Here is a 53,419-nt window from a genome sequence, read left to right as displayed (position 1 = left end):
TGGACTGGTGTTCTACGACTCCTCGCGGGGCGGGACCCGGCGGTGGTGCTCGATGCAGCGCTGTGGGAACCGGGCGAAGGTGCGGGCACACCGGGCCCGGCGCGCGTCCGTCTGAGCACAGGGTCGCGTGGCGTCAAACACGTTCGCGCGGCGTCCGAAACCAAGGATTCGGTGCACCGAATTCTCCTGGCATGCTGGGCTGCATGACCGACACCGCAGCGCCGCCGCGCACGCCGGAGCGCTCCCGCGCCGACGCGGAGCCGGCCTCACCCTGCTCGGCCCGGCGTTCGTCGCCGCGATCGCCTACGTCGACCAGGGCAACGTCGCCGCGAACCTGACGGCCGGGGCGAAGTACGGCTACCTGCTCCTGTGGGTGCTCGTCGCCGCGAACGCCAGCGCAGTCGTCGTGCAGTACCTCTCCCGCGAAGCTCGGCGTCGTCACCGGCAAGTCCCTGCCGGAACACCTCGGGCTGCGGATGAAGCGCACGCCACGGCTGCTGTTCTGGGCGCAGGCGGAGATCGTGGCGGCGGCGACCGACATCGCGGAGGTGATCGGCGGCGCGCTCGCCCTGCACCTGCTGTTCGGGCTGCCGCTGGTGGCGGGCGGGCTCATCACCGGCGTGGTGTCGATGGCGATCCTCACGCTCCAGAGCCACCGCGGCACCCGGACCTTCGAGACCGTGGTCACGGCGATGCTCGCGATCCTCACCGTCGGGTTCTGCGCGGGCCTGCTCTTCGCCCGGGTGTCACCGGGCGACCTCGTCTCCGGACTCGTCCCGCGCTTCGAGGGGTCCGAGTCCGTGATGCTCGCCGCGTCGATGCTCGGCGCGACCGTGATGCCGCACGCGGTGTACCTGCACTCGGCGCTCGCGCGTGACCGCCACGGGGACGTCCCCGCCGGGCCGGGGCGTCGGCGGGTGCTCGTCGCCGCACGGTGGGACGTCGCGCTGGCGCTCATCGTCGCCGGCGGTGTCAACATCTGCATGCTCGTGCTCGCCGCGGCCACACTGCCGGGGGCCGCCGGGACCGACTCGATCCCCGGGCACAGCGCGCGATCGCGGAGCACGTCGGCCCGGTCGTCGGGGTGCTCTTCGCGGTGGGGCTGCCGGCGTCGAGGCTCGCGTCCACCTCGGTGGGCTGCATGGCCGGTGCGGAGATCATGCAGGGGCTGCTGCACGTGCGGATCCCGCTCCTCGCCCGACGGGTGGTGACGCTGGTGCCGGCGATCGTCCTGCTCGCGGTGAACGCCGACGCGACGATGCTGCTCGTCGTGAGCCAGGTGGTGCTGAGCTTCGGGATCGCCTTCGCGATCGTGCCGTTGGTCGTCTACACCTCACGACGGAGCGTGATGGGCGACGACGTCAACGCGATGACCACCCGCGTCGTGGCGGGGGTCATCGCGTTGGTGATCGTCGCGCTCAACGTCGCGCTCATCGTGCTGACGGTGGCCGGCTGACGCACGTGGGCGGACCCCGGCGTCCTGACGCTGGCGGGACCGCGTCGGTCGACGACGCGGACACCCTTCCAGAACGCCACGTAGCCGCTGTAGTCCTTGCCGACGCGGTCGAACGACGACGGGATGGGCGTCGGGTACGACCACGCGTTGTCCTCAGCGCCTGCCCGTCCACGTTCACGGTGAAGTACTGCGTGTCGCCCTTCCACGGGCAGTGGTACTGGGTGGGGCTCTCCGTGAACAGCTCGGACTTCACGCTCGACGGCGGGAAGTACCAGTTGCCCTCGATCTGGATGAGGTCCTCCTGCGGGGCCTCGGCGATCACGGTGTCTCCGACGACTGCCTTCATGGCTGCTCCTTCGCTTGCTCTTCGGGTGTCGTCCGGAACGCTACGCGCGCGAGGTCGATTCCCGCAGGGTGACGAGGCCGTCCTGCGCGGCGAGCGCTGCCTGCACGTCGGAGGGCTCGAGGGCGGTCCGCCCGACTCCGATGCGCTGACGGGGTGCTTCACCGCACGACGGAGTCCGTGTACGCCGCACAGGCCGCTGCCGCCTCGGGCGAGGTGTGGTCGATCCCGACCTCGGTGAGCGCGTCGACGACGGCCCCGGCGGCCAGCAGGTCCTCGACGGCGAAGTCCGGTGCGTCCGGCACGTCGGCGGCTTCGCCCGCCGCCTCGGCCGCGTCGTCGCCGGGTGCGTGGTGGCGTCCGGCGGCGACGATCGCGACGACGCACCGGTCGCCGCGTTCGGCCTGGAGGCGCGTCACACGCCCGGCGATCGCCGTCGCGTTGCCGGAGGTGGCCGAGCACCACCTCCGGACCGTCCGGCAGCTGCGCGGCGAGGGAGCGCAACGCTCGCTGGCGCTCGCGCTCGGTCACGCCCGCGGAGCCCGGCAGCGCGTCGACCCACACGAGCAGGTGGGTGTCCGGGGCGATGCGTTCGGCGCCGCCGGTGCCCCATGCGAAGCGGACCTGGTACTTCTGCTGCGTGCGTGCTGCCACCCGATCCACGATAGCCGCCGGGAGGACCCTGACCTTTTCCACAGGTGACCCTCCCGCGGGGTTCCCGTCGGGGTGGCGACCATAGGATCGGGTGCCATGGAGATCGCCCCGCACCCACCCTGACCGGCGACCGCGTGACACTCGAGCCCCTCGGGGCGGAGCACGCGGACGACCTCCGGGCGGCGGTCGCGGACGGTGATCTGTGGCGCACCTGGTACACCTCGATCCCCGCTCCGGCGCAGGTCGACGACGAGATCGAGCGCCGTCTTGCGGAGCACGCCGCAGGCCGGATGGTGCCGTTCGCGGTGCGTGACCGACCGACCGGCCGCGTGGTCGGTGCCACGACCTTCATGAACGTCGACACCGCGAACCGCCGCGTCGAGATCGGCAGCACGTTCCTCGCCCGGTCGGCGCAGCGCTCCGGGATCAACACGGAGTCGAAGCTGCTCATGCTGTCGCACGCGTTCGACGTCTGGCAGTGCATCGCGGTCGAGTTCCGGACGCACTGGCACAACCTGCAGTCCGGACGGCGATCGCTGCGCTCGGCGCCAAGCAGGACGGCGTCCTCCGGAACCACGCCGTCGGCCGCGACGGCACGCTGCGCGACACCGTCGTGTTCTCGGTGATCGCGTCGGAGTGGCCGGCGGTCCGGCTGTCGCTGGCCGAACGGCTCCGCCGGCACGACCGGGCAGGAGGGCGCACGACGCCGCTCCGCCCGGCACGCCTGACCCTGCGAGCCTGACCCTGCGCGCCTGACCCCGCGCGCCTAGCCCTGTGCGCCCCCGCTGCGGACGGTGCGGCCGTTCAGTGGCTGCGTCGGCCGGCCGTTCCCCTCGTGCGCCTCGGTGAGGGCGTCGACCTGGTCCTGCCCGAGTTCGACCGGGGTGGCGAGGACGGCCCACCGCACGCCCTCGGTGCACGGGGGCGTGGTGAGCGAGCCCTCGTAGCTCCAGTACGAGCGCTCGGCCGGCAGCATCTTCCGGGAGGTCGACCGTCGCCGGCTGGGCCGCGTCCCCGTGCGCCCCGCGGACGTACTCGTCGAAGGCCGGGTTGTCCGCGCCGACCCTGCCGAACACCCCGACGACGAGCAGGTGGCCGTCGGCGTCGGCGTGGACGAAGTGCAGCTCGATCGGCGAGCGCTTCCCCTCGACCGTGTGCTCGGAGCCCGCGTGGAAGTGCATCTGCTGCAGGTGGTAGTCGACGCCGTCGACGACCGTCGTCTCGCCGTCGCCCACGGTCAGCTGCACGGTGTGGCCGTTGTCGGCCGTCGTGCCCTCGACCACGGCGTCAGGGACGCTGAGGTCGATCGGCGCACCGGATCCGAGCCGTGGCAGGTCGATCAGGGGACTGGCGCTGCCCGGCCCCGCACGCGGCGTTCTCGTCCGAGAGCCCCGCCCAGTGCGAGGGCCCGTCGCTGCCCTCGTAGCCCCAGTGGGCCGCGGTCGGGGTCGGAGTCGGGACGGCCGTCGTCGCGCTCTGCGTGGCACAGCCGGCGAGCGCCAGCGTCGAGAGGGCGAGGACGGGAAGGACGCGAGAGAAGCGGTGCATCCTGTACATATTACATTTCACAGGGCGAACGAGGGATCGCCAGCGCGCCGGAGTAGCGTCCACGCCATGCACGTCGGCCTCCGGATCGTCCTCGACGCGCCGGTCGACGCCGTGCGCGATGCCCTGCTGTCCCCGGCCGTGATGGTCGCCGTGACGAAACCGTTCCTGGTGTACCGGTCCCGCGACCCGCAGGGTTTCCCCCTCGGTGGGTGCCCGGCGAGCCGCACCCCATCACGGCGAGCGCCTTCGGGGTCGTCCCGAGCGGCGACACCCACGTGGACCTCGACCTCTACGAGGTGCAGGGCGTCCCCGTGCAGCGGGACAACGGGGGCGGGGTCTCCGGCCTCTTCGGACGCATGACCATGCAGCACCGGATGGCCGTCCGGCCCACCCCCGACGGCCGGACCCTGCTCGTCGACCGACTGAGCTACCGGATGCGCCCGGCCGTGCTCGGTGCCCTGCTGTGGCCGGGGATGTGGGTGATCTGGCAGTGGCGGGCACTGCGGATGCGGTCGATGGCACCCCAGTGGCGGCGACACCGCCGGGCCGCCGCCTGACCGCACCGGCGTCTCCCTAGGATGTCGGGATGCACACCGCCGCGTCCCACCGGCCCGCCGCCGAGGTCGAACAGGCACTGTTCGCGTTGAACGACGGGACCCACCCGTTCGAGGTGGTCCGGAACGGCCAGCGGATCGAAGCCGTCTGGCGACACGGCGCCCGAGGTCCGGGGGGTCGTGTTCGGCTCCGTCGAGTGGCGGTACCGCGTGACCCTGCTGGGCGAGTCCGGCCAGTACAAGGACAGCGTCTTCGCGAAGAACTTCGACGACGACAACACCTACTTCGACTTCCGGTCGACGGACGTCAGCCGTCCGGTCAAGGCCGTCCTCGCCGAGCACGGGTGGGTGCACCGGCCGAACGCCTTCAGCCGGTTCTTCCGGGGCCTGCTCGGCCGCTGATCGGTCGCCGGGTGCCCGTCGCGCGTCTCGAGCCTCCCTCAGGTACACTCGTCCGCGTCGGTCCACGCTCGCACTGTCGGCCGACATCGTCACGGAGGGGGACATCCGATGAGCAGGTACGCGATCGATCCAGGCGGCGTCTCGAGCGTCCTGACCGGGGTGGACGGCGACCTCGAGAAACTCACGACCGCCGACGCCGCGGTGCTGGCAGCAGCCGAGGCGGCGTTGTCCGCGGTCGGCAGCTCGCGCGCGCGGCCCGGGCTCGAGCGACTGCTGGACGACTTCCGCAACGTCGTGCCGAACCTGCACGAGCGGATCACGGCCGCGCACGTCGCCGCGACGTCGGCCACGCAGGCCTACGTCGACGCGGACGAGGAGATGGCCGCGAAGACCCCCTCCGCGGACGACGCGGGCTCCGGACGGTGAGCGCCGCCCTCGTCGACGCCGGGGCCTTCCCGACGATCGACGCCGACGCCGAGGGGCTGCGCGCCGCCGCCGAAGGACATGCGGTCGAGCGCGAAGACCGTCCACACCGTCACCGACGCCATCGACCGCACCTGGAACGGCCTCGGGCTGTACTACCTCGCGCAGGAGACGGAGCAGCTCCTCGGCGCGACCTTGGCCCCGAAGTGGCAGGCCGCTGCGCTCGCCGAGGCGTTCGACCGGGCCGCGACGGCGCTCGAGACGTTCGCCGACGCCGTCGAGACGGCGAAGAAGGCGCTCGCGGGTGCCGAGACCGCAGCCGCGGCGCTCCGATCGGACGTCCGCACGTCGGCGTCCTCGGACGCTTCGTACGACTGGCACGACGACCCCGCCGTGTCGGTGAAGAACGCGATGATCGAGACCTCCGTGCTGCTCGCGGCGATGCAGTACGACACCGCCGCGAAGGCGTGCTCGACGACGCTCGACGGCATCGCCCGGGACACCGCCCCGGACCACGCGACCGGTTCGTCCTCCGCGCACGGGTGGCAGACGGACACGGGTGCCTCCGCGTCGGCCGACGGGCACGACGCCGAGGCAGAGGGCGCACGCTCGGGCAGGTGTCGGCGCCGAGGCCGAGGGGTCGGCCTCGAAGGACGGCGTCGGATCGGCGAGCGGGAAGTCGTCCGCCTGGGCCGGCGTCGGTGCCGACAGCAGCGCCGGAGCGCACCAGGACGGCGACGGCGTCTCCGCCGACGCGACGGCTGAGGCCAAGGCCGGGGCCGAGGCCCACGCGGAAGGCCACGCCGAGGGAACGGCATCAGCCTGGACGGGATCGCCGACGCGTTCGCGGGCATCATGCTCTCCGGAACGGCCGCGCTGAGCGCCAACAAGTACACCGGCGTGCACGGCAAGGTCGGTGTCGAGGGGTTCGCCGGGGCGAAGGCGGACGGCAGCGTCTCGCAGGAGAACGGCTTCAACGGCACGGCGATCGACGGCAACGCCCGCGCCGGAGCGGGCGTCGGCGCGGACGCCCAGTTCGACGCGGGACCGCAGGGCGTCGGCGCGAAGGCCGGCGTCGAGGGGTTCGCCGGGGCCGACGCCGGCGCCACGCTGCACCGCTCCTTCATGGGCATCGACGTCGGCATCGGCGCCAAGGCCAAGGTCGGCGCCGGCGGTGACGCGAACGTCGGACTCGTCGTCACGCCGGAGGACATCGCGTTCGACGGCAAGCTCGGCGCCGCCCTCGGTCTCGGCGCAGGGGCCAACGTCAGCATCGACATCGACCCGGAGGAGTTCGTGAAGGACCTCCAGTCCGTCCTCCCCTTCTGACCGTGCAGGAGCACCTCGTGACCACAGTCCGATCCGACACCCCGCCCTTCGTCCCGACCCCCGTCGTGGGTCTCGACGTCCCAGCGGGGGGGGAGCCGCTCGTGCTCCCCGACGCGCTCGTCGCCGTGGCCGAGACCGAGACCGAGCAGCAGGGCCCGTTCCGCGCCAACGTCGTCGTCACCGTCCGTCGGGTCGCGACGACCGCGGACGGCGGTGCGGCGCTGTCGCTCGCCGTCGAGCAGAACACCGCCGCGCTCGAGGCAGCAGAGCGCTGGGCCGAGCTCGGATCGGAGTACCGCACGGTGCTCGGTCTCGACGGCTACCGGGTCGAGGGCGCGTTCGTGATGCCCGGCGTGGGCACGGTCTTCCAGGCCCTGCAGCTCGCCACGATCGACCACGGAGCCGTGGCCGACGTCATCGCGCTCACGGCGACGTGCGGCGCGGACGAGGGCGAGCGACTCGTACCGGTCCTGCGAGCGGTGCTGGAGTCAGCCCGACTGCACTGAGCGGAGCGCTCAGTTCTTCGGCTCGTCGGCGACCTCGACGTGCACGGAGTACTTCGAGCCGGAGACGTCGCGCACCTCGACGGTCGCGTCGTACTTCGTGGCGTCCCCCGCTGCACCGATGTCGCAGTGCACGGTGTTGCCGTCCTCGAGGTCGATCGCGTCGTCGCCGCAGTCCACCTGTGGTCGCTGCCCCACGCTCTTCTCGAGCGCGTCGGCGACGACGGTCTCGAACTTCGAGGGCGAGACCGTGCTGTGCACCGACGCGGAGAACGAGCACCCGCTGGCCGCCAGGGCCACGGCCGCTCCGATCATCCCCGTCGCGAGCATCCGCCGGGAGCTCCGAGTCATGGCCATCGTCCCCTCGTTCGTGGTCATCGCGCCAGTCTGCCATGCCCAGGACGCCCCGCGGGCGTAGCCTCGTCGTGTGAGCCAGACGCAGGAGCCGGGAACCGACGACCGCGTGCACAGCACGCTCGCCACCGTGGACTGGCGGCGGATGACGTTCGACCTGTACCGCCGCGTGCGGGCGACCGGGGACCCGGAGACCGCCCACGCGATGTGGCGCGAGACGCGCGACGCGATGTTCGGGAGCACCCGGCGAGCCCGCTCCTCGACGAGGACGCGCGCGACTTCGAGTCCCTGCCCGTGCCGGACTACGACCCCTCCTGGCGCTTCCGGGCGCGCATCGAGCCGGCCGAGTCGGTCGCGATGGACGTCGAGACCGGCACCGACGGCATCGTGCACTTCGACCGGCTCGGGGTGGTCACGCTCCCCGGTGTCGGATCGCTCGACGTGTGGGCGCACGGCGGCTACGCCGGCGGGGTGTTCATCCCGGTGAAGGACGCGAGCGCCGGCAAGGCACGCGGCACCTACGGCGGGGGCCGCTACCTGGTCGACACGATCAAGGGCGCGGACCTCGGCGGCGACGACGGGGAGATCGTCCTCGACTTCAACTTCGCGTACAACCCCTCGTGCGCGTACGACCCGGCGTGGGCCTGCCCGCTCGCGCCGCCCGGCAACACCGTCGCCGTGCCGATCCCGGTCGGCGAGCAGTACGACTTCGACGAGCAGTCCGAGCACCACGACATCCAGGGTGGAACGCATGTCATCGACGAGTCTCGTGGCGCTGGACGCCGGCGGACGCATCCCGCCGTTCGAGCAGGTGCAGTCGCAGATCGCGGCGCAGATCACGGCCGGGTACCTGGTCGACGGGGAGCGGCTCCCGAGCGTCCGCACGCTCGCGGACGAACTCGGGCTCGCAGCCGGCACGGTCGCGAAGGCCTACCAGCTGCTCGAGGAGTCCGGCCTGGTGCAGACGGCACGCGGGGCCGGCACCCGGGTGATCCGCCCGGCCGCGGTCCCCGAACCGGTGGCCGATGCGGCACGTGCACTCGCTGCGGCGGCGCGGGCGGCCGGGTTGTCCGCCGACCAGGCCGCAGCAGCGCTCCGGGACGCCTGGCCCGCCTGACCCCGGCGCACCGCGCTCAGCAGTGCTCGAACACGTGGTCGTCGTCCGACGGCGTGACCAGGTCGCGGTCGCGCAGGATCGTCATCGCGGGGCGGTCGTCGTCCGCGCAGACCGAGGCCCACGAGCGGTCGGTCTCGTCCGAGTACTCGACGTCGATGACGTGCTTCCCGTAGGCCTTCGTGTACGCCGAGCACTCCTGGTAGTGCACGCACTCCTCGGCGACGACGAAGTCGAACCCCGTGGTCTTCCGGCCGGAGGCCCCGAGCTGCGGGGTGTTCTTCTGCCCACGGCGAGCCCGTGCTCGTGCCCGACCCGGACGAGCGCCGCGGCGGCGCGGGTTCCCGGACCGCGTCAGCACGCCGTCGAACGGGTCCACGAGTCGAGGTTGTCGAACTCCACCGCGTCGAAGCCCCGATCAGCGCACCGCGCGATCGACGTCGTCAGCACCTTCACGATCTCCGCGCGCTTCGCCGGGGTGCGGGTGTCGAGGAGCATCTCGTCGGGCCACCCCGGGTCGGACACGGGGTCGCCGTCCTCGTCGCGGAGCACCGCGGACGCGTGGTCGTCGAGCCAGGTGTCGGCGTCCTCCGGCTGCGTCTGGAAGCCGTTGACGTAGCAGATGCCGTACTTGCCGGGGGCCGGACGGTCGGTACTGTCCCGCTCGACGATCGTGACGCCGGCCGGCGGGGTGTAGCCACCGCCGAGCTGGTAGTCGGGGATCCCCGACGTCGGCGGGTTCGCGTACCCGGCACCCGATGACGAAGAAGAAGAAGCGGACGACGACGGGGCCGCGGCGGCACAGCCGCTCAGGCCGATCACCGCCACGGCGACGGTCGCGACGGTGAGCAGCAGGGTCCGGTCTCGCACGATCCGATCCTCCCACGCTATGATGGAGCTACTCGAGGCGCCGATCGCCTCGTGCGTCGTACGGACGCCCCGAACTCCCGACCACGTCAGCTCGTCTGAACGGTCGATGATCGAGCACCTCCCGAAGGTGCCCAGGCTTCTCTGCTGCGGCGACTGCGCCAGCCACATCCGTTGGCGCGCATCCCGCCCGCGCGCTGCCTCAGAGCGCGCCCACAGCCGGACCTCTCCGGCTCGAAGGTCACCATGACCAACGAAGACATCCATTTCTCCGACCTCGGCGTCCCGACCCCGATGGTCGACGTCCTCCTCGCCCAGGGCAAGGAGAACGCCTTCCCGATCCAGGCCGACACGCTCCCCGACTCCCTGCAGGGCAAGGACGTGCTCGGTCGCGGCCGCACCGGCTCCGGCAAGACGATCGCCTTCGCGATCCGCTCGCCGCGCGCCTGGCCGCCAACCCCCGTCAGCGCCGCGCCGGCCGCCCCCGTGCGCTGGTGCTCGCCCCGACCCGTGAGCTCGCGACGCAGATCGACGCGACGCTCGCCCCCCTCGCCAAGGCGATGGGGCTCACCACGACGACGATCTTCGGCGGGGTCTCGCAGGGCCGCCAGGTCGACGCGCTCCGCGGCGGCGTCGACGTGGTCGTCGCCTGCCCGGGTCGCCTCGCCGACCTCATGCAGCAGGGCCACGTGCGGCTCGACGCCATCGAGGTCACCGTGCTCGACGAGGCCGACCACATGGCCGACATGGGCTTCCTGCCCGGCGTCACGAAGATCATGCAGGCGACGCCCGAGCAGGGGCAGCGCATGCTGTTCTCCGCGACGCTCGACAACGGCGTGGACAAGCTCGTCAAGAAGTTCCTGCACAACCCGGTGATGCACTCGGTCGACGACGAGCACAGCCCCGTCGAGGCGATGACCCACCACCTGTTCGAGGTCGCCGACGCCGACGCGAAGAAGGACCTCGTCCGGACGCTCGCCTCGGGCACCGGTCGTCGCATCCTCTTCATGCGCACCAAGCACCACGCCAAGCGCCTCGCGAAGCAGCTCAGCAGCCAGGGCATCCCGGCCGTCGACCTGCAGGGCAACCTGTCGCAGGGTGCCCGTGAGCGCAACCTCGCGAAGTTCTCCTCCGGCGAGGCCCTCGTGCTCGTCGCCACCGACGTCGCCGCCCGTGGCGTGCACGTCGACCACGTCGAGCTCGTCGTGCACGTCGACCCGCCGACCGAGCACAAGGCGTACCTGCACCGCTCCGGCCGCACCGCGCGTGCGGGTTCGTCCGGTGACGTCGTCACCGTGACCACGCCGGCCGAGCGTCGCGACGTCGCGCAGATGATGCGTGCCGCAGCGATCAAGGTCACGCCGCAGCAGGTCACCGCGTCGTCGCCCGCCGTCACGTCGCTCGTCGGCGAGGTCGCTCCGGTCCGCCACGTCGCCGAGCAGCCGGTGCAGCAGCAGCGCCAGCCCAAGCAGCGCACGGGCGAGTCCGACACGGCCGGTGGCGGTCGTCGTCGTGGTCGCGGCGGTCGGACGGGAGGCGCGGCGCAGCCCGCGCGCACCGGCTCGGCCACCGGGTCCTCCGGTGCAGGGCGTCGCGGCGGCCGTGCCGCCGGAGGCCGGCGTCGGTGCACCCGCCGGCTCCACCGGTGGTCAGCGTCGCGGGGGCGGCAGCCGCCGCGCCTCGAGCGACACCGTCCGCGGTGGCTCCGCTCCGGTCTGGTCCTCGGAGGGCGGCTACGCCGCCGGCCGTGGTGCCGGCTCCGAGTCGGGCGGTGCCCGTCGTGGTGGCTCGCGCCGCGCCTCCCGTCCGGCCGGCTCCGCCCGCTGATCCGTCGGCCCCGGCCACAACCTTGACGCTGCCTGCGAAGGCGGCGACCGCGACGCGTAGGTTCTGTGTCACCGGAGACCGCGCGAGCGGCCGATGGGGAATCGTCCGTCGTTGAGAGGAGTGCCTATGGCTGGGATCGAAGACGTCAAGAACGCCGCTGCGAAGGCAGCAGGCAAGGCCAAGGAAGCCGTCGGCAACGCGACCGACAACGACCGCCTCAAGGCCGAGGGCAAGACCGATCAGGTCAAGGCCGACACCAAGCAGGCGGGCACGGACGCGAAGGACACCGTTCACGGCGTCGCTGACAGCCTCAAGAACGACGACAAGTAAGCCGGTCCAGTACCGCGCTGCGAAGGCCCCGGATCCGAGTGGATCCGGGGCCTTCGTCGTGTGCGAGGTGCCGTGTGCGGGGTCGGGCGGGCTACATCAGGGCGCCGACCGAGGCGAGACCGGCGCGCAGGAGTGCTCCGCGGCCGCCCTCCATCTCGTCGGCGACGGCGTCGGACGCGGCTTCGGCGGGGCTCATCCACGTGAGCTCGAGGGCGTCCTGACGGGGCTCGCAGGTGCCGGTGACGGGGACGACGCGTACGCCAGGGAGATCGCGTGCTGCCGCTCGTCGGTGTACACCGAGGCGCCGGGCAGCGGGAAGTACTCGGCCACGGTGAAGGGCGTCGGGCTCGACGGCAGCTGCGGGAAGGCCATCGGACCGAGGTCCTTCTCCGAGGTGCCGGAAGAGCGCGGTGCGGATCGACTCGCCGAACATCACGCGGCCCGAGACGAGCGTCCGGGCGATCGAGCCGCTCGAGGGAGACGCGCAGCAGCACGCCCACCTCGGTGACGACGCCGAGGCCGTCGGTCCGGACGGGGACCGCTTCGACGTAGCAGATCGGCAGTCGGCGGCGGACGTTGGCGAGCTCCTCGTCGGACAGCCAGCCGGAGTCGGGGTCGGGGGTGCGCAGCGAGGACATGCACCGTGTCTACCAGGGAGTCCGGCGAGTTCGGCGCACGGCGCGGGTGTCGGGGACGGTTAGCGTGGTCCACGTGATCGATGCGGAGCTCGTGCAGTGGACCCGGCAGCCGTCGGAGCGTGCGGGGACACCGCTGCTCGTGGCGATGCACGGGGTGGGGTCGAACGAGCGCGACCTGCTCGGTCTCGCCCCCGCGTTGCCCGCGGCGTGGACGATGGCCTCGCTCCGGGCGCCGATGCCGTGGGGGCAGGGACACAGCTGGTACCCGCTCGGCACGCCGGGCTCCCCCGCGCTCGAGCCGGTCGACGCCGCGGTCGCCGGCGTGCTCGCCTGGATCGACTCCGTCGTCGCCGACCACCCGCGGATCGGACTGCTGGGGTTCTCGCAGGGCGGCTCGATGGCGCTGCAACTGCTGCGTGCCCGCCCGGCGGGGTTCGCGTTCGCGGTGTCGTTGTCCGGCTTCGTGGTGCCCGGAGTGACCGATGCGCGTGACGAGGCCGTCGCCGCAGTCCGGCCACGGGTGTTCCTGGGGCACGGCGACCTCGACCCGGTGATCCCGGCCGAGGCCACCGCGCGGACGCAGGCGTGGGCCGCCGCCAACACGGACGTGACCGACCGCGAGTACGCGGGGTTGCCGCATGCGGTGTCGGCGGCGGAGCTGGCGGACGTGACCGCCTTCATCGCTGCGTCCTAGCGGCCGACACGTGCGCTGACACGTTGTCGAGGGAGCAGGAATCGTCAGGTGCGGTGGCGACCCGGCGATTCCTGCTCCCTCGATGCTGTGGTCGGGACCAGACGACGAGCCGGGAGGCACGGTGCCAGCTGGCACCGTGCCTCCCGTCCGCCGTGTGGTCGCGCTAGTCGGCGAGGATCTGCAGGAGGTCCTTGCGGAGCTGGTCGACCTTGGCCGTGGCGGCCTTGGTCTGCTCCTCGGTCGCGCTCGTCCGGTACATGTGCAGGACGCCCATGGTCTTCCGGAGGCCTCGAAGAACTCGCGCTGCGAGTCCGGGAGGCCGGCGTGGACTCCCACGCCGCGGCGATCTCGTCGGCCTTCGCCTCGGCCTCGGCCCTGCCGGCGTCCGTCAGCTCGAAGAGCGTCTTGCGGCCGTCGCCCGTGGAGACGACCAGGTCTTCGTCCACGAGCTGCTGGAGCGTCGGGTAGACCGAGCCGGGGCTCGGCTTCCAGGCGCCGCCGGGTGCGCTCGGCGATCGTCTTGATGATCGCGTAGCCGTTCTGCGGGCCCTCGGCCAGCAGGCCGAGGATCGCGAGGCGGACGTCGCCGCGGCGGCGCCGTTCGCGGCCGAAGCCGGGGCCGCCGAACCCGGGGCCGAAGCCCGCGCCGGGGCCGAAGCCCCGACCGAAGCCCGGGCCGCCGAAGCCGCGTCCGTGGTCGTGGTCGCCACGGTCGCGGCCGGGGAAGCCGGCGCCGTGGTGCTGCCGCGCGCCGCCGAAGCGGGGCCCGCGGGGTCGAAGCCGCGCTGATCGCGTCGGCCGTGGTCGTCGTGGGTGTGGTCGTGGTCATCGATGGGGCGCATGATGACTCCTTTCAGCTGTCTGTTCGAAGTTGGCTCGCGATGTGTTCCGGACTGTTCCGGCACTGTCGCGATGCGTTAACGATAGATCGGTAACTATCGCTCTGTCAAGGGGTGATCCCAGTTCGGCTCGCTGTCGGTGGCGACGGGCAGGATGGGACGGACCATGACGGACGTGTTCGAGCACTTCTCCCCCGCGACCGCGGAGTGGTTCCGCGGTGCCTTCGACGCACCGACGGCGGCGCAGGCCGGGGCCTGGGACGCGATCTCCACCGGGCAGCACGCGCTCGTCATCGCGCCGACGGGGTCGGGCAAGACGCTGGCCTCGTTCCTGTGGTCGATCGACCGGCTCATCAGCGCGTCCGACCGGCCGCCCGCCAAGCAGCGCACCCGGGTGCTCTACGTCTCACCGTTGAAGGCGCTCGGCGTCGACGTCGAGCGGAACCTCCGCAGTCCGCTCGTCGGCATCACGCAGACCGCCCGGCGGCTCGGGCTCGAACCGCCGGACGTCACGGTCGGGGTCCGGAGCGGCGACACCCCGTCGTCCGACCGCCAGCGGCTGCTCCGCCAGCCGCCGGACATCCTCATCACGACGCCCGAGTCGCTGTACCTCATGCTCACGTCGCAGGCACGCGAGACCCTCGTCAACGTCGACACCGTCATCGTCGACGAGGTGCACGCGGTCGCGTCGACGAAGCGCGGCGCGCACCTGGCCGTGTCGCTCGAACGTCTCGACGACCTGCTCGAGAAGCCCGTGCAGCGCATCGGTCTGTCCGCCACCGTGCGGCCACCGGAAGAGGTCGCTCGCTTCCTCGGCGGCCGGGCACCCGTCACGATCATCGCGCCGCCCGCGCAGAAGACCTTCGACCTCCGCGTGGTCGTGCCGGTCGACGACATGGCCGAGCTCGGCGCGCCCCGGTCGGCGCCGATGCCTCGGACGCACCGTCGAACGGCTCGATCTGGCCGCACGTCGAAGAGCGCGTCGTCGACCTGATCGAGGAACACCGATCGACCATCGTGTTCGCGAACTCGCGGCGGCTGGCCGAACGGTTGACGGCGCGGCTCAACGAGATCCACCAGGACCGCGTGCTCGCCGCGGCCGGCGACGGGGCGCTCGTCCCGGCCGGGGCGTCCCCGGCAGACGACGGACTCCCGGCCGCCGGTCCCCGTGCCCAGTCCCCGGCCAGGCTCTCTGCGCACGCTCGGCCGCCGGCGCAGATGATCGGTGCGTCCGGACAGACCGGTGGCGGCGGATCCGACGCCTCGGTACCGGTGCTCGCCCGCGCGCACCACGGCTCCGTGTCGAAGGACCAGCGCGCCATCATCGAGGACGACCTGAAGTCCGGACGCCTCCGCTGCGTCGTCGCGACGAGTTCGCTCGAGCTCGGCATCGACATGGGCGAGGTCGACCTGGTCGTGCAGGTCGAGGCGCCGCCGTCCGTCGCGAGCGGTCTGCAGCGCGTCGGCCGCGCCGGACACCAGGTCGGCGAGATCTCCCGTGGCGTCCTGTTCCCGAAGCACCGCGCGGACCTGGTGAACAGCGCCGTGACCGTCGAGCGGATGGTCTCCGGGCAGATCGAGTCCATCGCGGTGCCCTCGAACCCGCTCGACGTCCTGGCGCAGCACACCGTGGCCGCCGGCGCGATCGACACCGTCGACGTCGAGCACTGGTTCGACCTGGTGCGGCGGAGCGCCCCGTTCAGCGGTCTGCCCCGCTCCGCGTTCGAGGCGACGCTCGACCTGGTCACCGGACGCTACCCGAGCGACGAGTTCGCCGAGCTCCGACCGCGCCTGGTGTGGGACCGCGTGCACGGCACCCTGACGGGTCGTCCGGGGGCGCAACGGCTCGCCGTGACGAGCGGCGGGACCATCCCGGACCGTGGCATGTTCGGCGTCTTCATGGTCGGCGAGAAGGCCAGCCGCGTCGGTGAGCTCGACGAGGAGATGGTCTACGAGTCCCGCGTCGAGGACGTCTTCGCCCTCGGCGCCACGAGCTGGCGCATCGAGGAGATCACGCACGACCGGGTCATCGTGAGCCCGGCCTTCGGGCAGCCCGGACGGGTGCCGTTCTGGAAGGGCGACGGCATCGGCCGACCCGCCGAGCTCGGCCGCGCGACCGGCGCCTTCGTGCGCGAGGTCGAGGGCGCCTCCGACGAGGACGCCCGCGCGCGCGTCTCCGCCGGCGGCCTCGACGAGCGCGCCGTGACCAACCTGCTCACCTTCCTGCGCGACCAGCGCGCCGCGACCGGGCACGTGCCGAACGACACCACGCTCGTCATCGAGCGCTTCCGCGACGAGCTCGGGGACTGGCGGCTCATCCTGCACTCCCCGTACGGCATGCAGGTGCACGCACCGTGGGCCCTCGCCGTGGCCGCTCGGCTCCGCGAACGCCACGGGATCGACGGACGACGCGATGGCGGCGGACGACGGCATCGTCGTCCGGATCCCGGAGACCGACGCCGAGCCGCCCGGTGCCGACCTGTTCGTCTTCGAGCGCGACGACCTCGAAGCCCTCGTCACCGACGAGGTCGGGGCCTCCGCCCTGTTCGCCGCGCGGTTCCGCGAGTGCGCGGCGCGCGCGCTCCTGCTGCCGCGCCGGAACCCGGGGCAGCGCTCGCCACTGTGGCAGCAGCGGCAGCAGGCCTCGCAGCTGCTCGAGGTCGCGCAGAAGTACCCGTCGTTCCCGATCGTGCTCGAGACCGTGCGCGAGGTCCTGCAGGACGTGTACGACGTCCCGTCGCTGCTCGGGATCGCCGACGACATCGCCGGTCGCCGTATCCGGCTCGTCGAGACCGAGACCGAGCAGCCGTCGCCGTTCGCCCGGTCGCTGCTGTTCGGGTACGTCGCGGCGTTCATGTACGAGGGCGACACCCCGCTCGCCGAACGACGAGCGGCGGCGCTCTCCCTCGACTCGACGCTGCTCGGCGAGCTGCTCGGCCGTGCCGAACTCCGCGAACTGCTCGACCCGGCCGTCATCGCCGGAGTCGAACGCGACCTGCAACGGCTGTCGCCGGACCGTCGGGCGCGGGACGCCGAGGGCATCGTCGACGTGCTGCGGCTCGTCGGCGCGCTCGACCTCGACGAGGTCGTGGACCGGAGCTGGCTGGCCGAGTCCACCGACCGCACCGAGGCCCTCGCAACGGTGCAGGGGTCGCTCACCGCCCTCGAACGCGACCGCCGGGTCCTCTCGTTCTCGCACGCCGGAGCCACCCGGTGGGCCGTCATCGAGGACGCCGCACGCCTCCGTGACGCCCTCGGCGTGCCGCTGCCCATCGGGGTGCCGACGGCGTTCATCGAGCCCGTCGCCGATCCGCTCGGCGACCTCATCGGCCGGTACGCCCGCTCGCGCGGGCCGTTCTCCGCGCAGGACGCCGCCGGGCGCCTGGGGCTCGGCATCGCCGTCGTGCAGGACACGCTGCGCCGACTGGTGGCCGACCGGCGCGTGGTCGAGGGCGAGTTCCGCCCCGACCGACAGGGCGCGGAGTGGTGCGACTCCGAGGTCCTCCGCCGGATCCGCACGAAGTCGCTCGCGGCGCTCCGGCACGAGGTCGAGCCGGTCTCGCCCGACACCCTCGCCCGGTTCCTGCCGGCGTGGCAGCACGTGCAGACCCCGGGAACCCGCGGTGGACTCCCGTGGCGTCGACGGTGTGCTGCAGGTGATCGACCAGCTCGCCGGCGTCGCGCTGCCCGCGAGTGCGTGGGAGACCCTCGTGCTGCCCGCCCGGGTGACCGACTACGCCCCCGAGCATGCTCGACGAACTGACTGCGACCGGCGAGGTCCTCTGGTCCGGCGGCGGCACGCTGCCCGGCAACGACGGCTGGGTGCGCCTGCACCTCGCCGACACGTCCCCGACCACGCTGGCCGAACCCGCGGGTGACGACACCACCGAGCTCCAGCGCGACGTCCTCACGGCCCTGGCCGGCGGCGGCGCGTACTTCTTCCGGCAGCTCGGGCAGGCCGTCGGCAGCACCGACGACCAGGCGTTGACCACCGCCCTCTGGGACCTCGTCTGGGCCGGCCAGATCACGAACGACACCTTCGCGCCACTGCGGGCGATGCTCGGCGGCAAGGCGAAGAGCACCAGTGCACCACGGGCACGAGCGTACCGCGGGCGTCGGCGTCCGACGATGCCCGCCCAGGCCGGTCCGCCGTCCGTCGGGGGCCGGTGGTCCCTGCTGCCCCTGGCCGAGTCCGACTCCACCGTCCGGGCCGCCGCCACCTCGAACAGCTCCTCGAGCGGTACGGCGTGGTCACCCGCGGCGCCGTGCAGGTCGAGGGTGTCCGTGGCGGGTTCGCCGGGGTCTACCGGGTGCTCTCGCGGTTCGAGGAGTCCGGGCGGGCTCGCCGCGGGTACTTCATCGAGGGGCTCGGGGCTGCGCAGTTCGCGACCGGAGCCCACCATCGACCGGCTCCGGACGTACGCGCGCGACCTCGACGACGACGAGCGCGCCGATCCCCACCGGAAGCGCGAGGCACTGACCCTCGCCGCCACCGACCCGCGAGACCCGTACGGAGCGTCGCTGCCGTGGCCGACGGGGGACGCCGTCGAGGACGACGCCGATGCCCCTGAGAGCTCGACGAAGACCACGGGGCGCGGTCACCGTCCAGGGGCGGAAGGCCGGCGCGCTCGTGACCACGGTCGACGGGAAGCTCGCGGTCTACGTCGAGCGCGGCGGCAAGTCGGTGCTCACCTTCACGGACGACCCGGCGGAGCTGTCGGCAGCGGCGGCCTCCATCGCCGGGATCGTGCGGACCGGCCTGCGGAAGCTCGCGGTCGAGCGGGTGGACGGGGCGTTCGTGCTCGAGTCGCCGCTCGGGGCCGCGCTGCGCGAGGCCGAGTTCACCGCAACCCCGCAGGGACTGCGGCTCCGTGTGTGAGGCGAGCCGCGCCTCCAGGCCCGATCGCGACCACGCGCCGGAGGTGACCCGTGCCTGAGGGCGACACCGTCTACCGGGCCGCCCGTCGGCTGCACACCGCGCTGGCGGGGAAGGTGCTGACCCGGAGCGACTTCCGGGTGCCAGCGTTCGCGACACTCGACCTCGTCGGGCAGACGGTCGACGAGGTCGTCCCCGCGGAAAGCACCTGCTGCACCACATCGGCGACCTCACGGTGCACTCGCACCTCAAGATGGAGGGCCGGTGGGACGTCTACGGCCCGGGCGACCGGTGGCGTCGGCCGGCGCACCAGGCGCGGGCGATCCTCGACGCCGACGACGTGTCGACGGTGGGGTTCGCCCTCGGTGTGCTCGAAGTCGTCCCGCGCGACCAGGAGGACGAGGTCGTCGGGTACCTCGGTCCGGACCTGCTCGGCCCGGACTGGGACGCCGACCTCGCGCTCGACAACCTCACCCGTGACCCGACGCGACCCATCGGACTGGCGCTCCTCGACCAGCGCGTGCTCGCCGGCCTCGGCAACGTCTACCGGAACGAACTCTGCTTCCTGCGCGGGGTGCTGCCGACACGTCCGGTGAGCGAGGTCCGCGACTCCGCGCGCACCATCGCCCTGGCGAGCAAGCTGATCCTGGCCAACCGCGACCGCAGCGCACGCGTGACGACCGGGGTCGACCGCCCGGGCCGACGCTTCTGGGTCTACGGCCGGGCCGGCAAGCCGTGCCTGCGGTGCGGCACACCGATCCGGTACGGCGAACTCGGTGAGTCCGACCTCACGCTGCGCGACACGTACTGGTGCCCGCGCTGCCAGACCTGATCGGTCCGCCCGCGATCAGCGGTCGGAGGCCTCGACGACGCAGCTCTCCACCTGCTGCGCGGCTCCGAGTCCGCGCTGAACGAGCTCGGAGCGGGCGAGACCGAGGCTGGACTCGTCGGCGGTGGCGTCCTTCGCCGTCTGGTTCACGGCGTAGAGCGGGCCGTCGAAGTCGTCGGCGGTCGGGTCGTCGGTGGACGCCCAGATCGTGACCTCGTCGTCGTTCGGGTCGTTGCTGTCCTCGGGCACGATCGTCGCGCCGAGGTACCAGCCGCCGTCGCCCTTCTGGATGTTCGCGAACTCGGCCTTGTCGTGCGTGCCGACCGCCTTGTCGATCAGGTCGACGGCGGCGCTCGAGGCCACGTCGCACTGCGCGGACTGCGACTTCTCCTCCGACCCGGGGACCTTGCCGACCGGGTTCGGGTTCTGCGCGCCGCCGGGGTCGCAGGCGGTGAGCAGCAGGGCGATGGTGGCGGCGCCGAGCAGCGCCGTGGCGGTCTTCGCTCGCGTGGACATGCCCAGGACGGTAGGCGAGCCCTGGTGAGCGCCGTCCCAGACGAGCCACGGCGCGCGCTGCACTCGGGCGGCCGGTCCGGCCAGCGCCGCCGGGCCGCCGGGCCGGGGGCCGGGGGCCGGGCCGGGCCGGGCCGGGCCGGGCCGGGCCGAGGCCAGGGTTCGGGGGCCGCGGGCCCTGGCCCGTCTGCCTGTGTCAGGCGGCCGCGCGTGCCGCCACCGGGCGGCGTCGGAGGGTGGCGTCGAGGACGGCCGGCGGGTTGTACTGCTGGTCGAGCCGACCGACGTCGGACCCCGGTGGGACGATCTGGTCGATCCGGTCGAGCACCTCGTCCGGGAGCGCGACGTCGACCCCCTCGAGCAGGTCGTCGAGCTGCTCGATCGAGCGCAGGCCGATCAGGGCACTGGTCACGCCGGGGTGGGCGATCGCGAACGCCATGGCGAGGTGGGTCATCCGGATGCCGGTCTCCTCGGACAGGGCGACGACCTGCTCCACCGCGTCGATCCGGCGCTCGTCCTGGTTGTGGCGGAACATGCCGACGCGGGCGAGGTCGCTGTCCTGCCCCTTCCGGAAGCGGCCGGTGAGCAGGCCGCCGGCGAGGGGCTCCAGACCAGGGCACCCATGCCGTACCGCTCGACGACCGGGAGGACCTCGAGTTCGATGCCCCGGTTGAGGATCGAGTACGTGGGCTGTTCCGTCCGGAAGCGTTCGAGGCCCCGGCGCTCGGACGTCCACTGCGCCTCGACCTGCATCGACGCGGGGAAGTCCGAGCTGCCGATCACCCACACCTTGCCGCTGCGGACCAGGTCGGTGAGGGCCGAGAGGGTCTCCTCGAGGTCGACGGTGTCGTCCGGGCGGTGCGCCTGGTACAGGTCGATGTGGTCGGTCTGCAGGCGGCGGAGCGAGTCCTCGACGGCGGTCGTGATCCAGCGGCGGGAGTTGCCGCGGCGGTTCAGGTCGTCGCCCATCGGGCCGTTGAACTTCGTGGCGAGGACGACGTCGTCACGGCGCCCCTTGAGGGCCTTGCCGAGCAGCACCTCGGAACCGCCCTGCGAGTAGCGGTCGGCGGTGTCGATGAGGTTGATGCCGGCGTCGAGGGCGCGGTGGACGATGCGGATGGAGTCCTGTTCGTCCCCGTTGCCGATGCTGCCGTCGGTGCCGAGCATCATGGCGCCGAGGGCGAACAGGCTGACCTGGATGCCGGTGCGGCCGAGGGTGCGGTAGTGCATGGGAATGCCTCCCTGTCGATGGCGTCCTGGCCCGCGGTGTCGTATCGTGGTCCGAAGTGGAACGCCCTTCCGGAACTATACGGAACGGCTTTCCGTTTCCGCAGCCCCGGATGTGCGCCTGTGCCGTCCCGACCCAGGAGGACCCGTGCGCGCCGACGCCCGTCGCAACCTCGACGCCCTGACCGACGCCGCGAAGGCCGTCTTCGCCACCGACGGCGTCGACGCCCCCGCGAAGGTCATCGCCGACCGGGCCGGGGTCGGGGTCGGCACGCTCTACCGGCACTTCCCCCAGCGGTCCGACCTGGTCGTCGCGGTGTTCCGGAACGCGGTCGAGGCCTGCGCCGACGCCGCCGACGACCTCGCCGCCGCCCACGCCCCCGACGAGGCACTCGCACAGTGGCTGCAACGCTTCACCGACTTCGTCGCGACCAAGCGCCGGGCTGGCCGCCGCGCGCCCGCTCGGGACCCGGCGTTCGAAGCGCTGCCCGACTACTTCATCGGGCGGCTCGGCGACGCGCTCGGAGAGCTGCTCGACGCCGCGACGGCCGCGGGGACGATCCGGCCCGACATCGACGCCCCGCAGCTCCTGCGCGCCGTGGGTGACCTGTGCCACGGAGCGCAGTCGGCGGAGCAGAGGCCAGCTCATGGTCGGGCTGCTGGTCGACGGGTTGCGGTACCGGGCGACGGTCTGACGGGAGCGCGGCGGCGGGCGGGCGCGGGCGCTCGTGTTCCGCGCGCCGCGGGCGCGGGGGCGCGGGGGCGCGGGGGCGCGGGGGCGGGGGGCGCGCGGGCGCGCGGGCGCTCGTGTTCAGCGCGCCCCGGGCGCTCGTGTTCAGCGCGCCGGGTGGAGCCGCTCCGCCGCGACGGCCCGCACGGCCTCGGTGACCCGCTCCAGTAGCGGCGACGCCAGGTTCCACCTCTGCCACCACAGCGCGACATCCGCCCCGACGCCCCGGCGTGAGCTCGACGAGGGCGCCACGGTCGAGCGCCTCGAGAGCACTGCGCCTCCGGCGGCATCCCCCACCCCGAAGCCGAGCGAGACCGCACGGGCGAAGTCGGCCGAGGTCGGGACGAAGTGCCGCGGGCCGGACGGAGCGTGCCCGAGCACCCGACGGAGGTAGCCCTGCCTGCAGGTCGTCGGCACGGTCGTAGTCCACGAGGGGCACCCGGTCGAGCTGCCCCAGCATGCGCCGCTCCGTGTCGACGCCCGACAGGTAGCGAGCGACGAACGCCGGCGACGCCACGGCCCGGTACCGGTCGACGCCGAGCGGGACCGACGAACAGCCCTGCACCGGGTCGGCCTCGGCGGTGACGGCGGCCATCACCGTGCCCGCACGCAGGAGTTCGGCGGTGCGGTCCTGGTCCTCACGGTGCAGGTCGAACACCACCTCGGTGTCGGCACGGACCAGCGCCAGAGCGTCGAGGAACCACGTGCCGAGCAAATCGGCGTTCACCGCGAGCGGGATCGACGGCACCAGCGAGTCCCCGCCGCCGAGCGCGCGGGAGGTCTCCTCGTCGAGCAGCTGCGCCTGCCGCGCGTGCCGCAGGACGACCTCGCCGTCCGCCGTCGGCCGCACCGGGGTCGTCCGCTGCAGCAGGACACGACCGAGCTGTTGCTCCATCGACTTGATCCGCTGCGACACCGCCGACGGGGTGATCGCCAGGGCCCGGGCGGCCGCGTCGAGCGTGCCGTGGTCGACCGCCGCCAGGAGGGTCTCGAGGTGTTCACGCTGCAACTGGGCCATGCAGCGCAGCTTACGCAGCATCAGGAACGTGAGCTGTACTGCATGCGGCTCCGCGCTTAGCGTCGGAGCGTGACCGTGCTCCTCCCCTGCTCTCCGGCCTCGGCACCGGACTCGCCCTGATCGTCGCCATCGGCGTGCAGAACACGTACCTGCTCCGGCTCGCGGTGAGCGCGCGGCTCCGGGTCGTCGCCGCGGCCGTCGTGGTGTGCGCCGTGTCGGACGCCGTGCTGATCGTGGCCGGGGTGCTCGGTGTCGGGGCGGTGGTCGAACGGTTCCCGGTGGCGCTCGTCGTGGTCCGGTTCGTGGGGGCGGCGTTCCTCGTGACCTACGGCGTGCTCGCAGCGCGTCGGGCGCTCCGGCCGTCGGGTGACGCGATCCGGGTGGATGAGGAAGCGGCGGACGACGGGGTCGCCGTGGTCGCACCGCTGGTGGGCATCGCGCCCCCGCACCCGCGGGCGCGCCGTCCGTGGCGGGGCGCGACAGCGGGACGGAACCGGACGCCCACGCGGCCAGCGCAGCCAGCGCGGCCAGCGCGACCACCCCCGCAGCCCCCGCGACGGAACCGGACACCCGCGGGGCCGGGGTGACGGGGCGGGCGCGCACCGTGCCTCCAGGCCGGCAGCACGAGGTGACCATGCGCGTGGCGGTGGCCACCATGCTCGTCTTCACGTAGGCGAACCCGCACGATCTACCTCGACACCCTGGTGTTCCTCGGGTCCGTCGCGAACCAGCAGGGCGTCGACGACCGCTGGGCCTGGACGATCGGCGCGGTGGCGGCGAGCTGCCTGTGGTTCGCCGGCGTCGGGTTCGGCGGGCGGTTGCTCCGGCCGCTGTTCGCGAAGCCGCTGACCTGGCGCGTGTTCGACGGGCTGGTCGCGCTCGTGATGCTCGGCTTCGGCGCCGCGCTCGTGCTGGGGGGCGTAGGCGCGGGGGCACTGACGTCGAACCACGAATCCGACGTCGAACCGCCCTGCCGGACTGGTTCGACGTCGGATTCGTGGTTCGTCAGCGCGCGCAGCGCGCACCGCCGAGCCGCGCCCCGCTACACCAGGCCCTTGCCCACCCGACTGTTCCGGCGGCTGTACCCGAAGTAGATCGCGAAGCCGATGACGAGCCAGACGACGAAGCCGGAGCCAGGTCTCGACCTCGAGGTTCAGCATCAGCCAGAAGCACAGCACGGCCGACACGATCGGCAGCACCGGCGACCACGGCACCCGGAAGGCCCGCGGCGCGTCGGGCCGCGAACGACGCAGCACGACGATGCCGATCGACACCAGGACGAACGCCGACAGCGTGCCGATGTTGATCATGCCCTCGAGCTTGTCGACCGCGGTGAAGCCGGCGAGCAGCGCCACGACGACACCGGCGACGACCTGCACGCGCACCGGGGTCTGCGTCTTCGGGTTCGTCTGCGAGAACCAGCGGGGCAGCAGGCCGTCGCGGCTCATCGAGAAGACGATGCGGGACAGGCCGAGCAGGAGCACCATGACGACCGTGGTCAGGCCGATCAGGGAACCGATCGACGATGATGCCGGCCGCCCAGGGCAGCCCGACGATGTCGAAGGCCGAGGCGAGGGACGGCGCGTCCTCTTCCGCCAGGCGCTGGTACGAGACCATGCCGGTGATGACGATGCTGACGCCGACGTAGAGCAGCGTCACGATGCCGAGGCCGATGAGGATGCCGCGGGGCAGGGTCTTCTGCGGGTTCTCGGTCTCCTCGGCGCTGGTCGCGACGACGTCGAAGCCGATGAACGCGAAGAACACCAGCGACGCCGCGGCGAGCAGGCCGAAGACGCCGTACTGCGCGGGCTCGGCCCCGGTGGACCAGGACACGAGCGACTGGGTCCAGACGCTGCCCTCGGCGCCCTTCGTCGGCTCGGCCGGCGGGATGAACAGGGTGAAGTTCGCGGCCTTCACGAAGAAGGCACCGGCGACGATGACGAAGACGACGATCGCGACCTTGATGATCGTGATGACCGCCGACACCCGCGAGGACAGGCGGGTGCCGAAGGCCAGCAGCACCGTGAAGATGCCGACGATCAGGACCGGACCCCACGTGAAGGGGATCGGGCCGAGCTGGATCGTGTCGGGCAGGTCGACGCCGAAGACGCCGAACGCGGTGCTGAGGTAGATCCCCCAGTACTTCGCGATCACGGCACTGGCGGTCAGGGTCTCGAGGATGAGGTCCCACCCGACGATCCAGGCCAGCAGTTCGCCCATCGTCGCGTAGGTGAACGTGTACGCGGAGCCGGCGACGGGGATCGTCGACGCGAACTCGGCGTAGCACATGATGGCCAGACCGCAGGTGACGGCGGCGAGCAGGAACGAGATGATGACGCCCGGCCCGGCGAAGTTCGCGGCGGCGTTCGCTCCGACCGAGAAGATGCCGGCACCGACCGCGACCGCGATGCCCATCGCGGCGATGTCGAAGGTGCGGAGCGACCGCTTGAGCGGGCGCCCCTGCTCCTCGGAGTCGGCCAGTGAGGCCTCGATGGACTTGATGCGGAGCTTCGGTGCCATGGGGTGGTTCCCGTCATCGGCTGGCGGCGGACCACGCGAGGTAGCTGGTGTACCAGCCCGGCACGCAAACAGCCGGGATGCACGGCGCGCGGTCGTCCGCGCAGTCGGCACCGGCCTGGAGGCACGGCTCGGCTCAGACGGACCGGCGCCAGTCCGACAGGAACCGGGCTCCGGCCTCGTCGTGGATCACGCCGTCGGGTGCGGTGAGCACCGGGTACGGCGTCGCCGGCACACCATCGGCGGGACGGACGTCCACGTGCGCCACCTCGTGGCCGTGGGCGTGCAACCAGTCGGCCATCGCGTAGTCGCTCCGGGAGTCGCCCATCGTGCGCCACGCCACCGGCGGCTCGCCGTCGTGCGCGAGGAGCTCGAGCGACCGCTCGGCCCCGAGGTCCTTGCCGCTCCGGTCCGACTCCACGTCGGTCGAGATGATCGTCAGGTCGATGCGCCACTGCACGGCACCGTCGGCGTCCGAGGCGGACGTCGTCGAGGCGGCGGACACCGAGGCCACGGCGCTCGAGGGCCGCCATCGCCTTCGCGTCGAACTCCGGCTGCGCGCGCGGTAGGTCGGGTTCGGCACCTCGACGCGCTGCTCGATCGACACCATGGCGCGCTTGGTCTCGTCGAAGAACACCAGGTCCGCGTACTCGTCGCGCACCAGTTCGCGCATCTCGTCCGCGTAGTCACGGGGCAGGGCGAGGTCCTCGGCGACGGTGAGCTCACCCATCCCGCCCTCGTACTGCGGTCCGATCGAGCACCAGACGGCACCCTTCTCGCGGACGGCGTGCACGCGGCCACCGGCGGCGAGGCCCCCGGCCAGCAGCGGCCCCGACCTCGCTCCGGATGAAGGCGTCGCTGCGCCCGGTGTTGAAGACGACGGGGATGCCCTCGGCGGCGAGCGCCACGCAGGTCCTCGACGATGCTCTGGATCGCGATGGTGCGCGAGACGGGGCTGGCGATGGGTCCGTCGACGTCGAGCAGGAGGCCGAGGCGAGGTGCGTTCACCCCACCATCCTGTCAGCCCCGCGCGGCCGCCCGCGCGGCTGCCTCGATGCGGCTGCTCGTGCGGTGAAGCGGTCGAGCACGATGCCGATCGCTTCGGGCTCGGGGACGTGCCCCTGGCCCGGCAGTTCGGCGTACTCCGAACCCGGCACGGCCTCGACCACGGCGCGGCCGGCCTGACGCATCCACTCCACGCTCTCGGTGCCCGCGGTGACGAGCACGGGGACCCGACCGCCGCGGCCACCCGGTCGGGCACCGCCAGCCTGGTTGAGCACCCGGACGTCGCGGCTGAGCACGTGCGCGTCGGTGACCAGGGGCGCCAGAGTGCTCCCTTGAGCCGGAGCGCGGTGATCTGCCCCATCGGGACGCCGAGCACCTGCGCGAGGAAGGCCCGGACGGCCTGCGCCCGACGGCCGGCGGCGACGTGCTCGTCGAGGGCGTCGGCGAACGCGACGTCGTCGGCGTGCGGGTCGACGGTGGCCCGGTAGGGCGGTTCGTGGAGGACGGCGGCGTCGATCGGCACGCCGCCGGCGAGGCCGTGCAGCACGACCCCCGCGCCGACGCACATCCCGAGTGCGGTGACCGACCCGTCCACGTCGGCCACGACCGCGGCGAGGTCCTCGACCTCGCGGTCGATCGTCCACTGCCCGGCGTCGCCGCTCGCGCCGCAGCCGCGGCGGTCGTACGTGATGACGCGGTACCGGTCGCGGAGCTCGGCGGTCAGCCGCTCCACGTACGGGGTGCCGTGGTGGTCGAAGGCCCCGCCGACGACGACGAGCGCAGGACCGGTCCCCCCGTCCGAGACGGCGAGCACCGTCCCGTCCGCGGAGACGACCGTGCGGTCGACGTGCTGGTCCATGGGTTCCCTCGGAGTCGGTGCGACCGCGCGGCATCGCAGGCTGCGTCGGGGTCCATCGGGAACGGTCCTGGCGGGTCGGTCTCCTGAGCATGACAGCCGGGGGAGACCCGCGTCGACACCCGCAACCAGGGGGAGACCGGCGGGTCGGCGGTCAGCGGTCGCGGTAGACCTCTCGTCGGTGTCCGGCGCGCACGACGACCACCACGAGTCGGCCGTCGTCGATGAGGTAGATCACCCGGTAGTCACCGACGCGCACACGCCACTCGGGGCTGTTGACGAGCCTGCGCGCCGCGGGCGGACGTGGCTCTTCGGCGAGGATCGCCAGGACTCCCTCGACCAGCCGTCTGGCGTTCGGCGGGAGCTTCCGGATCGCCCGGCCAGCGCTGGGCTCGAACTCGATCTCGTAGCTCATCCCATCCCGAGTTCGCGCTTGAGGTCCTCCCACTTGACGTTCTCGCCGCCGATGCGTTCACTCTCGATCCGTGCTTCCTCGACGGCCTTCAGGTCGTCGAGGTCCTCCACCGCTTCGAGCAACCGATCGAGGACGTCCGCGTCCACCACCGCCGCGACCCGCTTGTTGCGCCGCGTGAGCCAGACCGGCTCGTGACGCGCGTCGTCGATGATCGACGCCAGCCGGCTTCGTGCTTCCGAGATCGAGCACTTCGCTCACCTGTACATTCTAGAGCGTTTTGTACAACTCAGACGAGTGCCGTGGTGCCGACCGACTCCCGTTCGAGCAGCGACCGCTTGACGTCGAGGCCCCAGGCGAAGCCCCCGAGCGTACCGTCGGTCCGGAGCACCCGGTGACACGGCACGAACAGGGCCGGGGCGTTCCGGGCGCACACGCTCGCGGCGGCACGGACGGCGTCCGGTCGGCCCATCGCGGCGGCGAACTCGGTGTACGTGAGCACCCCGCCCGCCGGGATCAGCCGCAGCTGCCGCCACCCCTCGGTGAACAGGTCCGTGCCGAACTGCCGGACAGGCACCTGCATCGCGTGCTCGACCTCGCCCGCGTAGAAGGCGTCGACGGCGTCGGCCGAGGTCACCCGTCCCTCGGTGATGCGATCCGGGCGGTGCTTGTCCGCGATGCGCCCGAGGATGCGCTCGACGTCGTCCGTCCACCCGGAGGCGAGGACACGACCTTCGGCGTCCTCGAGCACGGTGAAGGGTCCGTCTGGGGTGTCCAGGATCTGGATGGTCGCGTCGGTCATCGTTCTTCCTTCCGGAGGGCGGCTGGGGCACTGGCGGCGTGTGCGGTGGCACCCGCCGCGACTGGCGCGATCGATGATCGGCCGCCAGCAGTGCATGGTCAGGTAGCTCCGCCACGGCGCCACCTGCTCAGACCATAGGGAGAGCTCGCGCGCCGTTCCGGGCAGACCGAGTTCCTGTGCACCGTTGCGGACGGCGAGGTCGCTGTGGAGGAACACGTCCGGGTGGTGCCGCACCCGGAGCGCCACGTAGTCGGCGGTCCAGGGTCCGATGCCCTTCACGGCGAGGAGCCCGCGCGGAGGTCGTCGAGCGACTGCCCGCCGTCGACGACGAAGCGATCCGTCGGCGAGCGCCGTGGCGACGCGGATGATCGTGTCGACGCGGGCCGCCGGTCCTCGCAGGACCTCGCGGCCGCGCTCGGCGATGGTCGCCGCGTCCGGGAACAGCCGACCGCCGTCGACGAGCGCGGCCGACACCGGTGCGCCGAGGGCGGCGACGAGCCGGCTCTGCGCGGTGCAGGCCGCCGCGACCGACACCTGCTGGCCGATCAGCGTGCGGAACACGATCTCGTGCAGGTCCACGGCGCCGGGGAGCCGGATGCCAGGCGCACCCGGGCGACGACGCCGGACAAGGCGGGGACCGCACCGAGCACCGCGTCGACGGCGACCAGGTCGGCGTCGAGGTCGAAGAAGGCCCGCATCCGCGCGACGAGCGTCGGCAGGTCGGTCAGGTCCGAGACCCGGACGCGCAGGTCGATCCCGGCGCGCCCGGCCGGCCGCGTCGGGGACGGCGGCCGACGCACTGACATGGGCCGCGCCTCCAGGCAGGTCGAGCAGCCCCGCCCGTACGACGTGACCCGCCCCGTCGCGTCGAGGTCCACCTGCTCCAGCCCGGGCAGGGCGTGCAGCGCGTGCCAGTCGAGCAGTCCCTGCACGTCGAACGGCGCGCGCGCCGGCAGGTGCACGTGCAGGGCGCCGTCGGCGACGGGCCGGAGCGTGCGTCGGGAGCGGAGCTCGGACGGGGTGACGGCGAAGACCTCGCGCACGGTGTCGTTGAACTGGCGCACGCTCGCGAACCCGGCGGCGAACGCGACGTCCGCGATGGGCAGGTCCGACGAGGTCAGCAGCGTGCGCGCGGTCTGCGCGCGGTGTGCCCGGCTGAGCGCCTTCGGCCCGGCGCCGAGCTCCGCCGTGAGGATGCGGTTCAGCTGCCGTTCCGAGTACCCGACGCGTGCCGCGAGGTCCGGGGACGCCGTCCCGTTCGACGACGCCGTCGAGGACGAGCCGCATGGCGCGGCCGGCGACGTCCTCGCGCAGGTCCCACTCCGGGCTGCCTGGAGTCGCCTCGGGCAGGCACCGCTTGCAGGCGCGGAAGCCGGCGAGGTGCGCCGCGGCGCTCGTCCGGTAGAAGGTGACACCCGTGACCTTCGGCGTGCGGGCCAGGCAGCTCGGCCGGCAGTAGATGCCGGTGGAGTGCACCGCGGTGACGAACTGGCCGTCGAAGCGGGCGTCGCGGGAGGCGACGGCGCGGTGCCGTTCGGCGTGCAGCGCGTCGTGCTCCGCTGCGGTGTCCAGGGTGCTCATGGGCACAGCCTGGCACGCGCCACCGACGCACCACTGGCGGGAATCGGACAGGGCAGTGCGGCGCGCGTCGGCCGCCGGTGCGGCTTGGGCGACGGCCTGGAGGCACGGCTAGCGTGGCCTGCGTGACCCCGTGGACGACGTGGCCGGCCCCGGCGACCTGCCCTTCCGGACGGACGTCGAGATCGCGCTGCTCCTGGTGTCCCGGCGGCACCGCTACGAGGGCCGACCGGCGGACGGTGCGCTGCCCGTGCGGCCGTCCGGACCCCGACGAGCTGCGGGACCGGGTCGAGCTACGGGCCGGGCTCGGGATCGTCGGCGACCAGTACTTCGGGTCACGGGCGCACGTGCACGCCTCGGTCACCCTGATCGCACTGGAGTCGCTCGAGGCCGTGGGCGAGGCGCTCGACGTGAGCGTGGACCCGGTGGCGACGAGGCGGAACGTGTTCCTGCGCGGCGCCGACGTCGAGGCGTTGCGCGGCGAGCCCTTCTCGCTGGAGGAGTCCGGTGCGGGCGGTCCCGTCCGGTTCCGCGGGTACCGGGCGGCGAGCCCGTGCGCGTGGATGGACCACGAGGTGGCGCCGGGGGCCTTCCAGGCGATGCGCGGGCGGGGCGGCGTGCGGTGCGACCCGGAGTCCGACGGCGTGCTCGCCCTCGGCCCCGCGGTGCTCCGCACGGCTCGCCCGGTAGCACTCGGCTGACGCGTCGTTCCGCGTCGTCGTCCGCACCGCTTCCGCAAAACGCAACGGCGGCGGTTCCTCGCAGCGAGATACCGCTGCGAGGAACCGCCGGAGTTGCGTTTGCGGGCCTGCGAGGCCGGCGTGGCCGAGGCCGGCCGAACCGGCAGGGCCGGGGCGCCAGGCGCACCGGGCGTCGGGCCGTCAGGGCCCGCTCGATCGCGTCGACGAACGCCGGCAGGTCGTCCGGCGTGCGGGAGGTGATGACGCCTCCGTCGACCTGGACCTCCTGGTCGACCCACTCGGCGCCGGCGTTCCGCGTCGGTCTGCAGCGACGGGTAGGACGTGATCGTCTTGCCCGGCAGGACCCCGGCCTCGACGAGGGTCCAGGGGCCGTGGCAGATCGCCGCGACGGGCTTGCCCGCCTGGGCGAAGGCCTGCACGAGCGACACCGCCTGCTGGTCGGTGCGGAGGTTGTCGGCGTTGATCGTGCCGCCGGGCACCACGAGCGCGTCGAAGCCGGTCACGTTCACGCCGGCGATCGTCGTGTCGGGGTCGAGGGTCTTCCCCGGGTCCTTGTCACCGACGAGGGTCCGGATCGCGTCGGTCTGCTGCGCCGCCACCGTCACCGCGGCCCCGCGTTCGCGGAGCTGCTCGACCGGGACGACGATCTCGTCCTGCTCCACGCCGTAGTTCGTCGCGATGACGAGGACGTTCTTGCCGTCGAGGGCTGCCATGGTCGCTCCTTCCGCGGCCCGGGCGTTCCGGCCGCACGACCAGGGTTCTCCGGACGGGCTGGGCACGCGTGGAGGGGCCCGCCGGGTCCCGGACAGGCGCGGGGCCTGCGGGTCCCGGACAGCGCGCTGCTCAGCCGCGGATGCGGAACGCCGTTCCCTCGGGCTCGACCGTGATGCCGTCGTACGACGTGACCCGGTAGAGGCCCGCGGTGACCTCGGCCTCGAGCGGACCGACCACGACCGTGGTGGCCCCGGAGGCGATGGCCGCCTCGAGCCCGGCGGGCGCGTCCTCGAACGCGACGCAGTCGGCGGCGTCGACCCCGAGCAGCGCGGCTCCGCCAGGTACCCGTCCGGGTGCGGCTTGCCGTGCTCGACGTCCTCGGAGGGCACGAACGCCGTCGGCATCGACAGTCCCGCGGCCGCCATCCGGCCCACGGCCAGGTCCCGCGGGGCACTGGTGACGAGGGCGACCAGGACGCCGGCGTCGAGGAGCCGTTCGACGAAGGCGGCGGCACCGGGATCTCCGAAGATGCCCTCGGTGCTGGCGCTCTCCTCGTCCACCAGGGACTGGGCGACGCGCAGCTGCTCGTCGAGGTCCGAGGTCGGGCAGGAACCGCTGCACGAGGTGCTGATCGCCCTGACGCCCGTGGGAGAACGCGAGGATCTCGTCCGGATCGATGCCGTGCCGCTGCCCGAAGCGCGTCCAGGTGGCCTCGACCACCGCGGTCGAGTCGGCGAGCGTCCACGTCCATTGTCGAAGGGGACCCCGGACGCCACGATGTCGATCACGCAGGCGACCCTAGCGTGCGCGGATGTACCGGGTCAGGAGCACGTCGCCCGCGCCGCGCTGCGCGTTGCGCGGGCCGCATCCGACAGCAGCTCGGGCGAGGAGCCGCGGGTGATGCGCGGTCCGGCGCCGCCCTCGAGCGTCGGGTCGATCGTCAGGGTGAGCTCGTCGACCAGGTCCGCTGCCACCAGGGCGCCGAAGAACGACGGGCCGCCCTCGCAGTGGATCGACGTGAGCCCCCGGAGACCAGCGCGTCCGGAGCAGCACCGGGTCGACCGTGTCGTCGCCGCAGGGCACGACGTCCGCGACCGCGGTCAGCGCCTCGCCCCGCGGGGAGGCCGCCGCCGTGGCGGAGGTCAGCACGATCGGTCGCACCGGCGCCTCGGTGAACACCCGCGACGTCCGGGTCGAGTGACAGCGACCCGGAGACGAGCGCGAACACCGGGTGGTCGGGCTTCCCGTGGGCGCGACGCCACGCCACGTCGGCGTCGTGCAGCACCATCGGCCCGTAGCCCTCGTCGCGGACGGTGCCGGCCGCGACGAGCACCACGTCGGCCACCCGGCGCAGCAGGTCGAACACGCGCAGGTCGTCGGGGCCGCCGAGCGGGCCCGTGGTGCCGGCGGCCGACGCCGAACCGTCCAGCGTGGTGACGAAGTTCACGCGGAGCCACGCGCCCGACGGGACGTCCGCCGCGTACAGCGCGAGCAGGTCGTCGTCGGAGAAGCTCCGCGACCGCAGGGGCAGGACGTTCACGTGTTGTGCCTCGCTTCCACCGGGGCGCGCCACCCGAGCGTCGCCTCCACCATCCGCATCGCGTCGACGCTCTCGGCGACGTCGTGCATCCGCACGATCCGGGCGCCGAGCATCGCGCTGACCGTGGCCACCGCGAGCGAGCCGGCCAGCCGTTCGCCCCGCGGCCGGCCGAGCGACTCCCCCACGAAGTCCTTGTTCGAGACCGCCGCGAGCACCGGGTACCCGAGCGCCACGACCTCGGGCAGTCGCCGCGTCAGTTCGAGGGTCTGCACGGTGTTCACCCCCTTGCCCAGGCCCAGGCGAAGAAGGTCGTGCCCGGGGTCGACGATGATCCGCGCGTCCGGGATCCCGGCGGCGAGCGCCCGGTCGACCCGTTCCCGCAGGAAGGCCACGACCTCGCCGGCGACGTCGGCGTACCGCGGCGGGGTGGCCAGGGGTCGGCGCGGTTGCGCTGGCCGAGTGAGTGCGTGATGACGACGGTCGCGTCGCAGATCGCGACGACCGCCGCCATCCGCGGATCGGACAGGCCCGTGGTGTCGTTCACGACGCTGGCGCCGGCCTCGATCAGGCCGCCGCGACCTCCAGGCGGAAGGTGTCGACGCTGATCGTGACGTCGGACTCCTGCGCGAGCTGCCGGACCACCGGGACGACACGGTCGATCTCGTCGGCGGCGGGCAGCTCCAGTCCGGGAGCGAACTTCACCCCGCCGATGTCGACCCAGTCGGCGCCCTGGTCGGCGGCGCGGACGGCGACGATGCCGCGGTCCAGGGCGGTCGCGCCGCGGTCGTGGAACGAGTCCGGGGTGTGCGGTTCACGATGGCCATCACGGCGATGCGGTGGTCGAGGTCGAACGTCCGCCGCCCGATGAGTCGGACAAGGTCGCGCAGGTCCGGTACCACCCAGCCGGGGACCGGAGCCTGGAGGCGCGGGACCGCCCCGTCCGGTGCGTCATGCGCCCGCCTCATGGCCGGCTCCACTGCCGGTGCCGGTGCCGCCGCCGATCAGTGCGATCGCCTCGGCACGGCCGGCCGTCTCCCGCGAGGGTGCCGGTCGCCGCGACGGTCACGGTCGTCGACGCCGACTGCCGCTCGCCCGGTCGTGACGCACTGGTGCTGCGCGTCGAGCACCACGAGGACACCGACAGCACCGAGGCCCTCGGCGATCGTCGCCGCGACCTGCTCCCGAGCCGCTCCTGCAACTGCTGCGGGCGGGACGCCACCGCGTCGAGCACCCGCGAGAGCGTGCCGAGGCCGATGAGCCGGTCGCCCGGGGCGTACGCCATGTGCGCGACGGTGAACGGCAGGAGGTGGTGCTCGCAGACCGAACGGAACCGGACGTCCCGCACGATGACGAGCTGCCCGCGGTCGCCGTCCTCGGCGTGCACGGTACCGTCGCGGGCGATCGCGACGGCGTCGATGCCGATGCCGGCGAGGAACTCGGCGTACGCGTCGGCGACCGGGAGGGTGCGCACCAGTTCGGGTCGGTCCGGGTCCTCGCCGATGCGGGAGGAGTTCGCGCACGGCGGCCTCGACGCGGGCGCGGTCCATGCGTGACGTCACCTGCTCATCCAACACCAGCCGTGGCCGGAGAACGCGAGCGCCTGCCCAGCGGCACGTCCCCGGGGGAGACGGCGCCTCCCGTGCGGTCCGTCCCGTCAGCTCGCCGTCGCGTGCCGGGCGAAGGTGGTGGCCGCGGGCTTCTGTGCGCCCCACAGGCCGGTGGCGCGGTCGACGGGCACCAGCCCGTAGACGTCCTCGCCGACGGGAGCGTGCGTGAGCAGCACGGTGAGGAACACGTGGGTCAGGGCGCTGGGTGCGCGGTCGCGGAAGGCGAGGACCTCCTCGAAGATCGCCTCGACTGCACCGAGCAGGCCGCGGTCCGAACCCGCGCCGCCCTGCAGGTTGAGCTCCGTGATGAGCACCTGCTCCTGGGAAGCGTCCGCAGCCGGCCGGAGCACGGCGAGCAACTGGTCGTCGCCGGTCAGGTCGTTCTGCTCCGGTTGCACGTACCAGTTGATCGAGTTGACGTCCCAGACCACCCCGTCCTGGTGGAGTCGTTCCAGGAAGCCCGTGTGCTTCCACGCCACGTTCGCGATGGTGCGGGCTGCCGGGTCGCCGAGCCGGACGCCGTCCGGAGCGCCGACTGCGCGTTGCGAGGCGACGAGGTAGTCCGCCGTGTCGAAGTGTTCCATCCGGGAGCCGTCGACCCCGGGTGCGATCGCGATGTTGTCGAGCTCGTTCCCCCACCTGGGGCAAGTCCGTCCGGCGTACCAGCGACCACCGGAATGGTGTTGTCGACCAGCGACTCGTAGGACCGTCGCCACCCACCTTCGGAGCGAGCGCACGCGGAGCAGTTCGAGGTCGAGCTGCTCCGCGGTGTCGACGACCGTGTCGTACCACCGCCAGTCCCAGTGGGACGACGCGCACAGGCTCGCGAGCACGAACCAGTCCACCCGGTAGGAGTCGCATCCGAGCACCTTCGCGAGCTGGAGCTGGTGCACGACGTCGGCCGCCAGGTACGAGAACCCGTCGACCCAGGGGTGGTGCCCGGTGACCCCGAACCGCAGGGGCCGTCCGGGGCGGGCGGTCGGAGACCTGCGTGGTCGCCGCTGCGGCGGGCGGCGCGCCGCCGGTAGCGCGAGGATCCGCCAGAGCCAGGGTCGCCGCGGCTGTCTGCAGGAGGGCGCGGCGTCGGGGCGGAGGCAGGGACGGTGAAGGGGAGTCAGCATCGTGCATGCAGCGACGATATGTGATGTTCTGGACGTGAACCTGGACGGGGCGGCACGGATGGGCCTGGGCGCTCCGTGTCCTCTACGCTTCCTCGGTGAGCACCCCGCGAGACCAGCCTCCACCACCCGGAACCGCTTCGCGTCCGTCCTCGATCAACTTCTCCCTCGATCAGCACACCGTGGATCGACCGATCCCCTTCTGAGGTCCGCGCCCGATCTCGTCCTCGCTTCGCTGACCATGGCGTACATCGTCATCCTCATTCCGCTCATCCTCGGCGGGTTCAGCCAGGACCAGGCGCCGCAGGACGTCCTCGGCGGCTGGCTGCCTGAACGCCCAGGTCGCCGCCGCGGCCAAGCGCCGTCGTCGCCGGACTCATGACGATCGCGATGGGGCTCATCGCGAACCTGCCGTTCGGCATCGCCGCGGGGCTCGGGATCAACTCGTTCCTCGCCGTGAGCATCCGTCCACCAGGTCACGTGGGGCCGAGGCGATGGGGCTCGTCGTCATCAACGGCGTGGTCATCGTGATCCTCGCACTCACCGCACGGGCATCCGGACGATGATCTTCACCGCGGTGCCGGCGCAGCTCAAGGCCGCGATCACGGTCGGGATCGGTCTGTTCATCGCGTTCATCGGGCTCGTCGACTCCGGGTTTGTCCGCACCTACGAAGAACGCGTCGCCGCCGCTGCAACTCGGCGAGGACAGCTCCGTGGCCGCGCTGCCGGCGATCGTGTTCCTGATCGGGCTCATGATCATCGGCACGCTGATGGCCCGGAAGGTCAAGGGCACCCTACTCATCGGCATCGTCGCGACCACGGTCATCGCGATCATCCTGCAGGCGATCTTCAAGGTGCCCACCTCGGTCGACTCCTCCACCGGCTGGAACCTCAACGCCCCCGGCCTGCCGAGTGCGCTGTTCGCCGTCCCCGACCTGTCGCTCGTCGGGCACGCCGACATCTTCGGCGCGTTCACCCGCATCGGCCCGATCGCCGCGTCGATGCTCGTGTTCACGCTCGTCATCACCACGAACTTCTTCGACGCCATGGGCACGATGACCGGGCTGGCGAAGGCCGCCGGGGTCGCGCACCCCGACGGCACCTTCCCGCGGCTGAAGTCGGCGCTCGTCGTCGAGGGCGCCGGTGCGATCGCCGGTGGTGGCGCCTCGGTGTCGTCGAACACCGTCTTCACCGACTCGGCCGCCGGCATCGACCACGACCCGCACCGGCATGGCCTCGGTGGTCACGGGCCTGCTGTTCCTGGCATCGATGTTCCTCACGCCGCTGGCGCAGGTCGTCCCGCTCGGGGTCGCCGCTACCGGCCTCGTCGTCGTCGGTGCGCTCATGGTCGCGCAGGTGAAGGACATCGACTGGACCGACTTCGGCGCCGCACTGCCGGCGTTCCTGACGATCGTGATCATGCCGCTGACCTACTCGATCGCGAACGGCATCGGCGCGGGCTTCATCAGCTGGGTGCTCGGCCAAGCTGCTGTCCGGCCGCGGGCGTCAGGTGTCGTGGCTGCTCTACGTCGTCGCCGCGGGCTTCCTGCTGTACTTCGCGCGTGGACCCCTGGAGCTTCGCGCCTTCTCCGGCATCGGCTGAGCCCCCTTCTCAGAGACGGGCCTCTTTCGCAAAACGCAAGGCGTCGGCGGTTGCCCGCAGCGCTATGTCGCTGGCAGCGAGCCGCCGACGTTGCAGGCGGAATCAGCTCGGCAGGTCGGCGGGCGGCGCTTCGTGGTGGCGAACGCCCCGGCGTGCGCCGGTCCTCCTTCATGCTCCGCTTCGAAGAAGGTGCCGACGGCCCTGTACGAGTTCGTCGCGCGCGATCCGCTCGAGCTCCTTCGCCAGCGCGTAGGTACCGCGTCGGTGGCGTAGTCCTCGACGACCTGGAACGTCCACCGCCCGGCGATCACGTTGCCGCCCGACGAGCTCGGTGTCGATCCAGTCCGCCAGCTCGGTGTGCCCTGCCTTCCGCAGCTGCTCGACGGCTTCGCCGAGGTTCAGGTCGGCCGTGCCGGTGAGCCGGTGGAACCCGTAGAGCAGACCGCGGGCGTGCTCGATGACCTCGACGGCGGCGAACGGCGTGCCGAGGGCCTCGACGGTGGCCTCGGACGCGTACTCCTCGGGCACCTGGTGCTGGTCGTCCAGTCCCTGCTCGTCGTGGCCCTGGGCGTCGTCGTTCGATCATGGGACCCGTCTACCGGATGCGGGCTGCAGGTGGCGCCGAGGCGCGGGTCACTTCGTCGCGTTCAGGTGGAACGTGCGTGTGCACGGCGAGGGAGGTGCACGGTGCGGGTGTCCTCGTCGACCGTGAACCAGACCCGGGCGCCGCGCTTCAGCTCGGTACTGCCGTAGCGCCCATTCGCGGCCGGAGTGCTGCGTGACCGTCCCGAGCTCGCCGCGGAGCGCGTAGCGCCAGGTCCTCGCTCGTGGGGGTCGATCGTCGGCCGGCTCCCACGCTTCGGCGACCGCGTTCCGCTGTGTCGCGACAAAGATCGCGCCAGCCCTGTTCAATGCCATCCAGAACAGCGATCGGTGTACTCGGTGGTACGCACCATTGCCGCGCAACGTCCGCGCCACCGGCCCGCCGGTCAGGGCTTCTCGACGGGGATCTGGTCGTCGAGCATGTCCGGCTCGGTCGGTCCATCCAGCAGCGATCGCCTCGGCCGAGTTGCGCCATGCCTGCATCTCGAGGAGCAGACGCGCGGCTGCCTGAGCGAAGAACGAGCCCTCGGGCGACGTCGACGATCTCCTTCGCGAACCGCTGTGGTCCTCTCTGCTCAGGAGCTTGAGCCACGGGTAGGGGATTGCGAGCCGGTCGTGCAGCGGGAGCTGCTCGTTCACGGTGACGGCCGCGATGAGCTGTGCGGCGATCTCCAGCACGGCCTCGTCGTCGTCCGAACGCTCCTTCGTCGTCAAGACCAGCGGCTTGCCGTCGCGGCGCGTGACCTCGAGCGGCTCTTCCTCTGCCGCGGCGAAGACGTCCTTCGCATGGCGCGAGAGGTCGGACGACTGGACCGACCGACGGGATCGGGCGGGAGCGAGGAGCGACATGGAGCCAGGCTATTCAGAACGTGTTCTGAACACAAGAGGAGTAGTCGGCCGGGCGCGATGCAGGTTCCGGCACTGGCCAGGTGGGTCGCGCTGCTGCGCGAGTCAACGTCAACGGGATCACGATCCGGAGCGCGGAGCTGGCGGCGCTCTTCCGCGACGCCGGGTACGCCGACATCCGGACGAGTCCTCGCCTCGGGCAACGTCGTGTTCACGGCGGACGGCGCGCTGCCCGAGCTCAAGTCGACGATCGAGTCGGCGCTCCGCGACCGGTTCGGCTACGACGCGTGGATCGTGCTCCTCCCGCACGACGCTCTCGCCGCGATCCTCGACGGCTTCCGCGTTCGCCTCCGCCGAGGACCGCCATGACTACGTCCTCTTCGGCTCCGACGACCAGGCGCTCGACGACCTCCTCGACGACCTGGTGGTCGACGACTCGGTCGACCGGGTCGCCCGCGGCGCCGGGGTCGTCTACTGGTCGTGCCCGAGGGGCTCAGCACGGACACCGTGTTCGCGAAGCGGGCCGGTGCCGCACGGTTCAAGCGGACGACGACGACCCGGAACGCGAACACCCTCCGAAGCTCCTGTGACCCGCGGCGCCCTCCACCACGTCGAGCTCCGGACGGCCGACCTCGACGTTGCCGGTCGTCGTGGGGATGGCTCCTCGAGGAGCGCGGCCACGTTCCCTTCCAGCGGTGGGACGACGGCCGGAGCTGGCGGCTCGGCGGCACCTACGTCGTGCTCGAGGCCGCGCCGATCGAGGGCACCAGACGACCGTCGACCGGGGACTCAGCCACCTGGCGTTCCATGCCGGCGACCGGGCCGAGAGCGTCGCGCGGCTAGGCGCTGAAGCACTCGCGAGCACGGCTGGCGTCGCCTGTACGCGGACCCGGCACCCGAACGTCCGGCGGCCCCGACCACCACGCCGCCTGCGCCGAGGACGCCGGAGCGGTTCAGGTCGAGCTCGTCGCCGAGCTGATCGACGGCGCCGTCGCGCTGCTCCAGGGACTTGCGGCGGCTGCCCGTTGCTCGCGGTGGTGCCGCCGTCTACGGGCAGGATCGCCCCGGTGATGAACGACGCGGCATCGCTCGCCAGGAACAGCACGTACGCGGCCACCTCCTCGGGAACGACCCCCGCGCCTCGGGGAGGGCGGCCCGCTCGGCGAACTTCGCCTGCAGGTTCCTCGTCCTCCGCACTGGTCCTGCGTGAGGTCGGTCCAGATGAGCCCCGGTGCGACCGCGTTCACCCGGACGCCGAACTGCTTGGTGTCGAGCGCCGCCGCCTTCGTGCAGTTGGTGACCCGCCCTTCGCCGCGTTGTACGGGCTCATCCGCCAGTCCGCGTCCCTCGCCGGACACCGACGAGGTGTTGACGATGGAGCCCTTCGTCTCACGTGAGGAAGAGGAACAGCGCGGCCCGGGTGCCGTAGAAGACCCCGGACAGGTCGGTCTCGATCACCGGCCCACGCCACTCGTCGGTGCTGATGTCGGTGATGTCACCCGAGCTGAACGTGCCGGCGTTGTTCACGAGGACGTCGACCCGGTCGAAGCGGTCGACCGCCGTCGAAGACGACGGTCTCCCAGTCGCCGGGGCTCGCGACGCTGGGCACGGAGCACCACCGTGCGGTCGGTCGGCATGGCGAGATCCCCCACCCCACGGACCTTCTCCTCGACGCTGTCGGTCAGCACGACCGAGGCGCCCTCGGCGATGAACGCCCGCGCGGTGGCCTCGCCGATGCCGGACCCGGCTCCTGTAGACGATCGCGACCTTGCCCGCCGAACCGGTTGCCGCAGGTGTCTCACCTCGTTGCACGGAACGTGCCCGAGGAACACCATCGGTCCAGGACGCCATCGGCCCCGACGGGCACGGCCCACCACCGTGCCCGCACCCCGCTGGACGATCAGGTCAGGGCGGTCGTCTCGTCAGGCTCCAGGTCGCGGTCGAGGGAGATCGTCGGGATCGAGGCGGTGACCACCCGAGCCGTCGGCACGGAGCGTGCCCTGGACCAGCCGCTCGTCGATCAGGCGCGACCGGTCATCCGGGGTCCGTGGTGGGGCAGCGGCACGACGGTCAGCGCACCGGCCGTGACGTCCCACTGCTGGTTGTGCACCCACGCTGGCGAAGCCCGGAGCCGGTCTCGACCGTGAAGGTCATCCGCTCTTCCTCGAGGTCGACGCGGATCCGCGACCCACGCACCGTCGAGCGGTAGGTCAGGCGTTCCCAGCCCTTCGGCAGGCGCAGGTTGAAGGTCATCCGACCGCCGTGGTCCGCATGCCGCCGAACCCGTTGTTGAAGCCGCCCCAGATGCCGCCGGTCGACGCGATGTGCACGCCGTCGGTGGTGTTGCCGTGCAGGTCGGCGAGGTCGACGTACAGCGCCGTCTGGAAGTACCGCAGCGCGAGGTCGTGGTAGCCCTCGACCTCGGCCGCCATGATCGACTGCACGACCGCCGACAGCGTGGAGTCGCCCGTGGTCAGGGCGTCGTAGTAGTCGAAGTCACGGCGCTTCTCGGCGGCGGTGAACTCGTGCCCCTGCAAGAACAGTGCGAGCACGACGTCGACCTGCTTGAGCACCTGGAACCGGTAGATCACGAGCAGGTGGTAGTGCAGCAGCAGCGGCCGCTTGCTCTCCGGAGGTGTTCTCGAGGTCCCAGAGTTCCTTGTCGAGGAACTGGGCGTCCTGGGGGTGGATGCCGCGGTGCGAGTCGAACAGGATCTCCATCGACTCGGCAGCGTGCTCCACAGTCGTGGATCTCCTGCGCCTGCCAGCCCGGTCCGCCGCACCATGCAGTCGTACTCCTCCGGAGTCGTCGGCCGCGAGCTAAACCCTGCGGCAGGCGTTCACCGCGAACCACAGGTTCGCCCGGGCCATCACGTTCGTGTAGAGGTTGTCGTCGACGACGGTCGTGTACTCGTCCGGGCCGGTGACGCCGTCGATGTGGAACTTCTTGTCGCCGGTGGAGCACCAGAACCCGAGGTCCTCCCACAGCCGGGCGGTCTCGACGAGGATGTCGATCGCGCCGCGCTTCAGGAACTCGCGGTCGTCCGAGAGCCGGACGTACTGCATCCAGCGCATGGGCGATGTCGGCATCGATGTGGTACTGCGCGGTGCCGGCGGCGTAGTACGCGCTGGACTCCTCGCCGTTGATCATCCGCCATGGGAACAGGGCGCCGTGCTGGTTGAGCTCACGCTCTCGGGCCCGGGCGGCGTCGAGCATGTTGTAGCGGAACCGCAGGGCGTTCCGCGCGCGACGATCGGCGCCGTGTACGACAGGAACGGCAGGACGTAGATCTCCATGTCCCAGAAGTAGTACCCGCCGTACCCGGAGCCGGTGACGCCCTTCGCGGCGATGCCGTGCCCGTCGGTGCGGGCGGTGGCCTGCGCGAGCATGAAGAGGTTCCAGCGGACGGCCTGCTGGATCTCCGGCTTGTCCGGCGATCTCGACATTCGGAGCCGAGCCCAGTAGTCGTCCATCCAGGGAGCGCTTTGCTTCGCCGAGGGTCTCGTCGACGCTCTCGGCGTGCGCGCGGTCGAGCGTCCGGTCGCAGCGGTCGGCGAGCTCGCGCGCCGGCACGCCACGGGAGGTGTGGTACACCACGTGCTTGACCAGCCGGATGGGCTGCCCGGCCCGCGCCTGCACCCGGTACACGTGCTTCGCGAGGTCGTCCTCGATCGACGAGGACTCGTCCCAGCCCTGTTCTCGGTCTCGAGGTGGTGCTCGACCCCATTGCCCCAGATCGTCATGCCGGAGGCTCGCCGCCTGGTAGCCGAGCAGGGAGCGCCCGCCCGTGCTGCGCTTCAGCTTCGGCCTCGGCTTGCCGCTCCGTGGAAGGCCTCGGCCTTGCGCGGGTCGAAGGCGTTCGCCGCCGCCCGCATTCCGGCGTGGTACTCGTCCTGCACGTCCTGCCGGTTGAGGATCTGGCTGGACAGCAGGGATCGAGGCGACCGCGTCGAGCACGGTCACCTCGTAGTCGATGACCGCCAGGTGCCGGTCGGTGAAGGACACCAGTCGGCGGGCGCGGATGAGCACGCGCTTGCCGGAGGGGGTCGACCACTCGGTCTCGCGGAACAGGTAGCCGCCCCGGAAGTCGAGCCGCCGGGTGTGCCGCAGGATGTCCGCCTCGGCCAGGACGAGCGGTTCGTCGTCGACGTACAGCCGGATCACCTTCGCGTCGAGCACGTTGTTGATCATCTGTCCGGTCTTGGCGAACCCGAAGGCGTCCTCGGCGTGACGGATCAGCCAGGGTCTCGTGGAAGCCGTTGACGTACGTGCCGTACTGCACACCGCCACGGCCCTCGTCGAGGGTTGCCGCGCAGGCCCAGGTACCCGTTGCCGACCACGCAGTTCGTCTCTGCGACGCCCTGCTCGTCGGGCGAGTACTCGGTCTCGACGAGCGCCCACTCATCGACCGGGTACCGGACGCGGTCGAGGGGGTCGAGGCTGATGGGGTTCATGCTGCTCCGTGGGGAAGGAGGGAGAGTGGGGTGCGGGACTGCCTGGAGGCGCGGATCGCCTCCGTCGTGCGGCCTACGTCGTGCTCGTGGTCGGCGCCCCGACCGTCGACGGGGGCAACTGGTCGACCAGCTCGTCGAGGTCGCGCACGACGACGTCGGCGCCGTGCTCGAGCAGTGCGTCCGCGCCCGCGCCTGCGGTCGACGCCGATGACGAGCCCGAACGCGCCGGGCCCGGCCGCTTCGACACCGCTCGTGGCGTCTTCGACGACGACGCACTGGGCCGGGGTGAGCCCGAAGCGGCTGGCGGCGTCGAGGTAGGTGTCGGGAGCGGGCTTGCCGGCGAGGCCGTCCTCGCGCGCGACCGAGACCGTCGACGATCACCGGGAAGCACTCGAGGATGCTTGCGGTGCGGAGCACCTGGGTGGCGTTCGCCGGAGCTGGAGACCACCACGCACGGCAGAGCCCGGCGTCGATGGCGGCGACGAGGAACCGGAGCGACCCGGGGAGCAGGAGCTCGACGCCGTGTTCGGTCAGCTCAGCGGTGAACTCGGCGTTCTTCCAGTTGCCGAGCCCGCAGACGGTGTCGTCGTCGGGGCCGTCGTCCGGGGTGCCCTATCTGGCGCAGGTCGATGCCGCGCGACTCGGGCAGGGGCGGACCCGTCGTACCGGGGGCTTGCCGTCGATGTACGCGAAGTAGTCCTGCTCCGTGTACGGCACGCGACGCCGTGCGCGGCCAGGTACGGCGCGTGAACAGTCGACTCCACGCCCGCATGCAGACGTCGGCGGTGGGGGCGAGCTCCCCGTCGAGGGTCGAACGGCAGGGCTCGCTGGTCTGCGAGTCGCGCGAGGGTGCGCCGGTCCGGCGTCGTCATGTGTGCAGCCCTTCTGGCATGGGTTCGTCGTTCGCTTCCGGACGAGTCTAGGACCGCTCCAGGAGCAGTGTTCGGGCGCTTGCCGTCCCGGCTGTGGAAAGAGTTCACCGAGCGCTTCCCTGTGGAGGCGGATGTCCCCGCGCAGCTGCTGAAGGAGGACTCCGAGGCCGGCTCGGTCAACCTGGCCGGGACGGAAGGCACCACCATGACCAGCGACACCGCAGCCGCCGAGGGCCAGCGCACCGAGGGCCGAAGCTCAAGCAGGCGATCACCGGCCCGCTCCTGCACCTGTTCATCCTCGGCGACGTCCCTACATCGCCCTGCCCCGCGCCTGCGGCGCCAGCGCGGCTCTACGCTCCTGATGGGCACGCTGTCGAAGGACGTCGGCGGCGCGCTCTGGGCGCACCGCATCGTGCTGGCGCTGCTGCTGGCGCTGCTCACCGCCGGGTCATACGCCGAGCTCGTCACGAAGTACCCGAAGGCCGGCGGCGCCGCGGTGTTCGCCGAGCGCGCCTACAAGTCGCCCATCGTCTCCTTCCTGGTCGGCTTCAGCATGCTGGCCGCCGGCGTCACGCAGCGCCGCCGGCCTGGCCGGCTCACCTTCGCCGGCGACTACCTCGGCACGTTCATCGACCTGCCGCCGGTGCCGGCGGCGATGCTCTTTCCTCGCGCTGATCGCGTACCTGAACGCCCGCGGCATCTCCGACTCGCTCAGGAGCAACGTGGTGGTGGCGATCATCGAGGTGTCCGGCCTCGTCGGCGTCGTGATCGTCGTCGTCGCCGTGATGCTCGGCGGCGGCGGTGGGCGACGTCTCGCGCATCGGCGCGTTCCCCGCCGAGGCGAACCCGGCGCGCTCGCGACCCTCAGCGCGGCGATCGACCGCTACTACTCGTTCGTCGGGTTCGAGACCTCCGCGAACATCGCCGAGGAGGTCCGCGAGCCCCGCCGCGTCTACCCAGGAGGCCGCTCTTCGGTGCGCTCGCCGCCGCGGGCGTCGTGTACGTGCTGGTCGCCCTGGCGGGCGCCATCGCCCTGCCCTCGTTCGAGCTCTCCGAGTCGTCCGGGCCGCTGCTCGCGGTCGTCTCGGCGACCGGCGTGCCGATCCCGGACTGGGTGTTCAGCCTCATCGCCCTGGTCGCGGTGGCGAACGGCGCCCTCCTGACGATGATCATGGCGAGCCGTGTCACGTACGGCATGGCCGAACAGCGGCTGCTGCCGCCGTGCTCGCGAAGGTCCTGCCGAACAGGAAGACCCCGTGGACGGCGATCGTCGCGACCACCGTCGTCGCGATGCTGCTGACGCTCGTCGGGGACGTCGGGGTCCTCGCCGAGACCGTGGTACTCCTGCTGCTGTTCGTGTTCATCAGCACGAACGTCGCCGTCCTCGTGCTGCGGAAGGACCGGGTCGACCACGACCACTTCCGCGTCTGGACCTTCGTGCCGGTCCTCGGGGTCGCCTCCTGCATCCTGCTGCTCACGCAGCAGAGCGGGCAGGTGTGGCTCTACGCCGCGATCCTCCTGGCCGTGGGCGTGGTGCTGTACTTCATCGCCCGGTTCACGGGGCGCCGGTCGGGTCGCGACCACGAGGCCGGCGTCATCCACTGACCGGACGCGAGCTGCGCCTCCAGGCAGGCGGGCGCACCGGACGCGAGCTGCGCCTCAAGCAGGCGGGCGCACCGGACGCGAGCAGCGCCTCCAAGCAGGCGGGCGCACCGGACGCGAGCAGCGCCTCCAGTCAGACCGGCGGCCTGGAGGGCGCGACCCGACCGTCACGCAGCCGTCCGTGGGACTCGGCGGAGGCCGCGCACCCACTCCTCGACGGCGTCGCCGATCTGCGCACGGGCATCGGCGCGCGCTGAAGTGGTGGCCGTCCGGGGTCTCCCGGCTGGTCGCCGTAGGCACCGAAGTCGGCGTGGTTCGCGCCCGCGATCTCGGTCATCGTCGCAGTCGACGGCAGCAGGTGCCGTGCCGCGTCCACCTTCCGCCGCGGTCGACAGGCCGTCCTGCGACCCGGACACACTCAGCACGTCGATCGTACGACCTGCGGATGTCGTTCTGCGCAGTAGCTGCCCAACAACAGGAGGCCGTCGGCGTCCGGGGCGATGCCCGCGGGGCTGGAAGGTGCCCGCCGACCGCCCACGTCGCGACCGACGGGGCGTGCGCCTCGAACGTCGAGCGCGTGTCGAAGGGCGAGGTGCAGCGTCGGCTTGGTGATCACGACCGTCGTGCCGGACGCGACGACCTTGGAAGGTCGCCATGTAGGCGTACGGGTCCACCTTCGCGCCCGGGATGAACGATGCCCACGCCGTTCGCGTCGCGGTCGAGGTCATCTACCACCGAGTCCTCCGCGTCGCTACGGACACCCGGTCGTCGCGCCAGACCTCGCCGCCGCACTCCGGGTGCCCTGCATGACGATGTTCGCCCAGACCAGGGCACGCGACAGCAGGCCGGCGACGACCAGGCGGTCCAGCGGAGAGCTCGGTTCATGTGCCCACCGTACGGCGCATGACGACCTCGGTCCGACCGTCCGGAAGGCGATCACCCGGCTCCTCGACCGCCACGAAGCCGGTCCGTTCGTAGGTTCGACGGGCGGCGGCGTTGTCGGGCATCACGGACAGCTCGAGGGTCGTCGCTCCCGTCGCAGCGGCCCAGTGCGCGATCGCGTCGATCAGCAGTCGGGCGACGCCCTGCCCGCGCACGGCGGGATCGATACCCACACATCGAGATGAGCTCGGCGCGTGTGGAGTCGTCGGGATCGGACACCGCTGTGAGGGGCGACCGAGCGTGATCGAGGCGGACGACGAGGTCGAGCGCTCCCGGCAGGAAGTACGTGTCCGCCAGCGGTGCTCGGGCGCTTCGGCCCAGTCCGCCAGGGTCGAGCCGAAGGCGTCCGGGGCGTCGGCGAGCGCTCGGAGCCGCACGGTGCGCCAGGCTTCCCAGTCGTCCGCGGTCACCCGGAGCAGCTCGATCGTGCGCCCCGACGGTACCCCGGCGCTGGCGGCGCAGGCGCTGGCGAAGCGGAGCGCGCGCTGCCGGCACGGGCGCGCTGGCGCTGCCGCGCGGTCGAGGAGCAGAGATCACGTCGGGCGCTCGGAGCGGACCCGACGGTGCTGCTCCTCGGCGAGCAGGACTACGCGGTGATGGCGGCGCGGATCGGCTGCGCCAGGCGTCCGAGGCGCTGTAGATCGCGCTGCCGGCGACGGCGATGCGGGCACCGGCCTCCTGCACCGAGGCGACCGAGGACGCGTTCACGCCGCCCGCGATCGAGAACGGGACGCCCGAGTCCTTGCCGGCGTCGAGCAGCGTCGAGAAGGTGAAGCCCTCTTCGGCCTGCTCGTCGAGCCCGGCGTGGACCTCGATGAACTCGGCGCCGAGTGCGACGACCTCGCGGGCACGGGCGGCCTTGTCGGAGACGCCGATCAGGTCGACGACGATGCCCTTGCCGTGCTTCTTCGCGGCCTTGACGGCGCCGATGATCGTCGAGTCGCCGGCGACACCGAGGACGGTGACCAGGTCGGCACCGGCCGAGAAGGCGATGTCGGCCTCGAGCTCACCGGCGTCCATGGTCTTGAGGTCGGCGAACACGATCTTGTCGGGGTGTGCTTCCTTGATCGCATTGACGGCGGACAGGCAACGGCGCTCTTGATCAGGGGCGTGCTCGAGCTCGAGGACGTCGACGTGGCAGCGCGGCCGCGGCGGCCAGCTCGAGGGCGGCTTCGGTGGTCAGGGTGTCCATGGCGAGCGCTGGAGCTGCATGGGTGTACCTTTCATTCGAGGGGGTTGGCGTGACGGAGCCAGAGGTCGTCGGCGGACTGCCCGCCTCTTGGTCCACAGGGCGTGGAACACGGCGTCGCCCACCAGGGCGACGGCCTGTTCGAAGAGGCTTCCGGCGTACTGGGCCGAAGCCGTGCCGGAGCGGTCGGTCTTCGTCGCGGCGGGCAGCACGATGGTGACGTCCGCCAGCTCGGAGAGCGGGGAGCCGTCGGTGGTCGAGAGCGCCACGACGGCGGCACCGACCTCGTGCGCGGTGCGTGCGGCCTGCACGATGCCGGTGGTCGTGCCGGAGCCGCTCGCCACGAGGAGCAGGTCACCCGGTCGGATGGCCGGGGTGGTGACCTCGCCGACGACGTGCGCGTCGAGGCCGAGGTGCATGAGGCGCATCGCGGTCATGCGGAGGGCGAGCCCGAGCGCCCGGCGCCGTGCACGAACACCCGGTCGGCGCCCTCGATCAGGTCGAGTGCGCGCTGCGCCGGGGCGTCGTCGAGGCAGGCCGTTGCCAGGTCGCCGACCTCGCGGACGACCAGGTCGAGCGCTGCGGAGACGGTGGTTGCTGCCATGCCCTCGATCCTTCCGTCGCGCGCCTCGGCACGCCGCTACCCGCCCCGGCAGGGAATCCCATCCCATCGGGGTGGGCCCGTCCGCTCGGGTGGGACGGGTACGGTCGCGTCCATGGACGCATCGATCGACACCCTGGAGGCCCGGGGCGGCTCCGCCAATCCGGCTCGCGGCCGCCGAGCACGCCCGCACGGTCGCCGAGCAGGCGGATCGGCACGCGCTGACCCTCGAGTCCGTCCTCGCCGTGCTCCGAGTCGTCGCGGGTCACCGACGCGGCCGCCCGGGCCAGGCCGTCGAGATCGCCTCGGCCGCCCTCGTCGACCTGCGCACCGTGACCGATCAGCAGCGGAGCACCCTGCTCGAACCCGTCACCGGCGCGTTCTCGCGGTTGCGCGCCGACCTGCGGCCGCTCGATGCGCTTCGGGGACCTCGACGTGCAGTTCGTCGAGCCGCCGGCCACCTGCCGTGCGCTCCCGGGTGACGTCGCCCACGCGGCCCGGGCGATCGTCCGGACCGCGGTGCTCGCCCTGGTCGACGACGGTGCGGCCAAGCGGGTGCGCATCGAGTGGGACTGCGACGGCCGGAACCTCCTCATGCAGCTCCGCGACGACGGCTCCGGACGCTCGACGTGCACGACGACGCCGTGCGGCCGATCGCGGAGCGGGTCGTCACGCTGGACGGGCGGGTGCGGGTCGCGAGCACGCCCGGCTGGGGGTCCGTGCTCGACATCTCACTGCCGCTCGACCCGCGGCCGACCGAGGTGGACGCGGTCGACGACGGCGACCTGACCCCGCGGGAGCGCGACGTCCTGCGGCTCGTGGCGACCGGTGTCGGCAACCGGGAGATCGCCGAGGGACTCGGCATCAGCGTCAACACGGTGAAGTACCACGTGGCGAACCTGCTCCGGAAGCACGGCGCCCGGACCCGAGCCGAGCTTGCGGCGTTCAGCTCCCGGAGCTGATCGAGGGTCAGCCGGCGGGGGTGAAGCGGTAGCCCATGCCGGACTCGGTGACGAGGTACCGCGGGTGCGACGGGTCCGGCTCGAGCTTCCGCCGCAGCTGCGCCATGTAGAGCCGCAGGTACCGGAGTCGCTGCCGTGCGTCAGCCCCCACACCTCGGTAGAGAATCTCGCGGGTCATCAGCCGGTCCGGGTTCGTCACGAGCACCTCGAGCAGGCGCCACTCGGTCAGGGTCAGCCGGATCGCGGGTCCCTGCTCGGGGGTGACCTGCTTCGCGACGAGGTCCACGACGAGCGAGCCGATCGCGACTTGGTGGGGGTCGCCCCGGCCGCCGACGCCGCGCGTGCGCCGCCGCCCGAGTGCCCGGAGCCGCGCGAGCAGCTCGTCCATCTGGAACAGCTTCGTCACGTAGTCGTCCGCCCCGGCGTCGAGCGCGTCGACCTTGTCCGTGAAGTCGTCCGACCGAGCACGAGCACCGGCACCTGCGGCCAGGCCCGGACCCCCTCGGCGAACACCCCGATGCCGTCGAGCAGGGCGCTCGAGGTCGAGCAGCACCAGGTCGGGCCGTTCGGTGATGACCGAGTCGATCCGCAGCCAGCCGTCCCGCGCGGTGACCACGTCGACGCCGCGGGCTGCCAGCGTCACGGCGAGCGCCCGCACCGGCTGGCCGTCGTCGTCGGCGATGAGGACCTTCATGCGCTCCGCGCCTCACTCCGGCGATATGGCCGATCGGCAGGCGCACCACCACGGTGGGCCCGCCGCCCGGGGTGTCATCGACCTCGATCATGCCGCCCATCCCCTCGGTGAAGCCGCGTTGCGAGCGCCAACCCGAGCCCGAGGCCCGTGTCGTTGTCGGTGTCGCCGAGGCGCTGGAACGGCTGGAACACCTCGCCGCGGCGGTCCGCGGGGATGCCGGGGCCGTGGTCGGTGACGCGCAGTTCGACGCCGCCGCCGAACGCGCTCGCGGCGATCCGGACGCGGGTGCCCTCGGGGGCGTACCGGGCGGCGTTGGCGAGCAGGTTCACGACGACCCGCTGCAACAGCACCGCGTCGGCGAGGACCGGCGGGAGCTCTGCGGGCAGGTCGAGGTCGACGTCGTCGAGGCCGAGCTCGAGTTCGTCGAGGGCGGGTGCGACCACCGTCTCGAGGGCGAGCAGGACCGGGGTCACGGCGAGTACCCCCGCCTGCGGCTGACGTCCAGCAGGTCGGCCAGCAGCACCGCCAGTTGTCGCAGGCTCTCGTCGGCGGTCGCGAGCAGCGCCTCCCGGTCGGCCTGCGACAGCTCGATGTCGGACGCGCTGAGCGTCTGCACGGCGGCCGGGGCGGCCGCGATCGGTCGCCGCACGTCGTGGCCGACGGCCGCGAGGATGGCGCTGCGGACCCGATCACCGCGGCGATCCGTTCCGCGTCGACGGCGGTCCGCGTCAGCTCCTTGTGCTCGACGGCGGCGTCGAGCTGCTGCTCGACGACGCGCAGCAGTCGTCGTTGGGTCAGATCGTCGAGGTGCACGCCCGCGAACTCGAGGACGGCGCCGGACAGGAGGCGCGTGGACGCGTCCGGCGTCTCGCACGAACGTCCCCGACGCGGCCGGTACCTCGTCACCCTGGCGGATGCGGACGCCCGCGGAAGCCGGGAAGGCCTCGCGCGTGCGGTCGAGGAGGGCCGCAGGGCGTCGTCGCCGCGGAGCACGCTGCCCGCGATGCCAACGAGGAGGCCGGACTCGGCTGCTGCCCGCCGAGCCGCTCGGGACCGCCGTGCGGACCGGTCGACCACGAAGCTGACGAGCACCGCGCTGATGGCGTACATGACGAGGGCGACCAGGTGCCACGGCTGCTGCACGGTGACCTTGTAGAGGGGTTGCACGAAGAAGTAGTCGAGGCTCAGTCCGGACAGCACGGCGGCGAACACGGCTGGCCACATCCCGCCGACCAACGCCACGACGAGGACGAGCAGCTGGTAGGCGAGCACGTCCACGGTGATCGCGTCCGGGTCGTTCCCGAGCGACAACGCCCAGGTGAGCAGCGGGCCGGCCCACCAGGGAGAGCACGAAGGCGGCGAGGATCCGCGCCCAGGACAGGCTGCCGCCGAGCTTCGCGCAGAGGGCGAAGCCGCCGCCGGCGCGCTCGTGCGTGACGACGTGCACGTCGATGTCGCCGGATTCCTGGATCACCGTGTTGCCGATGCCGGGGCCGGTGATCGCGGCGGTGAGACAGCTCCGACGGCTCACGCCGATGACGATCTGGGTCACGTCGATCGACTTCGCGAACCGCACGAGCGTGGTCGGCACGTCGTCGCCGACCACCTGGTGGTAGGTCCCGCCGAGCTGTTCGAGCAGGGCGCGCTGCGTGCCGAGGGCGCCGGGGTGGCGTTCGCGGAGTCCGAGTCGTTGGTGGTGACGTGCACCGCGGCGGAGGCTCCCGCCCGCGCTCCGGGCGGCGATGCGCGCGCCGCGACGGAGGAGCGTCTCGCCCTCGGGGCCACCGGTCAGGGCGACGAGCACGCGCTCGCGGGTCTCCCAGCGGTGGTCGATGCCGTGCTCGGCGCGGTACGCCTTCAGCGCGTCGTCGACCTCGTCGGCGAGCCAGAGCAGGGCGATCTCGCGCAGGGCGGTGAGGTTGCCGAGCCGGGAGAAGTAGTTCGACAGTGCCGCGTCGATGCGGGCGGCTGGGTACACCAAGCCGTCCGACGGCCGCTCGCGGAGTGCGGCCGGGGCGAGGTCGACGGCCTCGATCTGGTCGGCGGCCCGGACCACGGCATCGAGCACGGTCTCGCGCTGGACGATCCCGGTGATCTCGCGGACGACGTCGCCGAGGGACTGCATGTGCTGCACGTTCACCGTCGAGATGACGTCCGATGCCCGCCGCGAGCAGCGCCTCGGCGTCCTGCCAGCGCTTCTCGTGCAGGCCGTCGGGGGCGTTCGTGTGGGCGAGCTCGTCGACCAGTGCGACGTCCGGCGCCCCGGGCGATCACATAGGCTTGAGCTCCATGTCGTCGAAGCGCCCACACCGCGGTGGTCGACGACGCGGCGAGGAACGACCTCGAGCCCGTCGACCAGCGCGGCGGTGGCGGCGCGCGGCCGTGGGTCTCGACGACGGCGACGACCACGTCGGGCCCTCGTCGAGCAGGCGGCGGCCCTCTTCGAGCATCGTGAACGTCTTGCTCGACACCGGGCGCCGCACCGAGCAGGACCGCAGCTTCCCGCACTTCACGCGCTCATCCTCCTCGCGTTCGGGGTTGCCGGGCATCCGATCGACTGATGTGGATTTCCGCAACCGTTTCCACCAAGGCTCGAGCCCGAGCTTCCTCAAATCGGGTGGGACTGTCCCGTCCCGCGTCCGTTGTGGGCGCGGGACAGAGTTCTTCACCCCGCTCACGTTCGTTCCCCACGCTGTAGTTGCTGCCGGCTTGCCCGAGATCACCTCTTCCCTCGATCTCGGAGCCGTTCCGATGCCGACCACCATCGTCCCCACGTCGCTGACCCTGGTCGCACGCCGCGCGTCCGTGCTGGTCCGGCATCGTCAGGACAGCTTCCCGCCAGCGCGAGGTTGAGCTTCGAGCACCGTTCCACCACGGGCTCCCCGAAGACCCCGAGCTGCCGCGACTCGGTGTGCTCCGTCACGAGCGCCCCGCACGTCCAGGTCGGGACAGCCCCCCGCGCGGCGGCCACGCGGGACACCTGCTGGAGCGCGTACGACAGGCTGATGTCCGGGTCGAGGCCGGAGCCCGAGGCCGTGACCGCGTCGGCCGGCACCTCCGAGGGAGCGACCCCGTCCGACTTCGCCACGCGGCACGCCGCTCCTCTGACCGCCTTCAGCAGATCGGAGTTCG

The 53,419-nt window shown here is 72.2% G+C and carries 58 protein-coding genes and 25 pseudogenes (1 of these 83 cut by a window edge); 30 read left to right on the top strand and 53 right to left on the bottom strand.

Annotated elements, in window-relative coordinates:
- From ACZ8AI_RS21415 to ACZ8AI_RS21405, 3 genes and pseudogenes are all read left to right on the top strand, one after another.
- Positions 1 to 115: the final stretch of a CGNR zinc finger domain-containing protein gene (locus tag ACZ8AI_RS21415; protein ID WP_464859776.1), read on the top strand. Its footprint begins 128 nt before the window's first position; only the last 115 of its 243 coding nucleotides appear in the window; its start codon lies beyond the left edge, outside the window; its stop codon occupies positions 113 to 115.
- Between the two features lie 88 nt (positions 116 to 203).
- The gene (locus tag ACZ8AI_RS21410; RefSeq protein WP_464859935.1) at positions 204 to 338 is read left to right on the top strand and encodes a hypothetical protein; all 135 of its coding nucleotides are present in this window, start codon (positions 204 to 206) and stop codon (positions 336 to 338) included.
- Positions 299 to 1,456 (top strand): annotated as a pseudogene (locus ACZ8AI_RS21405) (Nramp family divalent metal transporter). Before ACZ8AI_RS21410 ends, ACZ8AI_RS21405 begins: the two are co-directional and overlap by 40 nt.
- A gap of 47 nt (positions 1,457 to 1,503) precedes the next feature.
- On the opposite strand, the pseudogene ACZ8AI_RS21400 reads toward ACZ8AI_RS21405, so the two are convergent.
- A pseudogene (locus ACZ8AI_RS21400) lies at positions 1,504 to 1,802 on the bottom strand (DUF427 domain-containing protein); the annotation flags it as partial.
- A gap of 158 nt (positions 1,803 to 1,960) precedes the next feature.
- A complete protein-coding gene (locus ACZ8AI_RS21395; protein WP_464859775.1) occupies positions 1,961 to 2,218 on the bottom strand; it encodes a hypothetical protein in 258 nt (85 codons plus the stop codon).
- Between the two features lie 321 nt (positions 2,219 to 2,539).
- On the opposite strand from ACZ8AI_RS21395, the pseudogene ACZ8AI_RS21390 reads away from it, so the two are divergent.
- Positions 2,540 to 3,195 (top strand): annotated as a pseudogene (locus ACZ8AI_RS21390) (GNAT family N-acetyltransferase).
- A 24-nt stretch (positions 3,196 to 3,219) separates the two neighbouring features.
- Here the strand turns inward: ACZ8AI_RS21390 and ACZ8AI_RS21385 are convergent.
- A pseudogene (locus tag ACZ8AI_RS21385) lies at positions 3,220 to 3,435 on the bottom strand (carbonic anhydrase family protein); the annotation flags it as partial.
- A 91-nt stretch (positions 3,436 to 3,526) separates the two neighbouring features.
- Positions 3,527 to 3,736 (bottom strand): annotated as a pseudogene (locus ACZ8AI_RS21380) (carbonic anhydrase family protein); the annotation flags it as partial.
- Between the two features lie 474 nt (positions 3,737 to 4,210).
- Here ACZ8AI_RS21380 and ACZ8AI_RS21375 point away from each other — a divergent pair.
- The 6 genes from ACZ8AI_RS21375 to ACZ8AI_RS21350 all read left to right on the top strand — a co-directional run bounded on the left by ACZ8AI_RS21375 (position 4,211) and on the right by ACZ8AI_RS21350 (position 7,215).
- Positions 4,211 to 4,558 carry a hypothetical protein gene (locus ACZ8AI_RS21375; RefSeq protein WP_464859774.1) on the top strand — a complete coding sequence of 116 codons (348 nt, stop codon included), beginning with the start codon at positions 4,211 to 4,213 and terminating at the stop codon, positions 4,556 to 4,558.
- 177 nt (positions 4,559 to 4,735) lie between these two features.
- On the top strand, positions 4,736 to 4,957 hold the full coding sequence (locus tag ACZ8AI_RS21370) for a hypothetical protein (RefSeq protein ID WP_464859773.1): 222 nt from the start codon (positions 4,736 to 4,738) through the stop codon (positions 4,955 to 4,957).
- Positions 4,958 to 5,065: 108 nt separating this feature from the next.
- The gene (locus ACZ8AI_RS21365; protein WP_071290931.1) at positions 5,066 to 5,383 is read left to right on the top strand and encodes a DUF6507 family protein; all 318 of its coding nucleotides are present in this window, start codon (positions 5,066 to 5,068) and stop codon (positions 5,381 to 5,383) included.
- Between the two features lie 78 nt (positions 5,384 to 5,461).
- Complete coding sequence (locus tag ACZ8AI_RS21360; RefSeq protein ID WP_464859772.1) at positions 5,462 to 6,145, top strand: hypothetical protein; 684 nt, start codon at positions 5,462 to 5,464, stop codon at positions 6,143 to 6,145.
- A 90-nt stretch (positions 6,146 to 6,235) separates the two neighbouring features.
- Positions 6,236 to 6,709, top strand: coding sequence for a hypothetical protein (locus ACZ8AI_RS21355; protein ID WP_464859771.1), 474 nt, complete (start codon positions 6,236 to 6,238; stop codon positions 6,707 to 6,709).
- A 17-nt stretch (positions 6,710 to 6,726) separates the two neighbouring features.
- On the top strand, positions 6,727 to 7,215 hold the full coding sequence (locus ACZ8AI_RS21350) for a hypothetical protein (RefSeq protein ID WP_464859770.1): 489 nt from the start codon (positions 6,727 to 6,729) through the stop codon (positions 7,213 to 7,215).
- A gap of 9 nt (positions 7,216 to 7,224) precedes the next feature.
- On the opposite strand, the gene ACZ8AI_RS21345 is transcribed toward ACZ8AI_RS21350, so the two are convergent.
- A complete protein-coding gene (locus tag ACZ8AI_RS21345; protein ID WP_464859769.1) occupies positions 7,225 to 7,563 on the bottom strand; it encodes a DUF4333 domain-containing protein in 339 nt (112 codons plus the stop codon).
- Between the two features lie 148 nt (positions 7,564 to 7,711).
- Here ACZ8AI_RS21345 and ACZ8AI_RS21340 point away from each other — a divergent pair.
- Together ACZ8AI_RS21340 and ACZ8AI_RS21335 are read left to right on the top strand one after the other, a co-directional pair.
- Positions 7,712 to 8,271: pseudogene (locus tag ACZ8AI_RS21340) on the top strand (DUF1684 domain-containing protein); the annotation flags it as partial.
- A 46-nt stretch (positions 8,272 to 8,317) separates the two neighbouring features.
- Entirely contained in the window at positions 8,318 to 8,683 is a 366-nt protein-coding gene (locus ACZ8AI_RS21335) for a GntR family transcriptional regulator (protein WP_464859768.1), read from the top strand.
- A gap of 16 nt (positions 8,684 to 8,699) precedes the next feature.
- On the opposite strand, the gene ACZ8AI_RS21330 is transcribed toward ACZ8AI_RS21335, so the two are convergent.
- Entirely contained in the window at positions 8,700 to 9,059 is a 360-nt protein-coding gene (locus tag ACZ8AI_RS21330; RefSeq protein WP_464859767.1) for an endo alpha-1,4 polygalactosaminidase, read from the bottom strand.
- A complete protein-coding gene (locus ACZ8AI_RS21325; protein WP_464859766.1) occupies positions 9,035 to 9,550 on the bottom strand; it encodes an endo alpha-1,4 polygalactosaminidase in 516 nt (171 codons plus the stop codon). The genes ACZ8AI_RS21330 and ACZ8AI_RS21325 overlap by 25 nt, the downstream gene beginning before the upstream one ends.
- Before the next feature lie 243 nt (positions 9,551 to 9,793).
- On the opposite strand from ACZ8AI_RS21325, the pseudogene ACZ8AI_RS21320 reads away from it, so the two are divergent.
- Positions 9,794 to 11,374, top strand: a pseudogene (locus ACZ8AI_RS21320) (DEAD/DEAH box helicase).
- A gap of 126 nt (positions 11,375 to 11,500) precedes the next feature.
- Positions 11,501 to 11,704 carry a CsbD family protein gene (locus ACZ8AI_RS21315; protein ID WP_071290937.1) on the top strand — a complete coding sequence of 68 codons (204 nt, stop codon included), beginning with the start codon at positions 11,501 to 11,503 and terminating at the stop codon, positions 11,702 to 11,704.
- Positions 11,705 to 11,795: 91 nt separating this feature from the next.
- On the opposite strand, the pseudogene ACZ8AI_RS21310 reads toward ACZ8AI_RS21315, so the two are convergent.
- Positions 11,796 to 12,342, bottom strand: a pseudogene (locus ACZ8AI_RS21310) (NUDIX hydrolase family protein).
- Between the two features lie 73 nt (positions 12,343 to 12,415).
- On the opposite strand from ACZ8AI_RS21310, the gene ACZ8AI_RS21305 reads away from it, so the two are divergent.
- On the top strand, positions 12,416 to 13,036 hold the full coding sequence (locus ACZ8AI_RS21305; protein ID WP_464859765.1) for an alpha/beta hydrolase: 621 nt from the start codon (positions 12,416 to 12,418) through the stop codon (positions 13,034 to 13,036).
- A 44-nt stretch (positions 13,037 to 13,080) separates the two neighbouring features.
- Here ACZ8AI_RS21305 and ACZ8AI_RS21300 read toward each other — a convergent pair whose 3' ends face one another.
- Complete coding sequence (locus tag ACZ8AI_RS21300; protein ID WP_464859764.1) at positions 13,081 to 13,878, bottom strand: PadR family transcriptional regulator; 798 nt, start codon at positions 13,876 to 13,878, stop codon at positions 13,081 to 13,083.
- Positions 13,879 to 14,041: 163 nt separating this feature from the next.
- Between ACZ8AI_RS21300 and ACZ8AI_RS21295 the strand changes: the two are divergent.
- Positions 14,042 to 18,754: pseudogene (locus ACZ8AI_RS21295) on the top strand (ATP-dependent helicase).
- A gap of 50 nt (positions 18,755 to 18,804) precedes the next feature.
- Positions 18,805 to 19,583: pseudogene (locus ACZ8AI_RS21290) on the top strand (Fpg/Nei family DNA glycosylase).
- Positions 19,584 to 19,598: 15 nt separating this feature from the next.
- Here the strand turns inward: ACZ8AI_RS21290 and ACZ8AI_RS21285 are convergent.
- Positions 19,599 to 20,096 (bottom strand): hypothetical protein, encoded by a 498-nt coding sequence (locus ACZ8AI_RS21285; protein ID WP_464859763.1) that lies wholly within the window; start codon positions 20,094 to 20,096, stop codon positions 19,599 to 19,601.
- A gap of 193 nt (positions 20,097 to 20,289) precedes the next feature.
- Positions 20,290 to 21,323, bottom strand: a pseudogene (locus ACZ8AI_RS21280) (aldo/keto reductase).
- A gap of 145 nt (positions 21,324 to 21,468) precedes the next feature.
- Between ACZ8AI_RS21280 and ACZ8AI_RS21275 the strand changes: the two are divergent.
- The gene (locus ACZ8AI_RS21275) at positions 21,469 to 22,221 is read left to right on the top strand and encodes a TetR/AcrR family transcriptional regulator (protein WP_464859762.1); all 753 of its coding nucleotides are present in this window, start codon (positions 21,469 to 21,471) and stop codon (positions 22,219 to 22,221) included.
- 115 nt (positions 22,222 to 22,336) lie between these two features.
- Here the strand turns inward: ACZ8AI_RS21275 and ACZ8AI_RS21270 are convergent.
- Positions 22,337 to 23,068, bottom strand: a pseudogene (locus ACZ8AI_RS21270) (ArgP/LysG family DNA-binding transcriptional regulator); the annotation flags it as partial.
- Positions 23,069 to 23,202: 134 nt separating this feature from the next.
- Between ACZ8AI_RS21270 and ACZ8AI_RS21265 the strand changes: the two are divergent.
- Positions 23,203 to 23,655 carry a LysE family transporter gene (locus ACZ8AI_RS21265; RefSeq protein WP_464859761.1) on the top strand — a complete coding sequence of 151 codons (453 nt, stop codon included), beginning with the start codon at positions 23,203 to 23,205 and terminating at the stop codon, positions 23,653 to 23,655.
- 117 nt (positions 23,656 to 23,772) lie between these two features.
- Positions 23,773 to 24,162 carry a LysE/ArgO family amino acid transporter gene (locus ACZ8AI_RS21260; protein ID WP_464859760.1) on the top strand — a complete coding sequence of 130 codons (390 nt, stop codon included), beginning with the start codon at positions 23,773 to 23,775 and terminating at the stop codon, positions 24,160 to 24,162.
- On the opposite strand, the pseudogene ACZ8AI_RS21255 reads toward ACZ8AI_RS21260, so the two are convergent.
- The 8 genes and pseudogenes from ACZ8AI_RS21255 to ACZ8AI_RS21220 form a co-directional block, all read right to left on the bottom strand.
- Positions 24,111 to 25,588, bottom strand: a pseudogene (locus ACZ8AI_RS21255) (APC family permease). The gene ACZ8AI_RS21260 and the pseudogene ACZ8AI_RS21255 overlap by 52 nt on opposite strands.
- A 133-nt stretch (positions 25,589 to 25,721) precedes the next feature.
- Positions 25,722 to 26,593 (bottom strand): annotated as a pseudogene (locus tag ACZ8AI_RS21250) (hypothetical protein).
- A gap of 304 nt (positions 26,594 to 26,897) precedes the next feature.
- Positions 26,898 to 27,449, bottom strand: a pseudogene (locus tag ACZ8AI_RS21245) (alpha/beta fold hydrolase); the annotation flags it as partial.
- A 151-nt stretch (positions 27,450 to 27,600) separates the two neighbouring features.
- Positions 27,601 to 27,861, bottom strand: coding sequence for a type II toxin-antitoxin system RelE family toxin (locus tag ACZ8AI_RS21240; RefSeq protein ID WP_071290951.1), 261 nt, complete (start codon positions 27,859 to 27,861; stop codon positions 27,601 to 27,603).
- Positions 27,858 to 28,103, bottom strand: coding sequence for a type II toxin-antitoxin system Phd/YefM family antitoxin (locus ACZ8AI_RS21235; protein WP_464859912.1), 246 nt, complete (start codon positions 28,101 to 28,103; stop codon positions 27,858 to 27,860). Before ACZ8AI_RS21235 ends, ACZ8AI_RS21240 begins: the two co-directional genes overlap by 4 nt.
- A 44-nt stretch (positions 28,104 to 28,147) precedes the next feature.
- On the bottom strand, positions 28,148 to 28,660 hold the full coding sequence (locus ACZ8AI_RS21230) for a methylated-DNA--[protein]-cysteine S-methyltransferase (protein WP_464859911.1): 513 nt from the start codon (positions 28,658 to 28,660) through the stop codon (positions 28,148 to 28,150).
- 545 nt (positions 28,661 to 29,205) lie between these two features.
- Entirely contained in the window at positions 29,206 to 30,075 is an 870-nt protein-coding gene (locus ACZ8AI_RS21225) for a helix-turn-helix domain-containing protein (protein WP_464859910.1), read from the bottom strand.
- Positions 30,062 to 30,241 (bottom strand): annotated as a pseudogene (locus tag ACZ8AI_RS21220) (Ada metal-binding domain-containing protein); the annotation flags it as partial. The gene ACZ8AI_RS21225 and the pseudogene ACZ8AI_RS21220, both read right to left, overlap by 14 nt.
- A 122-nt stretch (positions 30,242 to 30,363) precedes the next feature.
- Between ACZ8AI_RS21220 and ACZ8AI_RS21215 the strand changes: the two are divergent.
- Positions 30,364 to 30,939: a molybdenum cofactor biosysynthesis protein gene (locus tag ACZ8AI_RS21215; protein WP_464859934.1), complete on the top strand. Its 576-nt coding sequence runs from the start codon at positions 30,364 to 30,366 to the stop codon at positions 30,937 to 30,939.
- A gap of 253 nt (positions 30,940 to 31,192) precedes the next feature.
- Here ACZ8AI_RS21215 and ACZ8AI_RS21210 read toward each other — a convergent pair.
- The 8 genes and pseudogenes from ACZ8AI_RS21210 to ACZ8AI_RS21175 form a co-directional block, all read right to left on the bottom strand.
- Positions 31,193 to 31,652: pseudogene (locus ACZ8AI_RS21210) on the bottom strand (DJ-1/PfpI/YhbO family deglycase/protease); the annotation flags it as partial.
- Positions 31,653 to 31,782: 130 nt separating this feature from the next.
- A complete protein-coding gene (locus tag ACZ8AI_RS21205; protein WP_464859759.1) occupies positions 31,783 to 32,373 on the bottom strand; it encodes an HAD family hydrolase in 591 nt (196 codons plus the stop codon).
- A gap of 101 nt (positions 32,374 to 32,474) precedes the next feature.
- Positions 32,475 to 32,627, bottom strand: coding sequence for a hypothetical protein (locus ACZ8AI_RS21200; protein WP_464859758.1), 153 nt, complete (start codon positions 32,625 to 32,627; stop codon positions 32,475 to 32,477).
- A complete protein-coding gene (locus ACZ8AI_RS21195) occupies positions 32,594 to 33,193 on the bottom strand; it encodes a dihydrofolate reductase family protein (protein WP_464859757.1) in 600 nt (199 codons plus the stop codon). Before ACZ8AI_RS21195 ends, ACZ8AI_RS21200 begins: the two co-directional genes overlap by 34 nt.
- Positions 33,190 to 33,585: a dihydropteroate synthase gene (locus tag ACZ8AI_RS21190; protein WP_464859756.1), complete on the bottom strand. Its 396-nt coding sequence runs from the start codon at positions 33,583 to 33,585 to the stop codon at positions 33,190 to 33,192. Before ACZ8AI_RS21190 ends, ACZ8AI_RS21195 begins: the two co-directional genes overlap by 4 nt.
- 172 nt (positions 33,586 to 33,757) lie before the next feature.
- Positions 33,758 to 33,949, bottom strand: a complete 192-nt coding sequence (locus tag ACZ8AI_RS21185; protein WP_464859909.1) for a dihydropteroate synthase — start codon at positions 33,947 to 33,949, stop codon at positions 33,758 to 33,760.
- 205 nt (positions 33,950 to 34,154) lie between these two features.
- Positions 34,155 to 34,664, bottom strand: coding sequence for a GTP cyclohydrolase I (locus tag ACZ8AI_RS21180; RefSeq protein ID WP_464859755.1), 510 nt, complete (start codon positions 34,662 to 34,664; stop codon positions 34,155 to 34,157).
- Positions 34,665 to 34,847: 183 nt separating this feature from the next.
- A complete protein-coding gene (locus ACZ8AI_RS21175; protein ID WP_464859754.1) occupies positions 34,848 to 35,921 on the bottom strand; it encodes a hypothetical protein in 1,074 nt (357 codons plus the stop codon).
- Between the two features lie 238 nt (positions 35,922 to 36,159).
- Between ACZ8AI_RS21175 and ACZ8AI_RS21170 the strand changes: the two are divergent.
- Positions 36,160 to 37,521, top strand: a pseudogene (locus ACZ8AI_RS21170) (NCS2 family permease).
- Between the two features lie 168 nt (positions 37,522 to 37,689).
- Here the strand turns inward: ACZ8AI_RS21170 and ACZ8AI_RS21165 are convergent.
- Both ACZ8AI_RS21165 and ACZ8AI_RS21160 read right to left on the bottom strand, forming a co-directional pair.
- Entirely contained in the window at positions 37,690 to 38,049 is a 360-nt protein-coding gene (locus ACZ8AI_RS21165; RefSeq protein WP_464859753.1) for a hypothetical protein, read from the bottom strand.
- Positions 38,050 to 38,154: 105 nt separating this feature from the next.
- Positions 38,155 to 38,973 (bottom strand): hypothetical protein, encoded by an 819-nt coding sequence (locus ACZ8AI_RS21160; RefSeq protein WP_464859933.1) that lies wholly within the window; start codon positions 38,971 to 38,973, stop codon positions 38,155 to 38,157.
- Here ACZ8AI_RS21160 and ACZ8AI_RS21155 point away from each other — a divergent pair.
- Together ACZ8AI_RS21155 and ACZ8AI_RS21150 are read left to right on the top strand one after the other, a co-directional pair.
- A complete protein-coding gene (locus tag ACZ8AI_RS21155; RefSeq protein ID WP_464859752.1) occupies positions 38,911 to 39,339 on the top strand; it encodes a DUF1697 domain-containing protein in 429 nt (142 codons plus the stop codon). The two genes, ACZ8AI_RS21160 and ACZ8AI_RS21155, sit on opposite strands and share 63 nt — an antisense overlap.
- A 111-nt stretch (positions 39,340 to 39,450) precedes the next feature.
- Positions 39,451 to 39,813, top strand: coding sequence for a hypothetical protein (locus ACZ8AI_RS21150; protein WP_464859932.1), 363 nt, complete (start codon positions 39,451 to 39,453; stop codon positions 39,811 to 39,813).
- 416 nt (positions 39,814 to 40,229) lie between these two features.
- Here the strand turns inward: ACZ8AI_RS21150 and ACZ8AI_RS21145 are convergent.
- The 10 genes and pseudogenes from ACZ8AI_RS21145 to ACZ8AI_RS21100 all read right to left on the bottom strand — a co-directional run.
- A pseudogene (locus tag ACZ8AI_RS21145) lies at positions 40,230 to 40,328 on the bottom strand (hypothetical protein); the annotation flags it as partial.
- 31 nt (positions 40,329 to 40,359) lie between these two features.
- Positions 40,360 to 40,497 carry a hypothetical protein gene (locus ACZ8AI_RS21140; RefSeq protein WP_464859751.1) on the bottom strand — a complete coding sequence of 46 codons (138 nt, stop codon included), beginning with the start codon at positions 40,495 to 40,497 and terminating at the stop codon, positions 40,360 to 40,362.
- A complete protein-coding gene (locus ACZ8AI_RS21135; protein WP_464859750.1) occupies positions 40,494 to 40,772 on the bottom strand; it encodes an SDR family NAD(P)-dependent oxidoreductase in 279 nt (92 codons plus the stop codon). Before ACZ8AI_RS21135 ends, ACZ8AI_RS21140 begins: the two co-directional genes overlap by 4 nt.
- A 268-nt stretch (positions 40,773 to 41,040) precedes the next feature.
- Positions 41,041 to 41,223: a glycosyl hydrolase family 65 domain-containing protein gene (locus ACZ8AI_RS21130; RefSeq protein WP_464859749.1), complete on the bottom strand. Its 183-nt coding sequence runs from the start codon at positions 41,221 to 41,223 to the stop codon at positions 41,041 to 41,043.
- Positions 41,220 to 41,561: a hypothetical protein gene (locus ACZ8AI_RS21125; RefSeq protein WP_464859748.1), complete on the bottom strand. Its 342-nt coding sequence runs from the start codon at positions 41,559 to 41,561 to the stop codon at positions 41,220 to 41,222. Before ACZ8AI_RS21125 ends, ACZ8AI_RS21130 begins: the two co-directional genes overlap by 4 nt.
- Positions 41,558 to 42,187, bottom strand: a complete 630-nt coding sequence (locus tag ACZ8AI_RS21120) for a hypothetical protein (protein ID WP_464859908.1) — start codon at positions 42,185 to 42,187, stop codon at positions 41,558 to 41,560. Before ACZ8AI_RS21120 ends, ACZ8AI_RS21125 begins: the two co-directional genes overlap by 4 nt.
- The gene (locus tag ACZ8AI_RS21115) at positions 42,118 to 42,360 is read right to left on the bottom strand and encodes a hypothetical protein (protein ID WP_464859907.1); all 243 of its coding nucleotides are present in this window, start codon (positions 42,358 to 42,360) and stop codon (positions 42,118 to 42,120) included. Before ACZ8AI_RS21115 ends, ACZ8AI_RS21120 begins: the two co-directional genes overlap by 70 nt.
- Positions 42,361 to 42,607: 247 nt before the next feature.
- Positions 42,608 to 43,162, bottom strand: a pseudogene (locus tag ACZ8AI_RS21110) (glycoside hydrolase family 65 protein); the annotation flags it as partial.
- Positions 43,163 to 43,206: 44 nt separating this feature from the next.
- On the bottom strand, positions 43,207 to 43,425 hold the full coding sequence (locus tag ACZ8AI_RS21105) for a hypothetical protein (protein WP_464859747.1): 219 nt from the start codon (positions 43,423 to 43,425) through the stop codon (positions 43,207 to 43,209).
- Positions 43,426 to 43,498: 73 nt separating this feature from the next.
- On the bottom strand, positions 43,499 to 43,672 hold the full coding sequence (locus ACZ8AI_RS21100; RefSeq protein ID WP_464859746.1) for a hypothetical protein: 174 nt from the start codon (positions 43,670 to 43,672) through the stop codon (positions 43,499 to 43,501).
- 159 nt (positions 43,673 to 43,831) lie between these two features.
- Between ACZ8AI_RS21100 and ACZ8AI_RS21095 the strand changes: the two genes are divergently transcribed.
- From ACZ8AI_RS21095 to ACZ8AI_RS21080, 4 genes and pseudogenes are all read left to right on the top strand, one after another.
- On the top strand, positions 43,832 to 44,122 hold the full coding sequence (locus ACZ8AI_RS21095) for a hypothetical protein (RefSeq protein ID WP_464859745.1): 291 nt from the start codon (positions 43,832 to 43,834) through the stop codon (positions 44,120 to 44,122).
- A 762-nt stretch (positions 44,123 to 44,884) separates the two neighbouring features.
- Positions 44,885 to 45,205: pseudogene (locus ACZ8AI_RS21090) on the top strand (hypothetical protein); the annotation flags it as partial.
- 89 nt (positions 45,206 to 45,294) lie between these two features.
- Positions 45,295 to 45,597: a hypothetical protein gene (locus ACZ8AI_RS21085; RefSeq protein WP_464859906.1), complete on the top strand. Its 303-nt coding sequence runs from the start codon at positions 45,295 to 45,297 to the stop codon at positions 45,595 to 45,597.
- Positions 45,588 to 45,902: a hypothetical protein gene (locus ACZ8AI_RS21080; RefSeq protein ID WP_464859744.1), complete on the top strand. Its 315-nt coding sequence runs from the start codon at positions 45,588 to 45,590 to the stop codon at positions 45,900 to 45,902. The genes ACZ8AI_RS21085 and ACZ8AI_RS21080 overlap by 10 nt, the downstream gene beginning before the upstream one ends.
- A 130-nt stretch (positions 45,903 to 46,032) precedes the next feature.
- On the opposite strand, the gene ACZ8AI_RS21075 is transcribed toward ACZ8AI_RS21080, so the two are convergent.
- The 6 genes and pseudogenes from ACZ8AI_RS21075 to hxlB all read right to left on the bottom strand — a co-directional run bounded on the left by ACZ8AI_RS21075 (position 46,033) and on the right by hxlB (position 48,634).
- Positions 46,033 to 46,236, bottom strand: a complete 204-nt coding sequence (locus ACZ8AI_RS21075; protein WP_464859743.1) for a hypothetical protein — start codon at positions 46,234 to 46,236, stop codon at positions 46,033 to 46,035.
- An 81-nt stretch (positions 46,237 to 46,317) separates the two neighbouring features.
- Entirely contained in the window at positions 46,318 to 46,515 is a 198-nt protein-coding gene (locus ACZ8AI_RS21070) for a hypothetical protein (protein ID WP_464859742.1), read from the bottom strand.
- A gap of 135 nt (positions 46,516 to 46,650) precedes the next feature.
- Entirely contained in the window at positions 46,651 to 46,839 is a 189-nt protein-coding gene (locus ACZ8AI_RS21065) for a hypothetical protein (RefSeq protein WP_464859931.1), read from the bottom strand.
- The gene (locus ACZ8AI_RS21060; RefSeq protein WP_464859741.1) at positions 46,781 to 46,996 is read right to left on the bottom strand and encodes a GNAT family N-acetyltransferase; all 216 of its coding nucleotides are present in this window, start codon (positions 46,994 to 46,996) and stop codon (positions 46,781 to 46,783) included. Before ACZ8AI_RS21060 ends, ACZ8AI_RS21065 begins: the two co-directional genes overlap by 59 nt.
- Positions 46,997 to 47,465: 469 nt before the next feature.
- A pseudogene (locus ACZ8AI_RS21055) lies at positions 47,466 to 48,033 on the bottom strand (orotidine 5'-phosphate decarboxylase / HUMPS family protein); the annotation flags it as partial.
- Between the two features lie 31 nt (positions 48,034 to 48,064).
- Positions 48,065 to 48,634: pseudogene (hxlB, locus tag ACZ8AI_RS21050) on the bottom strand (6-phospho-3-hexuloisomerase).
- Between the two features lie 242 nt (positions 48,635 to 48,876).
- On the opposite strand from hxlB, the gene ACZ8AI_RS21045 reads away from it, so the two are divergent.
- Together ACZ8AI_RS21045 and ACZ8AI_RS21040 are read left to right on the top strand one after the other, a co-directional pair.
- The gene (locus ACZ8AI_RS21045) at positions 48,877 to 49,113 is read left to right on the top strand and encodes a hypothetical protein (protein WP_464859740.1); all 237 of its coding nucleotides are present in this window, start codon (positions 48,877 to 48,879) and stop codon (positions 49,111 to 49,113) included.
- Between the two features lie 147 nt (positions 49,114 to 49,260).
- Positions 49,261 to 49,593 (top strand): helix-turn-helix domain-containing protein, encoded by a 333-nt coding sequence (locus ACZ8AI_RS21040; RefSeq protein WP_464859739.1) that lies wholly within the window; start codon positions 49,261 to 49,263, stop codon positions 49,591 to 49,593.
- A gap of 7 nt (positions 49,594 to 49,600) precedes the next feature.
- Here the strand turns inward: ACZ8AI_RS21040 and ACZ8AI_RS21035 are convergent, their stop codons facing one another.
- The 7 genes and pseudogenes from ACZ8AI_RS21035 to ACZ8AI_RS21005 all read right to left on the bottom strand — a co-directional run.
- Positions 49,601 to 50,287: a winged helix-turn-helix domain-containing protein gene (locus ACZ8AI_RS21035; RefSeq protein ID WP_464859738.1), complete on the bottom strand. Its 687-nt coding sequence runs from the start codon at positions 50,285 to 50,287 to the stop codon at positions 49,601 to 49,603.
- A 74-nt stretch (positions 50,288 to 50,361) separates the two neighbouring features.
- Entirely contained in the window at positions 50,362 to 50,760 is a 399-nt protein-coding gene (locus ACZ8AI_RS21030) for a sensor histidine kinase (protein ID WP_464859737.1), read from the bottom strand.
- Positions 50,757 to 50,936 carry a hypothetical protein gene (locus ACZ8AI_RS21025; RefSeq protein WP_464859905.1) on the bottom strand — a complete coding sequence of 60 codons (180 nt, stop codon included), beginning with the start codon at positions 50,934 to 50,936 and terminating at the stop codon, positions 50,757 to 50,759. The genes ACZ8AI_RS21030 and ACZ8AI_RS21025 overlap by 4 nt, the downstream gene beginning before the upstream one ends.
- Before the next feature lie 443 nt (positions 50,937 to 51,379).
- Positions 51,380 to 51,559 (bottom strand): annotated as a pseudogene (locus tag ACZ8AI_RS21020) (DUF4118 domain-containing protein); the annotation flags it as partial.
- A 658-nt stretch (positions 51,560 to 52,217) separates the two neighbouring features.
- Positions 52,218 to 52,412, bottom strand: a pseudogene (locus tag ACZ8AI_RS21015) (sensor histidine kinase KdpD); the annotation flags it as partial.
- A gap of 145 nt (positions 52,413 to 52,557) precedes the next feature.
- The gene (locus ACZ8AI_RS21010) at positions 52,558 to 52,800 is read right to left on the bottom strand and encodes a hypothetical protein (protein ID WP_464859736.1); all 243 of its coding nucleotides are present in this window, start codon (positions 52,798 to 52,800) and stop codon (positions 52,558 to 52,560) included.
- Between the two features lie 206 nt (positions 52,801 to 53,006).
- Positions 53,007 to 53,419 (bottom strand): potassium-transporting ATPase subunit C (locus ACZ8AI_RS21005; protein ID WP_464859735.1); only part of this gene is annotated, 413 nt, incomplete at its 5' end.

Source organism: Curtobacterium sp. AC273, assembly GCF_979253735.1.
The sequence above is the reverse complement of the archived record's forward strand: the minus strand, read 5'-3'. Positions and strand labels throughout refer to the sequence as shown.

Coding starts and splice junctions, on each gene's coding strand:
- ACZ8AI_RS21410 (WP_464859935.1), top strand. CDS start 204: ATGACCGACACCGCAGCGCCGCCGCGCACGCCGGAGCGCTCCCGCGCC.
- ACZ8AI_RS21365 (WP_071290931.1), top strand. CDS start 5,066: ATGAGCAGGTACGCGATCGATCCAGGCGGCGTCTCGAGCGTCCTGACC.
- ACZ8AI_RS21360 (WP_464859772.1), top strand. CDS start 5,462: ATGCGGTCGAGCGCGAAGACCGTCCACACCGTCACCGACGCCATCGAC.
- ACZ8AI_RS21355 (WP_464859771.1), top strand. CDS start 6,236: ATGCTCTCCGGAACGGCCGCGCTGAGCGCCAACAAGTACACCGGCGTG.
- ACZ8AI_RS21345 (WP_464859769.1), bottom strand. CDS start 7,563: ATGACTCGGAGCTCCCGGCGGATGCTCGCGACGGGGATGATCGGAGCG.
- ACZ8AI_RS21335 (WP_464859768.1), top strand. CDS start 8,318: ATGTCATCGACGAGTCTCGTGGCGCTGGACGCCGGCGGACGCATCCCG.
- ACZ8AI_RS21315 (WP_071290937.1), top strand. CDS start 11,501: ATGGCTGGGATCGAAGACGTCAAGAACGCCGCTGCGAAGGCAGCAGGC.
- ACZ8AI_RS21300 (WP_464859764.1), bottom strand. CDS start 13,878: ATGCGCCCCATCGATGACCACGACCACACCCACGACGACCACGGCCGA.
- ACZ8AI_RS21285 (WP_464859763.1), bottom strand. CDS start 20,096: ATGTCCACGCGAGCGAAGACCGCCACGGCGCTGCTCGGCGCCGCCACC.
- ACZ8AI_RS21240 (WP_071290951.1), bottom strand. CDS start 27,861: ATGAGCTACGAGATCGAGTTCGAGCCCAGCGCTGGCCGGGCGATCCGG.
- ACZ8AI_RS21230 (WP_464859911.1), bottom strand. CDS start 28,660: ATGACCGACGCGACCATCCAGATCCTGGACACCCCAGACGGACCCTTC.
- ACZ8AI_RS21175 (WP_464859754.1), bottom strand. CDS start 35,921: ATGCTGACTCCCCTTCACCGTCCCTGCCTCCGCCCCGACGCCGCGCCC.
- ACZ8AI_RS21155 (WP_464859752.1), top strand. CDS start 38,911: ATGGCGCGAGAGGTCGGACGACTGGACCGACCGACGGGATCGGGCGGG.
- ACZ8AI_RS21160 (WP_464859933.1), bottom strand. CDS start 38,973: ATGTCGCTCCTCGCTCCCGCCCGATCCCGTCGGTCGGTCCAGTCGTCC.
- ACZ8AI_RS21130 (WP_464859749.1), bottom strand. CDS start 41,223: ATGACCTTCAACCTGCGCCTGCCGAAGGGCTGGGAACGCCTGACCTAC.
- ACZ8AI_RS21120 (WP_464859908.1), bottom strand. CDS start 42,187: ATGCTCGACGCCGCCCGGGCCCGAGAGCGTGAGCTCAACCAGCACGGC.
- ACZ8AI_RS21115 (WP_464859907.1), bottom strand. CDS start 42,360: ATGCTCGCGCAGGCCACCGCCCGCACCGACGGGCACGGCATCGCCGCG.
- ACZ8AI_RS21105 (WP_464859747.1), bottom strand. CDS start 43,425: ATGAACCCCATCAGCCTCGACCCCCTCGACCGCGTCCGGTACCCGGTC.
- ACZ8AI_RS21080 (WP_464859744.1), top strand. CDS start 45,588: ATGCTGCTGACGCTCGTCGGGGACGTCGGGGTCCTCGCCGAGACCGTG.
- ACZ8AI_RS21075 (WP_464859743.1), bottom strand. CDS start 46,236: ATGACCGAGATCGCGGGCGCGAACCACGCCGACTTCGGTGCCTACGGC.
- ACZ8AI_RS21035 (WP_464859738.1), bottom strand. CDS start 50,287: ATGAAGGTCCTCATCGCCGACGACGACGGCCAGCCGGTGCGGGCGCTC.